Annotated in this window: 32 protein-coding genes and 5 pseudogenes (1 of these 37 cut by a window edge); 21 read left to right on the top strand and 16 right to left on the bottom strand. The window is 69.2% G+C overall.

Translation table 11 applies throughout. The annotated features are described in order from the left end of the window. Positions 1 to 416: 416 nt before the first annotated feature. Together ACZ5DS_RS34470 and ACZ5DS_RS34465 are read left to right on the top strand one after the other, a co-directional pair. On the top strand, positions 417 to 1,148 hold the full coding sequence (locus ACZ5DS_RS34470) for a dienelactone hydrolase family protein (RefSeq protein WP_468246453.1): 732 nt from the start codon (positions 417 to 419) through the stop codon (positions 1,146 to 1,148). A gap of 103 nt (positions 1,149 to 1,251) precedes the next feature. After that, positions 1,252 to 2,212, top strand: a pseudogene (locus tag ACZ5DS_RS34465) (transposase). A gap of 7 nt (positions 2,213 to 2,219) precedes the next feature. On the opposite strand, the gene ACZ5DS_RS34460 reads toward ACZ5DS_RS34465, so the two are convergent. The 3 genes from ACZ5DS_RS34460 to ACZ5DS_RS34450 all read right to left on the bottom strand — a co-directional run bounded on the left by ACZ5DS_RS34460 (position 2,220) and on the right by ACZ5DS_RS34450 (position 5,517). Next, positions 2,220 to 3,533, bottom strand: a complete 1,314-nt coding sequence (locus ACZ5DS_RS34460) for an MFS transporter (RefSeq protein ID WP_468246451.1) — start codon at positions 3,531 to 3,533, stop codon at positions 2,220 to 2,222. Continuing rightward, entirely contained in the window at positions 3,530 to 4,186 is a 657-nt protein-coding gene (locus ACZ5DS_RS34455; protein ID WP_468246448.1) for a winged helix-turn-helix domain-containing protein, read from the bottom strand. The genes ACZ5DS_RS34460 and ACZ5DS_RS34455 overlap by 4 nt, the downstream gene beginning before the upstream one ends. Positions 4,187 to 4,509: 323 nt before the next feature. Continuing rightward, positions 4,510 to 5,517 (bottom strand): TetR/AcrR family transcriptional regulator, encoded by a 1,008-nt coding sequence (locus ACZ5DS_RS34450; protein ID WP_468246446.1) that lies wholly within the window; start codon positions 5,515 to 5,517, stop codon positions 4,510 to 4,512. Positions 5,518 to 5,640: 123 nt separating this feature from the next. Between ACZ5DS_RS34450 and ACZ5DS_RS34445 the strand changes: the two genes are divergently transcribed. Both ACZ5DS_RS34445 and ACZ5DS_RS34440 read left to right on the top strand, forming a co-directional pair. Then, on the top strand, positions 5,641 to 7,014 hold the full coding sequence (locus ACZ5DS_RS34445; protein ID WP_468246444.1) for a serine hydrolase domain-containing protein: 1,374 nt from the start codon (positions 5,641 to 5,643) through the stop codon (positions 7,012 to 7,014). Between the two features lie 270 nt (positions 7,015 to 7,284). Further along, a complete protein-coding gene (locus ACZ5DS_RS34440; protein ID WP_468246716.1) occupies positions 7,285 to 8,115 on the top strand; it encodes a transposase domain-containing protein in 831 nt (276 codons plus the stop codon). A 624-nt stretch (positions 8,116 to 8,739) separates the two neighbouring features. Here the strand turns inward: ACZ5DS_RS34440 and ACZ5DS_RS34435 are convergent. From ACZ5DS_RS34435 to ACZ5DS_RS34425, 3 genes and pseudogenes are all read right to left on the bottom strand, one after another. Continuing rightward, a pseudogene (locus ACZ5DS_RS34435) lies at positions 8,740 to 9,042 on the bottom strand (LysR family transcriptional regulator); the annotation flags it as partial. 250 nt (positions 9,043 to 9,292) lie between these two features. Then, positions 9,293 to 9,484 (bottom strand): annotated as a pseudogene (locus tag ACZ5DS_RS34430) (hypothetical protein); the annotation flags it as partial. 333 nt (positions 9,485 to 9,817) lie between these two features. Further along, positions 9,818 to 10,408 (bottom strand): TetR/AcrR family transcriptional regulator, encoded by a 591-nt coding sequence (locus tag ACZ5DS_RS34425; RefSeq protein WP_468246441.1) that lies wholly within the window; start codon positions 10,406 to 10,408, stop codon positions 9,818 to 9,820. Positions 10,409 to 10,526: 118 nt separating this feature from the next. On the opposite strand from ACZ5DS_RS34425, the gene ACZ5DS_RS34420 reads away from it, so the two are divergent. The 14 genes and pseudogenes from ACZ5DS_RS34420 to ACZ5DS_RS34355 all read left to right on the top strand — a co-directional run bounded on the left by ACZ5DS_RS34420 (position 10,527) and on the right by ACZ5DS_RS34355 (position 23,677). Next, positions 10,527 to 12,083, top strand: a complete 1,557-nt coding sequence (locus ACZ5DS_RS34420; RefSeq protein ID WP_468246440.1) for an FAD-dependent monooxygenase — start codon at positions 10,527 to 10,529, stop codon at positions 12,081 to 12,083. A gap of 392 nt (positions 12,084 to 12,475) precedes the next feature. Beyond that, entirely contained in the window at positions 12,476 to 13,135 is a 660-nt protein-coding gene (locus ACZ5DS_RS34415) for a CatB-related O-acetyltransferase (protein WP_468246438.1), read from the top strand. After that, positions 13,132 to 14,031, top strand: coding sequence for a Vgb family protein (locus tag ACZ5DS_RS34410; protein ID WP_468246436.1), 900 nt, complete (start codon positions 13,132 to 13,134; stop codon positions 14,029 to 14,031). The genes ACZ5DS_RS34415 and ACZ5DS_RS34410 overlap by 4 nt, the downstream gene beginning before the upstream one ends. A 63-nt stretch (positions 14,032 to 14,094) precedes the next feature. Beyond that, complete coding sequence (locus ACZ5DS_RS34405; protein WP_468246434.1) at positions 14,095 to 14,769, top strand: hypothetical protein; 675 nt, start codon at positions 14,095 to 14,097, stop codon at positions 14,767 to 14,769. A gap of 17 nt (positions 14,770 to 14,786) precedes the next feature. Next, positions 14,787 to 16,061 carry an MFS transporter gene (locus ACZ5DS_RS34400; RefSeq protein ID WP_468246715.1) on the top strand — a complete coding sequence of 425 codons (1,275 nt, stop codon included), beginning with the start codon at positions 14,787 to 14,789 and terminating at the stop codon, positions 16,059 to 16,061. Positions 16,062 to 16,417: 356 nt separating this feature from the next. Continuing rightward, the gene (locus ACZ5DS_RS34395) at positions 16,418 to 16,825 is read left to right on the top strand and encodes a helix-turn-helix domain-containing protein (protein WP_468246432.1); all 408 of its coding nucleotides are present in this window, start codon (positions 16,418 to 16,420) and stop codon (positions 16,823 to 16,825) included. A 95-nt stretch (positions 16,826 to 16,920) separates the two neighbouring features. Further along, positions 16,921 to 17,319, top strand: coding sequence for a transposase (locus ACZ5DS_RS34390; protein WP_468246429.1), 399 nt, complete (start codon positions 16,921 to 16,923; stop codon positions 17,317 to 17,319). A gap of 219 nt (positions 17,320 to 17,538) precedes the next feature. Beyond that, positions 17,539 to 17,811 carry a VOC family protein gene (locus tag ACZ5DS_RS34385; RefSeq protein WP_468246427.1) on the top strand — a complete coding sequence of 91 codons (273 nt, stop codon included), beginning with the start codon at positions 17,539 to 17,541 and terminating at the stop codon, positions 17,809 to 17,811. 218 nt (positions 17,812 to 18,029) lie between these two features. After that, entirely contained in the window at positions 18,030 to 18,347 is a 318-nt protein-coding gene (locus tag ACZ5DS_RS34380) for a hypothetical protein (RefSeq protein WP_468246425.1), read from the top strand. Positions 18,348 to 18,859: 512 nt separating this feature from the next. Further along, positions 18,860 to 19,132, top strand: coding sequence for a helix-turn-helix domain-containing protein (locus ACZ5DS_RS34375; RefSeq protein WP_468246423.1), 273 nt, complete (start codon positions 18,860 to 18,862; stop codon positions 19,130 to 19,132). Then, complete coding sequence (locus ACZ5DS_RS34370; protein ID WP_468246420.1) at positions 19,075 to 20,088, top strand: AAA family ATPase; 1,014 nt, start codon at positions 19,075 to 19,077, stop codon at positions 20,086 to 20,088. The genes ACZ5DS_RS34375 and ACZ5DS_RS34370 overlap by 58 nt, the downstream gene beginning before the upstream one ends. Positions 20,089 to 20,201: 113 nt before the next feature. Beyond that, positions 20,202 to 21,810 (top strand): annotated as a pseudogene (locus tag ACZ5DS_RS34365) (Mu transposase C-terminal domain-containing protein). After that, the gene (locus ACZ5DS_RS34360; protein WP_468246418.1) at positions 21,807 to 22,550 is read left to right on the top strand and encodes an AAA family ATPase; all 744 of its coding nucleotides are present in this window, start codon (positions 21,807 to 21,809) and stop codon (positions 22,548 to 22,550) included. Before ACZ5DS_RS34365 ends, ACZ5DS_RS34360 begins: the two are co-directional and overlap by 4 nt. Positions 22,551 to 22,579: 29 nt before the next feature. Then, on the top strand, positions 22,580 to 23,677 hold the full coding sequence (locus ACZ5DS_RS34355) for a hypothetical protein (RefSeq protein WP_468246416.1): 1,098 nt from the start codon (positions 22,580 to 22,582) through the stop codon (positions 23,675 to 23,677). 124 nt (positions 23,678 to 23,801) lie between these two features. On the opposite strand, the pseudogene tpg reads toward ACZ5DS_RS34355, so the two are convergent. Beyond that, positions 23,802 to 24,290 (bottom strand): annotated as a pseudogene (gene tpg, locus ACZ5DS_RS34350) (telomere-protecting terminal protein Tpg); the annotation flags it as partial. 826 nt (positions 24,291 to 25,116) lie between these two features. Between tpg and ACZ5DS_RS34345 the strand changes: the two are divergent. Together ACZ5DS_RS34345 and ACZ5DS_RS34340 are read left to right on the top strand one after the other, a co-directional pair. Beyond that, the gene (locus tag ACZ5DS_RS34345) at positions 25,117 to 25,917 is read left to right on the top strand and encodes a hypothetical protein (protein WP_468246414.1); all 801 of its coding nucleotides are present in this window, start codon (positions 25,117 to 25,119) and stop codon (positions 25,915 to 25,917) included. A 142-nt stretch (positions 25,918 to 26,059) separates the two neighbouring features. Next, positions 26,060 to 26,287 carry a hypothetical protein gene (locus ACZ5DS_RS34340; RefSeq protein ID WP_138913360.1) on the top strand — a complete coding sequence of 76 codons (228 nt, stop codon included), beginning with the start codon at positions 26,060 to 26,062 and terminating at the stop codon, positions 26,285 to 26,287. Positions 26,288 to 26,455: 168 nt separating this feature from the next. Here ACZ5DS_RS34340 and ACZ5DS_RS34335 read toward each other — a convergent pair whose 3' ends face one another. Next, the gene (locus ACZ5DS_RS34335; RefSeq protein ID WP_468246411.1) at positions 26,456 to 29,128 is read right to left on the bottom strand and encodes a helicase associated domain-containing protein; all 2,673 of its coding nucleotides are present in this window, start codon (positions 29,126 to 29,128) and stop codon (positions 26,456 to 26,458) included. Beyond that, a complete protein-coding gene (locus ACZ5DS_RS34330) occupies positions 29,125 to 29,682 on the bottom strand; it encodes a hypothetical protein (protein ID WP_468246410.1) in 558 nt (185 codons plus the stop codon). The genes ACZ5DS_RS34335 and ACZ5DS_RS34330 overlap by 4 nt, the downstream gene beginning before the upstream one ends. Before the next feature lie 690 nt (positions 29,683 to 30,372). Between ACZ5DS_RS34330 and ACZ5DS_RS34325 the strand changes: the two genes are divergently transcribed. Beyond that, positions 30,373 to 34,617: a hypothetical protein gene (locus ACZ5DS_RS34325; RefSeq protein WP_468246407.1), complete on the top strand. Its 4,245-nt coding sequence runs from the start codon at positions 30,373 to 30,375 to the stop codon at positions 34,615 to 34,617. Between the two features lie 128 nt (positions 34,618 to 34,745). On the opposite strand, the gene ACZ5DS_RS34320 is transcribed toward ACZ5DS_RS34325, so the two are convergent. The 7 genes from ACZ5DS_RS34320 to ACZ5DS_RS34290 form a co-directional block, all read right to left on the bottom strand. Next, positions 34,746 to 35,615 carry a hypothetical protein gene (locus tag ACZ5DS_RS34320; protein WP_468246405.1) on the bottom strand — a complete coding sequence of 290 codons (870 nt, stop codon included), beginning with the start codon at positions 35,613 to 35,615 and terminating at the stop codon, positions 34,746 to 34,748. A 247-nt stretch (positions 35,616 to 35,862) separates the two neighbouring features. Beyond that, positions 35,863 to 37,110: a nucleotidyl transferase AbiEii/AbiGii toxin family protein gene (locus tag ACZ5DS_RS34315; protein ID WP_468246402.1), complete on the bottom strand. Its 1,248-nt coding sequence runs from the start codon at positions 37,108 to 37,110 to the stop codon at positions 35,863 to 35,865. A gap of 398 nt (positions 37,111 to 37,508) precedes the next feature. Then, positions 37,509 to 38,378: an SMODS domain-containing nucleotidyltransferase gene (locus tag ACZ5DS_RS34310; protein WP_468246400.1), complete on the bottom strand. Its 870-nt coding sequence runs from the start codon at positions 38,376 to 38,378 to the stop codon at positions 37,509 to 37,511. A gap of 9 nt (positions 38,379 to 38,387) precedes the next feature. Continuing rightward, complete coding sequence (locus ACZ5DS_RS34305) at positions 38,388 to 38,933, bottom strand: SLATT domain-containing protein (RefSeq protein ID WP_450213082.1); 546 nt, start codon at positions 38,931 to 38,933, stop codon at positions 38,388 to 38,390. A gap of 141 nt (positions 38,934 to 39,074) precedes the next feature. Continuing rightward, positions 39,075 to 41,702, bottom strand: coding sequence for an RNaseH domain-containing protein (locus ACZ5DS_RS34300; protein WP_468246398.1), 2,628 nt, complete (start codon positions 41,700 to 41,702; stop codon positions 39,075 to 39,077). Continuing rightward, positions 41,699 to 45,013, bottom strand: a complete 3,315-nt coding sequence (locus tag ACZ5DS_RS34295; protein ID WP_468246395.1) for a DEAD/DEAH box helicase family protein — start codon at positions 45,011 to 45,013, stop codon at positions 41,699 to 41,701. Before ACZ5DS_RS34295 ends, ACZ5DS_RS34300 begins: the two co-directional genes overlap by 4 nt. Continuing rightward, positions 45,010 to 45,423 carry the end of a restriction endonuclease-related protein gene (locus tag ACZ5DS_RS34290; protein WP_189942582.1) on the bottom strand. It continues 738 nt past the right edge of the window, so 414 of the gene's 1,152 nt are visible here — the last part of the coding sequence; its start codon lies off the right edge, out of view — the gene reads right to left on this strand; the stop codon is at positions 45,010 to 45,012. Before ACZ5DS_RS34290 ends, ACZ5DS_RS34295 begins: the two co-directional genes overlap by 4 nt.

The raw sequence follows: 45,423 nt of genomic DNA, 5'->3' as shown, positions 1-45,423 counted from the left end.
GCAAGGTGGATGTAGCGAGCGCCGCACACGGCACTTCCCACGTCATCCGCCGGACGCTGGTCGGAGGTGTCGACGGAGGGATCGGAGCGTTCCCGCCCCCCCCCCCCCCCCCGCCGGCACCGTAGCGACGGTTCATGGACCGGGCGCCCCAGCAGCGCAGCAGATGCGTGCCGTGCGCGGTCTTCGGACTACGCGGCTGCTCCCGCGGCTTCTCCTTCTAGTGCCGTATCAACCAACGTTCGCCCTGTCGGCATCCCGTCCGGACCAGGGCGAAGTCCTTCGTGATAGATTCTTGCCGCCGTGTACTGCTGCGAACTAAGGAGGTGAGACCGATCAACGCTTTGACAGGTCGGGCCTTCCTCCCTCGCATGGCCTAGGGAGTGCCCGCAGAGGCATCCCGAAAGGCATGAATCGCTATGCGCTTCATCTCTGAGACGTCGTCCGACGGCGTCCGCGAACAGCTCTTTACCCTCGGCGATGTTCCCGGCGTTCTGTGGACGCCGGAAGGTGCCCTCGACACTCGTCCGCTTGTCTTGATGGGGCACGGTGGCGGTCAGCACAAGAAGGCCCCTGACATCCTGGCCCGTGCACGCCGTTTCGTGGCTGACTGCGGTTTCGCTGCCGTGGCGGTTGACGTGCCCGCCCATGGCGACCGGCCGAAGGTCGAGGAATACGACCGTATCGCGACCGAGAACCAGGCTCGTATCGAGGCCGGTGCAGAGCTGGCTCCGCTGATCGCCGGTTTCCAGGCGCTCGTAGCCCGTCAGACCGTGCCGGAGTGGCGGGCGGTCCTGGACGCAGTCCAACGGCTCGAGTACGTCGGTGCCGGTCCGGTGGGCTACTGGGGGGTATCGTTGGGGTGCGGACTCGGCGTTCCGTTCGTCGCTGCCGAACCCCGGGTCCGCGCGGCGGTATTGGGCTTGGGCGGGGCGCTGGCATCGGCCGAGGCCGCCGCGCGGATCACCGTCCCAGTGGAGTTCTTGGTGCAGTGGGACGACGAACGGGTGCCGCGAGTCCAGAGCCTGGCTCTGTTCGATGCCTTGGCTTCGGCCGAGAAGACGCTGCATGCCAACCCTGGCAAGCACGGGGAGAGCCCGGCATTCGAGCTGGAGAGCACGCTGAGATTCTTCGCCCGGCACCTCGGCTAATCCCTCGCCGCCTGCGGTCCGCGACGCGCCGGTCAAGTCCCGTTACTGACCGGCGCGTTCACGGAGACTGGGCGGCATGGCCTACAGGGTTCAGGTTCGATAGATCGACGATACCGAGGGGCAGCACCTGCTGCGGATCATCCGCAGAGGCACCGGATCAGTGGTGACCTGGCGGCGAGCCCAGATGGTGCTGCTGTCCGCCCAGGGCATGCCGGTGGCGAAGATCGCCGAGGTGACCTTCACCAGCGCGGACCGGATCCGGGATGTGATCCACAACTTCAACGCCGACGGCTTCGACTCCCTGTATCCGAAGCACAAGGGCGGCGGCCCAAGACCTTCACCTTGCCCGAGCGGCGTGAGATCAAGAAGATCGCGAAGTCTAAGCCGACCGAACACGACCTGCCCTTTTCGACCCCGACTACGCGGCCAAAGAGGGCCGCGTCGAACACCTCTACGCGATCGTCGACGGCGAGGTCATACCCGAGGGGACGAGCCCGAAGTCGTTTTCTGCGTGGACGAGTTCGGACCTCTCAGCCTGATGCCCCACCGGGCAGGCAGTGGGCCGAGCGCGCCGGCACAAGGACCCCGACCGCGAACCACGCCGCAGGCGGCGGGCGACCTACAATCACTACGGCGGAGTACGGCACCTGTTCGCCGCACTGGACCTGGCCAAGGACAAGCTCTCCGGCCACATCAAGCCGGTCAAGAAGCGCACCCAGTTCCTGGAGTTCTGCCGTTACCTGCGCACCCTCTACCCACCCCGGGTCCGCATCGCGATCGTCTGTGACAACTTCTCCCCGCACCTGACCACGAAGAAGTGCCGGCGGGTTGGCACCTGGGCGGCAGTGAACAATGTCGAGATCGCCTACACCCCGACCAACAGCTCCTGGCTCAACCGCATAGAAGCCCAGTTCACCGCCCTGCGCTACTTCACTCTCGACGGCACCGACCACGCCGGCCACAAGGATCAGCGCAGCATGATCCGCCGCTACATCATCTGGCGAAACCGCCACGCCGATGGCCGCCGTCTACGCACCGTCGTCGACAGGGCGAACGTTGCTTGAGGCGGCACTAGCCGGACGAGGGCGAGGATGCGGACGCCGATGCCGATGGTGCGCCGTGTGCTGGCTCAGGCGGAGTGTCGGTCAACTCGCGGATACGTGGGACCGGCGAAGGCAGCACCCAGACCAGGCACAGCACGGCCCCGGCCGTTGCGATCCACAGTGTCGGGCGTAGCCCGATAGTCGTGCCGAGGGCTCCTCCCGCGAGCGCGCCCAGCGGGCGCACGCCGTGGGTGAGGGTGCGGTAGGCCCCGTTGACGCGGGCGCGTAGGGCGTGGGGGATGAGGGCCGTTTGAAGTGAGCCCAGCGAGATGTCGGCGATCATCGCGCCCACGCATGAACCGAATTCGGCGAGGAAGAGGAGGCTGAGGACGAGCGCGTCGGGGCCGTCCGCGAGGGGCACGAGCAGCAGCGGGACTGGGAAGGCCACGAAGCCGACGACGACGGCGGGCCCGATGCCGACGCGGCGCACGAGACGGCCAGTGAGGGCGGCACCGACCAGCCCGCCGATCGCACCGACTCCGAGGACCGACCCCAGCACGCCTGCGCTCAGGCCGAGTTCGGTGGTGGCGTAGAGCACGAAGAGCGTGTGAAAAATGAAATTGAAGAACTGAACCGTGGTGGATCCGGCGAACGTGGCGCGCATTACGCGCGAGCGGAGGATCCACCACAGGCCTGCGGTGAAGTGTCCTTTCGCGGGTGGCACGGCCGGCGGTTCGACGGGGATTATGCGGGCCAGACAGCAGGCGGAGGTCAGATAGGTCACCGCGTCAGCGAGGAGCGCGAGCGGCGCGGTGAACAACTGGACGAGGAGACCGCCGGCGCTGGGACCCGCGACGAAGGACATGGCCCGGCTTCCGTTGACGAGGGAGTTGCCCTCGATGTAGCGCTCGGCGGGGATGAGCGAGACGAACAGGATGGTGTTGCAGACGTCGAAGAGGACGGTCAGTGCGCCGATCCCCAAGGCGACCGCGTAGAGCTGCGTGAAGGTGAGCGCGTCCAGGGCGTAGGCGATGGGAACCGACGCGATGAGCAGGGCCCGCGCGAGGTCCGTGGCGATCATGACGCGACGGCGGTGTGCTCTGCTGTCGGCCCAGGCGCCTGCGGGAAGAGAGAGCAGCATGGCGGGCATGAGCTGGGCCGTGGCGAGCCAGCCCATCTGGGCGGCGTCGGCGTGGAGGGCGAGGACGGCGACGAGTGGGAGGGCGATCTGGGATATCTGGTCGCCGACGAGGGAGATGCTCTGGCCGGTCCAGTAACGGCGGAAAAAGCGCTTGCGCAGGAGGTAGGGGACGGGCGCGGATAAGCGGCTCGAGGCCGTCATCGCGGGCCGCCCGTGCTGTCCGGAGCGATGGAAGTCTCCTCGTTGCCTGCGTGCCGTTGCGGCAAGGGAAAGGCGGCCCGGATGATCTGGACGAGGCGTACGCCCTGGGGGCGGGCGACCGGGTCGCCCTGCCGGTCCTCGTAGGGGTGCAGCAGACGGTCGAGTTTCTCGCCGAGCTCAGCGAGCTCCTCCGCCGTCAGGTAGAGCACCTGGTCGCCGATGTGCTCGGCCTCCTGCCACTCGCGTGGCAGATCGTGGCGCTCTTCGATGGCGCGGGTCATCAGCTCGAAGTAGTGTTCGACGACCGCAGTTTCCAGTGCCCTGCTGGCCTCCGTGACGGCAGGGTCTTCGGCGTAGTTGGGCCACTGAGTGAAGCGCGCTTTGGCCCGCCAGGGTTTCTCGCGGCCCTGACCGCCCGGTGCGACCTCGACCAGCCCGTACTTGGCGAGCATTCGCAGGTGGTACGAGCAACTAGCGACGGATTCGCCTGTGAGCTCAGCCGCACGGGTCGCGGTGAAGGGGCCTTCGGTACGGAGCAGGCCGACGAGGCGCATGCGGGTGGGATGGGCATAGGCGCGCAGAGCGCGGGGGTCGGTGAGCCGGGTCGTGCGGGCCGGGGCTCCCGTTGGCTCGTCCTTCTGACTGTTCGACACGTTGCAAAGGTATCTTTAGAAAGATTTCTTTACAACCGGCCATGTCGCCCTCGCGTCGGCACTGTGGTCTCACGTGGCCTGCTTTTGGTGCTTGAGGAGCGTGTCCGGCGGTCTGCGAGAGCTGGATCAACGTCGGTCGATGCGAGTGACCGGGTCATGGTGGCTTGAGGCTTGAGAGAGGCGTTGGTTCTCAAGTGTGAGGAAGAACCTGCTGTGCGAGGACGTTGATGGAGGACCGGAGGTCGGGCAACTCGCGCGTGTGCTCCTGGCGAAGCTTGCGTTCGGCCGTCTTCAGGGACTGGACTTCCTGCCGGAGGGCCCAGTCAGCCGCCCGCAGCCCCCGCGCCGGCGCCAGCACCCCGCGCGCCACCAGCGCCCCGCAGACCCCGGCGCAGCGCCGCAAGCTTCTCGAAGCACGGCCGCGGCTTCACCAGTTGCTCGTGGATGAGGGCCACGGCAGCATCCAGAAAGGCGACATCCGGACATGTCAAGTGGTGGTTCGGTGGTGAGCCCCGAAGGGTCAGTGGGATGGCCTTGGGGGCTTGGGGTGGGATGCCGGGGTTTGCCGCCGGGGGCGCGGGCTGTTCTGGGTTGGGCTGTTGTGGTCTTCTTGCTTCGGTGGCCTGGTGGTGGTCGTGTTTGGTGTGTGCGGTAGGGGCTGGGTGGCGCGGGTTGTTATCCGCTGGTGGTAAGTGGGTTTGCGGGGCCGTCGAGGTTGGTTCGCAGGCGGAATTCGAAGCTGTTGTCGGGTGCGGTGGCGTAGTGGGTGGCGCCGATCCGCTTGTGCAGGCGGGGGAGTTCCATGGCGGTCTGGGTGCTCTGGGCGATGGTGTCGGCAAGCTGTTGTTCGGGTTGTCGCGGCTGTGGTTCAGCCGGCGGGTGAGTGAGAGGTGTGCGGCGGGTCCGAGGGTGCTGCCGAGGACGAAGGCGAACACGGTGGCGGTGGCCCGGTCTGCCTCGGTGCCGGCGAGTCCGGCCTGTTCGTGGAGGGCGAGGCTGTTTTCGTCCAGGCGGGCCTTGCCGCGGCCGTACGGCAGGTGGCTGCCGAAGGCCTGGCCGTGCCAGGGGTGCCGGGTGAGCATGGCGTGCATGCCGGTGGCCGTGGCGGTGGCGGCCTCCCGCCACCCGGTGGTGCCGGGTTCGGGCAGCTCGACCTCTGCCCAGACCGCGTCCGCGGCCCGGCGGACCAGCTCGTCCTTGGTCTTGATGTGCCAGTAGATGGCCGTGGCGGCCGAGCCGAGCCGTGTGCCCAGGCTGCGCATGTTGAGGCCGTCGAGGCCCTCCTCGTCCAGCAGTTCGATCGCGGCGCGGACGATCCGGTCGGCGGTCATGGTCTGTCGTGGCATGGCGCCAGCTTGGTTGAACTTAGTGCAGGAAGCCTCTTGTGTTCAGTTCACCGGGCCGCATATGGTCTTCTTGTACTTAGTTCAAGTGCCTGCAGGGGGGAACCGACCATGTCGCAGAAGCAGCTGTCCGAGTTCGTCGCGGCGAGGGCCGAGGAGTTCGGCATCCCGGGTGTCGCCGTCGGAGTGCTGGTGGACGGTCAGGAGATCTTCGTGTCCCATGGCGTGACCAGCATCGACCATCCGCTGCCGGTGGACGAGTGCACGCTGTTCCACCTCGGCTCGGTCACCAAGACCTTCACGGCGACCGCGCTGATGCGCCTGGTCGCACAGGGCAGGGTCGATCTGGACGTGCCGGTGCGCCGGTACGTGCCCGAGCTCAGGCTCGTCGACGAGCGGGCGGCCGAGCGGATCACGGTGCTGAACCTGCTCAACCACACCGCCGGACTGGACTGGAATCTGATCGACCCCGGCGACGAGGGCGGCACGCTGGCCGGCTTCGTCGCAAAGCTCGCCGAGCTCCCGCTCATCGCCCCGCCCGGAGCCCGGGCCTCGTACAGCCAGGCGGGCTACAACCTGGTCGGGCGGATCATCGAGAACGTCACCGGCCAGAGCTACGAACAGGCTGTCGCCACGATGCTGCTGGAGCCGATCGGGCTGTCGAACACCTTCTTCGACCTGGACGAGGTGATGGTCCGCAAGTTCGCCGTGGGCTACAACCGCGACGAGGACGGGGCCCTGCGGGCGGCCCGGCCGTGGAAGTCGCAGCGGGCCGGTGCGCGCGGCAACAATCCCGGCGGCGGCATCGTGTCCTCGGTGAGCGACCTGCTGGTCTGGGCCCGCTTCCAGCTCGGCGGCGGGGCCGGTGTGCTGCCTGCCGGGACGCTGCACGGGATGCGGGAGTGGACGGTCGAGCTGCGCGGCAGCTCGCTCGGCGACGGCTTCGGCATCGGCTGGTTCCTGCGCGAGGTGGACGGTGTCCGCACGATCGGCCACGGCGGCTCGGGCAACGGCCAGTTCGCCGACCTGGTCATCGTGCCCGAGCGGAACTTCGCCGTGGTCGCCCTTGCCGCAGGCCCGGACGGCTACGTCCTGACCCAGGCCGTCGCCCGCTGGGCCCTCGAACACTGCCTGGGGCTCGTCGAGCGCGACCCGGAGCCGGTCGCCCACGACGAGCAGCGGGCACGGGAGGTGGCCGGCCGCTACGAAAGCGACGTCATGAACCTCGACATCCTCAACGACGGCACCCGACTCACCCTGGCCGTCGGGATCAAGCCGGAGATCCGCGCCGCCTCGGACGTCGGCATGCCGGCCGACTACCCCGCCGCGACCATGGGTTTCCTCCCGGGCGACGGCGACGAGTACCTCATCACGGAGGGCGGGCTGAAGGGCCAGCGTGGCTTCTTTACCCGCGACTCCGCCGGCACTGTACTCGGCGTCGACCTCGGCGGCCGCCTCTTCGGCCGAGCTGTGGATGCCTGCTGAGCACACGGAAGCCCCGCAGCGCTCTCACGGCCCCGTCCGGGCGGCTCGCCTTGTCTGGCCTCAAATGGCTTGGCGGGATTGGTGATTGTCCCGGCGAGAGCAACGGAGCCTCCGGTAGGAGGGATGATCCGCCAGGATCAGTCCGTCTCTCCGAGGCTCCGTTGCGCTGCCCGTCTGCCACCGGCACGCTCACACGAACCCTGACCGTCGCCGCCGGGGTCTTCGCCCCAGGCCGTCTGGGCGAGTTGACCCAAGTACCTCCCGTTCGAACTGGTCGACGCCGTCCTGGCGGAGACCGGGACCGTCCAGCGCCGCTTACGAGCCCTGCCCTCGCGGGTGGGCGTGTACTTCGTGCTCGCCCTCGGGCTGTTCCCGCACCCGGGCTACGCCAAGATCTGGGACAAGCTCGTCGTCGGCCTGACCGGACTACCGGGGCCCACGCCGTCGCAGAAGGCGCTCCGCGATCTGCGTCGACGCCTCGGGGCAGCACCGATGATGGCCCTGTTCGAGATCGCGGCCGGGCCGCCGGCTCAGCCACGGACGCCAGGAGTGCGCTCCCGGCGCTGGCGCACCGTGGCCTTCGACGGGTGCAGCTCGATCACGGTGCCCGACGCCGAACGCAACCGTGGCCGGTTCGGCCGGCCCCGCAACCGGTACGGCTGGACCGGCTACCCGCTCCGGCGACTGATGGCGCTGGTGGAGACCGGAAGCCGCGGCCTGATCGGCGCCGAGTCCGGCCCCAGCTACGGCGAGAACCACTACGCCCAGCGCCTGCTGCACCTGCTCGACCCCGACATGCTCGTCATCGCCGGCCAAGGCTTCGGCGACGGCAAGCTCCTGGCGAAGGTCGCCGGCAGCGGCGCCAGTTCCTGGTCGCCTCACCTCCAACCGGCGTCCACCGACCGTGGGCCGGCTGCACGACGGCTCCCTTCTGGCCCGCTTCCCGGCTCATACGGCAAGGGAACTCGGCCGCAGGTGTTCGCCGTAGGGCGGGGCGCGACGCAGCCCGCCCTGGACCGGGCCGTGCAGGGTCAGCGAGCTGGGAGCCGGGTCCTGATTATTGCCCCCCCCCCCCGCGGCCGGGTACGGGAGGACCGGTAGCGCTCAGCTCCATGTCACCGGCAAGGACACCGTCGTGTTCGCCGTCGACATCCTGAAGGTCATCGGCGCCCGCGCCACCGTCCCCGGCGAGCAGCGATCGGTCTCCGGTGCCAATGACGTCGTGGCCTGCATAAACGCCGGGACGCGAGGACTGCTCGGCTGGGGTGTGCCGGGGAAGCAAGGAGGTGGCTGGTCAGCGAGTCATGGCTGGCGCGGTCGGGAACGGCGCAGTGACGTTCAGCTCGTCGCCCTGCTTCTTCGGTTCGTCACCGCGACCCGCAGCCGTTCCACTTGCTTCCCGTTGGATCCAGCGCGGCACTGCCGACCAGGTATGCGTCAAGCGTGTCAACGAGCGCACCGGCAAGGACGTCGGCGCTGAGCGCGGGCGCGTCGCGGATGCCGTCACGCACCCTCTATGGCTCAGCACTGCGATGCGCGTTCGTGGCCGCGTGGCTGAGGGCACGGATGAGCGGGCTCTCATCGGCGGTCCGCCAGACGAGAGCCCAACGTACCGGTGGCATGTCTCGGACGGGGATGAAGGCGTGGCCAGGCCAGGGATGGAAGAGGGCGGCGTCCTGTGCTGCGCCCACAGCGCCTTGTCCGGCGGTGACAAGACCGGGAATCTCATGCCAGGTGGAGGGGCTGCGGGCCGCGGGGGATCGGGCGGCCGGAGGGGGTGTGAAACGGTGGGAACGCGGCTTGCGTGGAAGGCGGGAGCCGTCCGGGCAGGAACGCGCAGTGGTCGCTGAGGTCCTGCACGCAGATTGGCTCACGTTGGGCACGGGGATGGCCGGCTGCCACCGTCACAAGGACGTCGCAGGCATGCACGGCGGGGCCGGCGGTCAGATCCGGCTCGTGGAGGGGAAGCCACAGCAGTGCCACGTCGGCGTCGTCCGAGCACGACAGATCCAGCGGTGCGGGTGTTTGGACTTCCCGGACGTAGCCTCACGTTCGGATGAGTGGATGCGAAGGGGTCGAGGATGGGCCTGATGGTGTGTGCCATCGGACCCATGGTTTTCAGCGTCGGCGTCCCTGACACGGCGCCTGCAGCGGCGCGCGCCTTCGCGATGCCCTCCGTGATCTGCCGATAGCCGACTGACAGGTCCTGCCGGAACTGCTCGCCCAGCGCCGTGAGCCGCACCGTGCGGCTGTTGCGCTCGAACGGCCGCCCGCCGACGCGGCGCTCGGTCGTGCGGATCGACTGACTGACCCGGGCCGTGGTGATGTGAAGTCGCTCGGCCGTCCGGCCGAAGTGTGTAGTTCCATGGCGAGCGCCAAGAAGATTTCGATGTCCCTGAGCTCCGTCACCCCTCCCTCGAACATAAACCTGTCGCTGAAAGCTGCGTTGCCGGATTCCTCGTTTCCGCACCCGGCTTCCGCCCGGCAGGATGATCCTCAACCCCTGATCAGGGGAAGCGAGGGGAAGTGGCCGTGATGTTATTCAGGACCGGACCGGACGTTGCGGCCACGTCGCGCTTCGCCGACAGAATGCGATTTTATGGAATGGGAATTTCATGGCGGACGTGATCGTGGCCGGCGGCGAACCGACCTGCTTCCGTGTTCACCGGCCGAGTTGCTTGTCGGCAAGTGCGGTGTCGCCCTGACCGGGCAGAGAGGCAGGGCGTCATGCATGCGACGCTGATGGGGGAGTGCAACTCTTCGCCGTAGGCGGACAGTTGAGCTCGTCACCGGCGGACGCCCTCTATCGCGCGGGCGGTCTGGGGCTCATACCGGCGAAGGCCGCTTGCAGGACGCGGTCGATGTAGTCGTGGGTGATCGGCTGCTGTGTGATGAGGAGCCTGTAGTACAGAGGGCCGGACAGCATGTCGAATGCCAGGTCGAGGTCGAAGTCGGGCGCGAGTTCGCCCTGGTCCTTGGCGGCTTTGAGGCGAGCCAGGGTGTCGGCGGTCTGCGGCTCGATGAAGCGCTGGTTGAGCGCGGCGGCGACTTGGGGATCGTGCTGCGCTTCGCCGATGAGGGCCTGGTACAGCGGACCCAGGGGGGGCCGGCCCAGCAGGTCGACAGCCTTGATCATCGTCTCGCGCAGGTCGGCCACGACGTCGCCGGTGTTGGAGTGGCTCAGACCTTCGGTGTTCAGGCTGAGGACCGCGTCGAGGAAGAGGAGGCCGCGGGAGGACCAGCGGCGGTAGACGGTGTGTTTGCCGACGCCGGCCCTGTTCGCGACCGCCTCGATGCTGAGCTTGGCGTAGCCGGCCTCCAGGGCCAGGTCGAGTGCTGCCCTCATGATCGCTTCGGTTCGGTGGTCGGTACGGCTGGGGCGACGATCGGTCATGCCACCACCCTAACGGCACGACACGTGCCGTATTGACAAGGGGTTGCGCGTTGATCACACTTCGAACGGCACGGCACGGCACGATCCGTGCCGTGCCGGTCTGCCTGCTTGATCAGCCATGGAAAGACTGCGAGAGAAGCGGATAGTGATGGACGCCGATGTGATCGTTGTGGGTGCCGGCCCGACCGGCCTGATGCTGGCGGGTGAACTGCGGTTGTCCGGTGTGCGACCGCTGGTCCTGGAGCGGCAGCCGCAGTGCCGGGACACCCCGAAGGCCGGTGGTCTCGGCGGGCAGATCCTGGAGCTGCTGCGCTATCGGGGCTTGCTGGAACGCTTCGAGGCGGCTTGCACCGACCCCGTCCCGGCTCCCCGGTTCCCGTTCGGCGGTGTGCATCTGGACTTCACCCAGCTGGCAGATCCGCCGATGCACGCCCTGCCGCTTCCGCAGCCGCGGCTGGAGCGGCTGCTCGAGGAACGCGTCGGTGAACTCGGTGCGGACGTCCGTCGAGGCCACGAGGTGGTCGGGGTCAGCCAGGACGATGCCGGGGTGATCGTGGACGTGCGCGGCCCGGACGGACCATCCCGGGTGGCCGCCCGCTACCTGGTGGGGTGCGACGGTGCGCGCAGCCGGATCCGTGACGGGGCCGGTATTCCGTTCCCCGGCACCGCCTACCCGGAGGTCAACCGACTGGCCCAGGTCACCTTGCCCGACACGGTGACCGTAGCCGGCAACGGCGATCTCAACGTGCCCGGCTTCGGCGTGATCCGCGCCGGTTTCACTCGGACCGACCAGGGATTGTTCGGAGTCGGCGCCTCCCCTAACTCCAAGGTTGTCTCCCTCTACACCATCGAGGACGAGAGCACCGAATACGACGACGACACATCCATGACCGTGAGCGAACTCCAGGACAGCGTTCGCCGCGTGCTCGGCGCGGACCTGCCCTTGGGAGAACCGATTCGGCTGTCGCGGTTCACCTTCAAAGCCCGGCAGGCCGAGCGCTACCGGGACGGGCGGATCCTGCTGGCCGGCGACGCGGCGCATCTGTTCCCCGCCACCGGTGTGGCACTCAACGCCGGCATGCTCGACGCGGTCAACCTGGCGTGGAAGCTGGCCGCCGACATCCGCGGCTGGGCACCGGCCGGTCTGCTCGACACCTACCACGACGAACGCCACCTCGCCGGTGCCCGCACCATGCTGCACACCCGAGCTCAGGTGGCACTGCGGCGCGGGCACGACCCGGCAGCCGAAGCGCTTCGCGAAGTCCTCCAGGAACTGCTCCTGGACGAGCAGCCGTTGCGCCGCATGGGAGCGCTTGTCGCCGGCACCGACATTCGTTACCCGATGCCCGGTTCCCGTCACCACGCGTTGGCCGGCGCCTTCGCACCCGACCTCACCCTGCACACCGACCTGGGCACAAGCAGCGTCGCCGAACTCATGCACACCGCACGGCCCATGTTTGTGGACCTCGCCGACCGTCCAGACCTGCGCAGGGTCGCTGACGAGTGGCGGCAACGCGTCGAGGTCCACACCGTCAAAACCGACGATCGGCCGGCCGACGCCCTCCTGATCCGTCCGGACGCCCACATCGCCTGGGCCGCGGCCATCGACGAACCAGTCGACGGCGCCGGACCCGCGCTGCGAGCAGCGCTCAGCGGGTGGTTCGGCACTCCCTGAGAACGACAGCCGCTCACCTGTGCCCGACGGCGCGACAAGGCGCCACCGCCGCGACGCGGCGGCTGCTGACCCGCACCCCGCCGACGATCACGCCGACCGCCTCGCCTACCAGCGGCGACAGGCTCCGCGAAGAATGCATTGGCCTGATTCTCGCCTTCGCCGGCACCTGTATCGAGGGCGAGGAGAAGCCGCTGCGCGCCGAGGTGTCGAAATCACCATGCCGCTGCGTGAAGAGCCTTGCGGTGAGCGGCTGTTCCAGATCAAGGACCCGAACGGAGTTGTCATCCAGTTCGCGGCGTGGACCCTCCCTTCCGCCCCTGCCTGACCGACCGCGCGAAGCCGCTCACGACCCCATCCCGATGGCCTAACGAGCCACAGATCCGAAGGAGCGCATGTTGTCGCCTGATCCCACCGTCGTTCACCCACTGCCGGCGCATGACCGGGTGGTGTTCCTCAAGCCACTGGTCACCTCGCCGAAGATCGTCGTGGGCGAGTACACCTACTACGACGACCCGGCCGGCGCGACCGGGTTCGAGCACCTCAACGTCCTGTACGCGTACGGTCCCGAGCGTCTGGTCATCGGCAGGTACTGCGCGATCGCCTCGGGAACCAGGTTCCTGATGGCGGGTGCCGAGCATCCGACGATGGGGGTGTCCACGTTCCCGTTCACCATGTTCGGCGGCCGCTGGACCGAGGAGACCCTGGATATCGTCACGGCCATGCCCAGCCGCGGTGACACGGTGATCGGCCATGATGTCTGGTTCGGTCACCAGGTGACCGTCATGCCCGGCGTACGCATCGGTGACGGCGCGATCATCGCGGCCGGCGCAGTGGTCACCGCCGACGTTCCGCCCTACACGATCGTCGGCGGCAACCCGGCCAGAGCGATCCGGCAACGGTTCAGCGACGCCGACGTCGAGCAACTGCTGCGCGCCGCCTGGTGGGACTGGCCCGTCGGCCTCGTCACCGAACACGCCCGCACCATCATGTCCGGAACCCCGGACGACGTCGCCCGCATCGCCGCCGAGCATGGTCTGGGGAAGCCCCTGTGACCCGGGTATCCATCGAAGAGCACTTGGTGGCCGACAGCGCGGCCGGACCCTACGCCCTCACGACGGGACCGGACGGCGCGTTGTGGTTCACCCTCGTCCACAGTGGGCGGATCGGCCGGCTCGTCCCCGGGGAGGAGCCGACGAGTTACCGGCTCGACCCCGCCTGCGGGCCGACCGTGATCACACCCGGCCCCGACGGCGCGCTGTGGTTCACCGAGTACCGGGCGGACCGGATCGGGCGGATCACCACCGACGGCGTCATCGACGAATTCGACGTGCCCACCTCCGGCTGCGGGCCGTTCGGCATCGCGGCGGGGCCCGACGGTGCGCTGTGGTTCACCGAGACCGCCGCCGACCGTATCGGCCGCATCACCGTCGACGGCCGCGTCACCGAGTTCCCGCTCCCCGTCACAGGCGCGTTCCCCTCGGCGATCACCGCCGGTGACGGTGACGGGATGTGGTTCACCCTCAACCAGGCAAACGCTCTCGGCCGGATCGGCATGGACGGTGCGGTCACCCTCCATCCCCTGCCGACGCAGGCGGCGGCGCCGGTGGGGATCGCCGCAGGCCGCGACGGCGCGCTGTGGTTCGTCGAGATCGCCGCCGGTCAGCTCGGACGGGTCACCCCCGACGGGCGGATCACCGAGTTCCCGCTGCCCGACCGCACCGCCCGACCGCACGCCGTCACCGTCGACAGCGACGGCACCGTGTGGTTCACCGAATGGGCAGGCAACCGCGTCGGCACGATCACCCCCGACGGCTCCCTCACCGTCCACGACCTGCCCACCCCCCACTCCGAACCGCACGGCATCGCCCTCGGTGTGGACGGTGCAGTGTGGACCGCGTTGGAGATCGGCGCGCTCGCCCGTATCGCCCCAGCGGACGGCACCACCTGACCAGGCCGGCCCCTCGCACGGCATCGGAAGGAACCGCCGTTGGGCGGCCGGAGAGGAACCTCCATGGAATACGAAGGCTGGATCGGCAGTGTCGCCGCGGCCGGGAAGCTGGTCGGTGGCGGCGTTCTGGAGAGCGAGCGCATCACTCCTGCGAGGGTGCGCAGAACGGCCGAAGGGACAACAGCGGTGATCGACGGGCCCGCGCAGGCCGGCGAGGAGACCCTCGGCGGTCGGCCGGATGGATCTTGGTGCTCGGCCCGCCGCGGGAGCGTCCGGGCGCGTGATGGGTCGGCTCGTTCCCGGTGGCCCCTTTTTACGGGCTCCGGCGGCGTGCTGACGGCCCGCACGACGGTGGAATCAACCGACACGGTCCAGCCGATGTCGTCATCGGCGTCGGTCGAGGCCACCGAGCAGCTACGCGTCGTCTCCCACCTCACTCGCCACCGGATCATGGCCGCGCGGGCGATCGTGCCCCCTGCTGCGGGCACGGGCGGCCCGGATGTGCTGATGCGGCATGCGGTGGCCGGCCTGGAGGCAGCTGCGGCGGATGGCGGGCGGCACGTACGGAGGGCGCATCTGCGGCTCACCGACGAGCTGTTCGCAGAGCTGGGGGTGCGGCTGCAGGCACTGGCGGTCGAGTACCGGGAGCTGTCCGATCCATCGCTGCCGGACGCATCTGTCACCTTCGCACTGTTGCGTCCGGCGCCGCGCGAGCAGGCCGAGGGAGGCTCCCAGTGACCAGGGACGGACAGAAGTTGCCGACCGGGTTCGGACGGCTGTGGAGCGCGCAGACGATCTCCTCGCTCGGTGACGGGGTGACGCAGGCCGCGCTGCCGCTGCTCGCGTTGACGCTGACCCGGAATCCGATGGCACTCGCCGTGGTCACGGCCGCCCAGACGCTGCCGTGGCTGCTCTTCGGGGTGCTCGGCGGTGTGCTGGTGGACCGCTGGGACCACCGGCGCACGATGTGGGTCGTGGACGCGGTGCGTGCGGTGCTGCTCGTGATACCGGCGGCGGCGGCCGCGCTCGACGTGCTGAGCATCGGGCTGCTCGCGGTCGTCGCCTTCCTGCTCGGCCTCGGCGGACTCTTCTTCGATACGGCCGCCACGGCCTATCTGCCGGATCTGGTTGGCCGCGCCCCCGCGCTCCTCGAGCGCGCCAACTCCCGCCTGCGCGGCACTCAGACCGCCGCGTCCGGCTTCGCAGGGCCACCCGCGGGCAGTGCCCTGCTCGCGCTCGGGCGAGCGATGCCGCTGCTCGCCGACGCGGTGTCGTTCGCGCTCTGCGCACTGCTCGTACGGTCGCTGCCTGCCCCACCCCGGCCCGTACCGCAGGCCCGCGAGTCGCTACTGCGGCAGGCGCGGGCCGGTGCCTCGTACGTCTTCCGGGACCGGTTGCTGCTCGGGCTCGCGCTCCGTCCGGCGGTCGGGAACATCGCCTTCCTCGCCGTGGAGACCGTCCTCGCCCTCTTCGCTCACGACCGTCTCGGCATCAGCACCTTCGGCTACGGCCTGCTCCTCACGGCGGACGCCACCGGCGGCCTGCTCGGCGCGGGCATCGCCTCCTTCATCGGCCGGCGACTCGGCACCGGCACCGCACTGACCTGCACGGCCGCAGTCGAAGGGCTTGCCATCCTGGGGCTTGCCTCCGCACCGGATCCCTACGTGGCCGGCCTGGCGTTCGCCGTCTGCGGAGCGGGCATGGGCGCCACGATGGTGCTCGGCCCCTCCCTGAGGCAGGCGATCGTCCCGGCCCACCTCATGGGCCGGGTCGCCTCCACCTCCCGCATGTTGGCCATGTGTGCCGCCCCCGTCGGGGCCTTCCTCGGCGGCTGGCTGGCCGGCACCTACGACATCCGCACCCCGCTCTACGCCGCCGCCGTCCTCCTCCTGGCGATGACGGCCGTCACGGCATCCATGACCAGCAACCGCCAGGTCGAAGCGGCGCTGCGTGCCGTCGCCCCGGCCGGCGGTCCAGATCACCCGGCATCCAAGGATCCCGCCGAGGAGAGTGCACCCGACGTGTTGTGACGCCTGCCGCGAAGGCGTCACCACACATCGGGCGCCAGGCCCCCGCGGGGCGCAACGAGTGGCCGGGTCGGTCGGGTGTGCTGGTGGTCAAACCTCTTCGTCCTCGGCGGCGTCCGGGTCCCGGGAGGGAGGGGCGCACGCCCTGGCCGGGGCCGCCGGCTTTGATGTTGAACAGGTAGCGGCCGACAAATGCCGGGCCCAGGTCGATCTTCAGCGGCTCGAATCCCACGACGGGCACTGGCACGCGGTGCAGCACAAGGACAGCGGGTGGACGAAGTACAGCGGGCGCTTACTGGAGTTGAACTCGCCGTGTCGTGGCCGCTGCCAGGTGATGATCTCTGCGGTGCGTCGTCTGCATGAGGGATGCGCAGGGTGGTGGGCTGGCGGATGAGCGGCGGGAGTTTCGCGAGGGGATCCGGTTGCTGGCGGCGGAGCGGTTCGCCGGCGGCGGTCCGAGTTCGTTGATCGTGAAGGATCTGCGGGTCGGGGTGAAGACGGTGATCGGGTGCCGGTTGCACATGAGCTACACCCTGCAAGGAGTGCGCAAGCTGCTGATCCGGCACGGGTTCTGCTGTCGGGTGCCGGCCAGACGGGCCATCGAGCGGGACGAGGAGGCGGTCTGCGGCTGGGTGAAGGAGACCTGGCCGCAGGTGGAAGCACCGCGGCGGTGCTCGACGCCTGGATCGTCTTGGCGGACGAGTCCGGCTTCTCGATGGCGCCGCCCACCTCCCGCACTTGGGCCCGCCGGGGCCGAACCCCGGTGATCCGGGGCTCGGGGACGTTCCCGTCGCCGCATCTCGATCGCTGCCCTGACCTGCTACAAGAGCGGTGAACGCTCCCGACTGATCTACCGGCCGCGGTGACGGCCGACGCGACGGGTAAGAGCTTCGCCTGGGGCGACTACCGCGACCTGCTCGTCGCCGCCCACCAGCAGCTCGGCGGCCCGATCGTGCTCGTCTGGGACAACCTCAACGTCCATCTTGCCGCCGGGATGCGGCAGTTCATCGCCGAGCGGGACTGGCTGACCGTCTGCCAGCTGCCCTCCTACGCACCCGAACTCAACCCGGTCGAGGGCATCTGGTCGCTGCTGCGGCGCGGATGGCTGTCCAACACCGTCTTCACCACCCCCGAGCACCTGATCCAGACCATCCGGCACGGCCTGAGAACGATCCGGTACCGCCCCGCCCTCATCGACGGATGCCTCACCGGAACAGGACTCTCCCTCACCCAGACGACTTCACGAGTTCAAGCTCAGTAACCACCCCGGGGCTCAAGCGCATACATGATGGCCACTAGGAGACATACAACACTCAGGCGACCCTTCAGGCCGAGTACCGCGGACGCTTCAGCGAACCCCACATCGCAGACACGCACAACACCGTGACCGACTGCTGAAGTCCGTCCCGTAACGGCCTGCCGGATTGATTAGGTAGGCCGTTTTCGGTTCCCTCCGCACAGATGAAAGTGAGACAGCGGCATGCACGTTCATTTTGAAGCCATAGACCCAGAGAAAATGATCAGGTTCTGGGGCAGCATCCCGGGTCATGGTGCATACAGCGTTGGCGAAGCGGAATCTCCGGCCGTGCTGCCGGTCGTCACCGTCTTTGCCGGAACGGTCGCCGAACAAGTTCAGACGCTGATTGCCAAAGGCGCCTCTTTGGTAGAACTCCACGATCCCGTGGAAGCCCTGATGACGGATCCGGAAGGCAACAGGTTCATGGTGGTGCTCGACTCCGATCACGAAGCATGACGTTCTCCAGCGTGGAGGCGGCGGGGTCAACAACAAGAAGGACCTGGTGGAGACGAAACTGCACACGGCGGTCTGCTCCAGGAAGGTCGTCCTCAAGGCCGCGCAGCAGGCGATCGTCACCGACTGGACCACCGCGCTCAGCCGGCTCGGTCTCGCCTGACACGCCGATCGGGTCTGCTGGCCCGGGCGGCCGAACCGCTCGGGCCGCAGTGCAGCCAGTGACCGCACAACCTGAGCACCACGACGTCGCACCGCCGACGCGTACGCTCGCCGAGCTGCGCGCCGCCCCGAAGGCGTGGGGCTTCCCCGGGGACGCCGACGACTTCGAGCGGGAGCTGGCGGACGTGGACCTGGACGATCTGACCCGGGTCCGCGAAATCACCCAGGCGTACCGGCACCGGGTCCTCTTGTGGTGTGGCTTCTACTGTAACGCTGCCGAGAAGATCATTCAGACCGTCCTCAGCCCGAGCGAGCAGGCCGCCATCGAATCCGTCCGCCGATTCCTCAAAGAGGACCCCGACTCCGACGGGGCTTGAGGGCTCCTCGACGCCGCCCCACGTTCCGAGTCGTACGTCATCGAATTGCTACGCGGCATCAGCGTCATCTCCGCTACAGCCAGGACCTGGACGCCGCGCTCATCCTGTGGCACATCGCCGGGCCCTGAACCACGCAACACCAAAGCGGCGTTCGACTGTCACGAAGATCACCGGCCGCACCCCTGGTGCGATGTGCTGGTTTGGTGTCGGTGGTTGATGTCAGTGACGGCGTGTCAGGTCGGGTTGTTTTTCGCTGTTGGCGGGTGTTGAGCATGGAGAAGTTGCGATCTCTCGGGTTGGTGTCGGTGGTGGTGAGAGTCGGTCGCGCTGGTCCAGGGGTGGGTATTACGGGGCTGGTCAGCGGCTGTTTACGGGTGGGCAGGCCGCTGTCATGAGGTGAGAGATTGATGGGTGGGATCGCTGTCGCGGGGCTTTATCGCATGGCAGCTGATGTTGTCTCAGGTTCGAGAGTTCTTATGCGCTGAGGTTGGCCCGGTCGGTGTGATCGTGGGGTGGATCAAGAGGTAAGGGCCGGTCGTGGGCCTGTGCTGCCCCGGGGGTTGGTGGTGCGTCGTCTGCTGGAGCGGCAGCAGGTGGGGGAGCTGGCCACGCGGCATGTGCGTGCGGTCGCTGAGACGGTGGGTGTTTCCGAGCGTACGGTGTGGCGCTGGCTGGAGCAGGCCAAGACGACCGGGCAGGTGGAGGCGCCGGTCCGGCAGGGTATGCGGTGTCGGACGAGGTGTGGGCGTTGCTGGGCGAGGTGGGAGGGAATGTCGCTGAGTTGAGACGCCGGCTGGCCGCGGCTGGCGGGGCGTCGGTGCCGTCGGCGTCGACGTTGCACCGGGTGATCCGCAGGGACCACCGGGCGGGGCGGGCTTTGCTGGTCGAGCGGGAGCCCGTGGTGGCTGGGTGGCGCCGGCCGGATCCGCTCAGTGAGCTGGGCCTGAGCGTGGTGGCCGGCCAAGGCGCTGGCGGGCAGGTGTTTCTGCGGGAGCAGAAGCATCTGGCGCAGGTTCCGGTTCTGGTGCCGGGCGCGCAGGTGGTGCACACGTCTGCTGTGCGGTCGGTGCTGCGGACGGTCGCGCACGCGGCCGCGGTGGGGGCGGTGGTGTGTTTGTACGGCGACGCTGGCCAGGGCAAGACCGTCGCGCTGCAGTACGCCTTGTCCCAGCTGCCGCACCCGGCCCGGCTCCGTCGGGTCCATGTCGGTGTGCATCCGACGGTTCCCGAGCTGCGTCGGGTGCTCGCGGATGCCCTTGAGCTGGGCAGGCGTCTGCCGCGCGGGGCGGGGGAGGCGGATCTGATGCTGGTGAACGCGCTACGGCAGCCTCGTGTGCTGGTCTTGGACGAGGCTCAGCGCCTTCCGGGGCCGGCGCTGGAGTTTCTGCGCGGGTTGTGGGACCACCCGGACACGGACACGGCACTCGTGCTGGCGAGTGCGGGCAGTGAACGGGCGCTGCGCCGGGTGCCTGCGCTGGCCTCTCGTGTGCTGACCTGGGAGCTGGTGCCGCGCCTTGGCCCGCGCGAGGTGGCCACCGTGATGGCGGCCTTCCACCCCCTGTGGGAGGACGTGAGCGAGGACGATGTCGCGTGGGTGGACGAGCATGTGGGGCATGGCAATTTCCGGACCTGGGCGAAGCTGACCTCGCACCTGACTGCTGAGTCCTATGGCAGGAGCCGGGCGGCGGTGGACCGCCGGCTGCTGGAGCGGGCCTGCGCGCGGCTCATGGGGCCGCTGTGACCGGCGCGGCCGGACTGGGAGAGGGCGCTTCCCGCTCCGGCGTGCACGGGGAGGGCGGGGGCGTGCGGGGAGGCCTGCCTCCTTCCTCCCTGTCGGCGCTGCGCGGCCCTGCCGTGCGCAGGCTGCTCGCCCTGCGACAGGAACAGAGGCTGACAACGCGGCATGTCCGACTGATGGCGGAGTCGTTGGAAGTAACCGAGCGCACGCTGTGGCGGTGGCTTGCAGCTGCCGAGCATGACGAGTCAGCGGCCACGGAGCCCGGGGCGCGGGCCCAGAGCAAAGACCGCTTCTCCTCACCCCCGAAGTGCGCCGCCTGCTGGCCTTGTGGAAGGGCAACGTCGCGGCGGTTCATCGTGAGCCGACCGCTCGAGCGGCCAAGGGCGAGGGGGATCCACCCCCGTCGATTCCGACGCTGCACCGGGCGATCCAGCGGGATCTCACGCCGGGGGAGCGGGCCGGACTCGCCGGTGCCGAGCGGGCCGCGCGCAAGCACGATGCGTTCCTGGCCCGGCCGCGGGGCTGGCGCAACCAAGTATGGGAGACCGACCACGTCCAGGCGCCGGTGCTGGTCGATGTCGACGGCAAGCCCCGCAGGCCGTGGATCACCTGGTTCACCCACTGCGCCACCAACGCGATCACCGGCGTCGCGGTCGCACCGGGAGACCCGTCGCGAGAGTCGGTGCTGGCCGCGCTGCGCTCCGCGGTCCTGCGCGAGGAACCCTACGGCCCCTTCGGGGCCTGCCCGAGAAGGCACGGGTGGACCGCAGCAAGGACTTCCTGTCCAGGACGGTGACCGCCGCGTTCGATCTGTTGGACGTGACGGTGGAGGACCTGCCCTCCTACACCCCCCACCTCAAGGGCACCGTGGGGGCCTGAACCGGGCGGTGGAGAGCATGTTCCTGGCCGCGCTGCCCGGCTATGCCCGCCAACCGCGCCCCGGCAAGCGGGCTTCCCGCCCGAAGGACGAGGTGCTGCTCGGCTTCGAGGATTTCACCGCCCGGCTGCTGGATTGGACGCTGTGGTGGAACACCGAGCACCGTCCCGCGCCGCTTGGGGGCAGGACCCCGCTTGAGGCGTGGCAGGACGATCCCACCCCGCTGCGGGACGTGCCGGCCGCGGATCTGTGGACGTTCACCGTGGAGGACGCCGGCACCCGCACGCTGACCACCCGCGGCATCCGTTTCAAGGAAACGCGACTACGTGGGGCCGTGGATGACCGGCCAGGCAGGTATCCAGGTCCGCATCCGCTTCATGCCCCACCACGACCACCGCATCGAGGTCTACCACGCGGCCACCGGCCGCTACCTCGGTCCCGCGGACATGGCCGACCGGGCAACCGACGAACAGATCAGCGCGGTACGGCGAGCACGGGCTGCCCGCACCCGCCGGCTGAAGAGGGACCTGGAGGCTTCCCAGCGCGAGCGCTACGCCGCCGCTACCCAGCCGGAGGCTCCGCGGCGGCTCGGCGCGCTGACCGCCGTGCAGGCCGAGGCCGAGCTCACCCAGGCCAGTGATACCGACCTGTCGAATCTGGCGCTGCCGGACCTCATCCCGCCCGCTGCGCCTCCGGCCGGGTGGCACACTCCTGCCTCCCTGGCCGCACTGACAACGCCAGGTCGGCCCGCCCCGGTCCTGCCCGGCCGTGATTCCACTCCAGCCCCCGACGGCCCGGGCGGGCGGGCCGCACGTCTCACAACTGACGAAGACGGAGATGCCTCGTGACCGCGGCCACCTACCAATACGTCGACCTGCCCGACGCCTCCGTGGTCACCACCCGCGCGCTGCTGGCGGCGCGGGAGAACATCACCGACACCGTCGCCGCCCGCGCCATGATGTGCATCCACGGCGGCGCCGGCTTCGGCAAGACACTCGCCGTCAACACCTGCCTGCGCGAGCTCGAACCCGGCGAGGACGTCCGCAAAATCACCTTCCGGGCCCGGCCCACCGCCCGCGCGGTGCGCTATGAACTGTTCACCGCGCTGGACCTGGCCGGTGAACCACCGCGCCACCCCAGCGAGTTCGACCGCCTGCTGAAGACCGCCCTTGCCGAACGCCCCCGCACCTTCCTTGTGGATGAGGCTCAGTGGCTCAACGGGGAGGCGTTCGAATACTTCCGCTACCTCTGGGACGAACCCTCAACCCAGCTCGCCATCATCTTCGTCGGCGGCGCGGGATGCCACACCGTGCTGCGCCGCGAACCGATGCTCTCCTCCCGCGTCTTCATCTGGCAGCAGTTCACCCGCCTCACACCCGACGAGGTCCTCGAGGTCATCCCGCTGTTCCACCCGGTCTGGGCCGACACCGACCCCCAGGACATCACCTTCGCCGACCAGCATGCCGCGCACGGCAACTTCCGCGCCTGGGCCCAGCTGACCGCCCACGCTCGTACCGCCCTGGGCCGTACGGGACGTGCCCGCGTCGACCAGGACCTGCTGCGCTGGGCCTTCAGCCGCCTCGCATGACCCCGATACCGCCCGCCCCGATCCCTGCCATGGGAGTGCCGACCGTCACGCTGGTCATGGACCCCCACGACGACGCGGCCCACACCCACGCCGCCCTGGGAGCCCACCATCCGCCATCGGGCCGGACCACCCCGCACCCCGGTCCCGGAACCACCAGCGACACCGCGCTCGCCCACGACCTCCTGGCCGCCTTGGGCAGACCGCCGCTGTTGCCGGGCCGCTTCCCCTCAGGCCGACAGCCCGCCTGGGAAGCCGCCACCGCATGGGTGACCGCCCAACCGGTCACTCGTCTGACCGTCCTGCGCGCCCACCGCCTGACTGCCTGCCGCGCCGAACGCCTCCTCCAACTGCGCGCCGGCACAGGCATTCACCTGACCCTGGTCTGCCACCGCCCTCGTCTCCCTGCCGCCCTGCACCAGGCCCTTCAAGCGGTCGACCACGCGGTCATTACCGACTTCGAGGCTGCCCAGCACCACTACGACGGCCCGCCTGCCCACGCGGACGACGTGGCCGATTCTGTCCGGCGGTCCCGCCGCTGGATCACTCTGCCCGCTCTGGACCGCCTCGTTTCCTACGACAGCCCCGCCTCCTGCCGGGCCTCTTGCGCACCGCTGCCGATTGTCTGGCGACACCGTTCACAGCCCGCATCTCTCACCGCGCACACTGCCCGGGAAGTTGCCGGCCGCCTGGCCGACTCGACCGCTCACCCCCGCCTGGCCGCAGCCCTGGCAGCCGCGCTTTTCACCGGCGCCTCCTTCCAGCAGCTCGCCACCGCCGGCCTCCGCGACTACGACGACGCCGCGGCCACGCTCGCCCTGCACGACCGAGCCCGCTACACCGACGGCTGCGCCGCCTACCCCGTACCCGGCTGGGCGCGCATTTTCATGCGGGCCGCGGCCTGCTTCGCCCGCCTCGTACTCGGCGACGATCAGGCACTGCTTGCCGCGCCCGGCGACCTTACGCATCTGCTGCGCCTAGCGGAAACGGCCATGCTGCGCCCGCCGCAACCTCCCGCCGCCAGGCCGGCCGACCGGGCCGACCGCATCGAGTGGGACTGGCGCGAACAGCAGGAAGCCAAAAGGTACGACGCAATGCTGGGTGTACCCGAGAAGCCCTCACGGGGCTGAACGGCCTCGTCGGCGGGATCGGCCACCTGCCTCGCGGATTCCCGGCGGCGAGGAGGTCATCCGATTGAGAAGTCGGCGAACTCGACGTCGGTGAAAGCGATATGCAGGCCATGACGCGCCGGCCCCCGTCGCGGAAGTAGGCGTGCCCCAGCGCGCGGGCGAGGATCACCATCTGCTGCTGCTCACCCGCGCCAGCGTCCCGAGCGGCGAACAGCTCACGGGCCACCTCTCCTGGCAAATACTGAGTGATCCACCGCACCCGCGGATCGTCCGACGACCCTGCAGGCGCCGCGAACCCGAACCGTGCCCTGATGTGGAAGACGAAGCCTTCCGCTTCGGCCTGCGCACGCAGGCGAGCCTGTATCCGGGGCTGCCACCGCGCTAGGACCGCTTCCTCGATCGCCTGGACCTGCGGCGGACCCGGTGGACGCCGGGCTCCGGGCTTCTTCGTCACCCACCGCTGCACGGTGCGCTGCGACACCCCCAGCACGGTGGCGATCCTCCGGGTGGAACCCTGGTGCGCTACGAGCAGAAACCGCAGGCGGGCCTCGGTGCTTGAGGGTATGGGGCGGGTACGCAACGCTCGCTCCAGCCCCTGAGCGATCTCTCCCACGTCCGGTCTCCAGGTGGCTTGCCGACAGGGTCGGCTTCGCGCGGCCCCGGGATATCAGGTCTCCCACATGCGCCCACCCCTGCCCGCTGGTTCCGGCGTCTTCGGGGCAGCACCGGCCGACATCGGCTACGAGAGCTCCAGGGGCGTTCACGCCTCGTGCGGCTACTCCCAGGCGACCTGCCCACCGGGGCCCGGGCGGCGGGCAAGGCCTTCTGGTGGCGGAGCCCAGGCGGGACGGCCGGGCTCGGCTGCGGTTCGCGCGGTGGCGCGGGCCCGGAGCCCAGTGGGCGGTGCTTGGCCATCCGCTCAGTCGCCATAGCCCCCTCCCGACCCAGGCTGCCGTGCGGGCAGGGTCGGCGGGGCGGAGGGCGCGGTGGCGGCGTCCCGGTGGCCGAGCCGAGGTGCGCACGGAGCAGCTACCAGTCAAGGAGCCGCTGTACGGGCCCGCTGGGCGCCCCTCGGTAGGAGAGTGCCTGAAGGGCGTTCAGAGGGCCGCCTGCGGCCTCGCTGTGGATGCAGGCGAACGGAGCCAGCACGCGAAGCGGGGTCGGCGGCCGGAAGAGCGAGGTGGTCGGTCGGGTCCGCCGTCGTGCTGGGACGGCGGCGGCCGGGCATGCGGGTTGAGGAGCTGAGGCGTCCCCCATCCCAAACAGTAGTTATCCCAGTTGACCTTTCACCTGGGTCTCCCACCTGGATCTGTCACATGGCTCTTTCAGCGGCCCTCGCATACACCCGCTGGGACGTCCATGATCAGCCGCTGGTGCATCAGACATCGGTAGGCTGGATCGTTTGGGATCAGAGGGCCCAGCTGGCTACCTTCTGGGGCATGAAGACGACGACGCCCGCCAAGCGGGACGTGCAGGAGACGACTGCGACTGGGCGGGACACTCGTACGGCGGTCCTCACCCGTTCGATCCGGGCCAACGTGCCGCTGCGCAAGACCTTCGTCCAGGCGAACAAGGGGGCCGCCAGCCGCCATGGGCCCCTGAAGGACTTCGTGACCGGCAGGGACCTGCGAGGCCTCAAGGCCTACCTGATCATCGTGGCCGCGTGCAGCAACGGGGATAACGGCTGGTCGACCACGCACGACAGCGCGGTGTGGGCGCGGCTGATGGACATCCACGAGACCGCGACCGACCAGTCCGCCCGTACCGGTGCGTGGCGGGCTCTGCGCCGGCTGCAGGCGCGGAGGCTGATCGAGTGCAGCCGCAGCGGAACCATGATCACGGTCACTCTCCTGCGCGAGGACGGCAGCGGGAAGTCCTACGACCGCCCCGTGGGCGACACGGAGGAGAACCGTTTCCTGCAGATCCCAACCACGTTCTGGACGCTGGGCCGTGACGAGGTCCTGGATCTGCCGGCCCTGGCCCTGTTCTTGGTTGTCGCCCGCGAGAAGAACTGGTCGACCTTCCCTGCGGAGAAAGCCCCCGAGTGGTACGGCTGGTCCCCCGACACTCACGAACGCGGGCTGAAGAAGCTCGTCGCCCTTGGGCTCGTCGAGCGACGCGAGCACCGCACCAAGGCCCCGCTCTCCCCGCTCGGCTTCACCATGGTCCACCAGTACCAGCGCACCGCCATCACACGGCCGCGCAAGCCCAGGAAGACGGCCGCAGCTGCTGGGCGGTGATCCCGGCCGACTTGCGGGCCGCAACCCCGCCATCTCGCACTCTGCTGTCCGTCTGGCACCCCGCGACGCACGGGGTGTGGGCGCCTCGTGCGTCGCGTTCCGCCTGCGGACCGTCCGCAGGCATCCCAGGGAGGAAACCCTCATGTCCACCGGTACCAACCAGTCCCAGCAGCCGTCGGCCACGCAGCCCTCGGGCATGGACCCCGTGCTGCTTCTGGTGCTGGGGATCGTCTTCGTCCTGGTCCTGGCCGCCACGCTCTACCTGTGCCTCGTCCACCCCTCGTTGACCGGGCCGATCGGGGCGGTGGGCGGGGTGGCCTCGGCGCTGATTGCCGCGTTCGCCGTGGCATTCGCCCTGCGCCGGAGCTGACGACCGGCGGGCTGGGCGGCTGCGATTGTCAACAGGAGACCCTTCCGGGGCCTCGGCCAGCGGCAACCATGGGCTGATGGCACGAGGCCCACTCCAGGACGCTTTCCTGGGGCCTGGCCGTGTACTTCGGTGACCATCCGATTCACCGCCCGGCTGGCTAGCGGAGCATCAGGCCCATTGCATGCCGAGTTCTCGTAGTGCGTCCAGCTGTTCAGGGGTGAGCTTGTCGCGACGGGTCTTGGTGTTGGAGACCCATACGCCCAGCTTCACGATCACCGGTTCACTCTCGCCGTCGACCACGATTTCTTCGCTGTGGCCGCGCGGCACCGGCCGGTCCACGCCCTCTCGCTCTACCCACTGTGCGAGGGCCGCAAGGCCACGCTGGAACGCCTGCTGCGCCTTGTTCGGGCTCTTCGTCGCACGCGTGGCCGCCGCAGCGGGAGACGGAGCCTCAGCGGGCGTGATGCCCAGCCGGGACAGCCGCTCCTGTTGCTCGGTCGACAGCTGCGCCCAGATGCCCGGCTGCTTATGCCGCTGGAGCCACCGTCCGATGTCGTCGCCGTCCATGAGCACCCCGGCTGCGATGTCGGGCAGATGGCCGTCGGCGTCGACGAGGTCGGCGAGGACGCGGTAGTGGCGTTGCCAGTCCAGGGGCCACGGGCAGTCCCAGTCCGGGTCGATCGCGGTGAGCTGCGCCGCACGCTGCTCCGCCCGCTTCGGGTCCTTGCCTAGGCCGTTCTTCGCGCCCTTGCGCCGCAGGTTGGCCATGTGCTGCCCGACGGGCACCATTGCCTCGCCTTCGCCCCAGACCGCGTCCTGCCGGGGAGCGAGGTGTCCCGTGGCCCGCCGGTAGGACCGCAGCGCGGCGAGCTTGGTCTCCCAGGCTTCCTCGCCCGGTTCCCAGACCATCCCGGCCTCGGGCGCGTCCAGCAGTTCCTTGCGGTGGGGATCGAGTTCACCGGCGCGCAGCGCCTTCCGCTGCTGGTGTACCCACCGCCCCAGCGGAAACGCCTTCGTCACGCCCACCTCGACCTCAACGTCGTAGGGCACGGCGTAGAGGCCGGTGATCTTGTTCTCCTTCCGCCAGCGGAGCAGGGCTTGGTAGCCCTCCAGCCACACCAGGGACTCCGGCCGGTACACCCTCGTGCGCAGGAACGCCGCGATGGTGGCTGCGTCCCGGGGAGAGGAGAAGTGCAGCAGCGCAGACTCGACCGCACCATCGGTGTCGTCGTGCTCCTGGTCCTCGCCCACCTCGCCGCCGGCCCCGACGATCCGCCCGTCTTCGTCACGCCGGAAGTGCACCTTGCGCTGCCCATGGGTGAGGGCACGGGAGGCGAGTTGTTCGACGAGTCGTTCATCGTGACTGCGCAGGCCTTGGAGGACGGCTACAAGGGGGCGGAAGCTGGCAGAGGCGACCATGTCGGTCGGGTCCTCGCCGGGCTGGAGGAAGACGGGCACGATGATGCGGGCGACCTTGGTGGTGCCGTCGCGGTTGGGCCGGAGCGCGCGGCCGATGTTCTGCACGATCTCGACCTGGGAGCCGCGGGTGTCGGCGAAGCAGATCGCCTCCACGCCCCGCTCGCCGGTGATGTCCACGCCTTCCCCGAGCACGCGCACGGACGCCAGGAACGCGCGGTGGACCCGCCGGCCCGAGGCCTCGATGCCGTTGGCGAACTGGCGCAGCACTTCGCGCCGCTCGGATACGAGGTGGTCGCCGCACAACCACGCCGACCACACGCGGTCCGGGGGGACGTGGCGGTCGGCCTCGAGCTCGTAGAACTCCGCGTCGATCGACGACTTCGGGAGCCGGTCCGCGGCCGCCAGATCGTCGTTGGAGGCGTCGCTCACGTACAGCTCGGCTGCGGTCTGCGGCAGCTTTTCCGCGAAGGCGGCGGCTTCCTCGACCTTCTGGTGGAAGGTCATGACCGTACGCAGGTTGTGCGCCGCCGCGTGCTCCAGGAGGGCGGTCTGCAGCAGGGCCAGGCGCCGGCCCCGCTGCGCCTCCTCCGACTCCCCGAGCACGGGGGAGGGGTCGCGGATCTCCAGGACGTCGATCTCGAACGGGGCGAGGATCTCCCGCTCGATCGCCTCAGAGAGCCCGAGTTCGGCCAGCCATGACCCGTACGTGCCGTCCGGGTCGTCGGCCATGCTCGCGACCTCCAGCTCCTGGCCGTCCTTCCCGCGCTGCGGCCGGGGCGAGGCCAGGATGCGCGGGGTCGCGGTGAGGTACAGCCGGAAGTCGGCCGGGATGCGGGCGTTGTCGTGGATCGCCGCCCACGGACGGCCAAGATCACCGGCGGTGCCGTGCGCTTCGTCCACGATCGCCAGGTCGAAGCCGTCCATCCGCTGTCCGTACAGGCGCTCTCCGCCCGCCAGAGCGGCCTCCAGCGGCCCGCAAATGCGTCCCTGACCCATCGGGTCATCGAAGTCCTCGCGGTCCACGAGAGAGGCGTACGTGGCGAACACGATGACCGGCCCGTGGGCAGCCCACAGGGCGAGCTGGATGGGGTTGGTGGTGGTGCGCACGCCCAGCTCGTTCAGCACCGGGTCGTTCTCCAGCGAGCACACCGCGCCCATGGGGGAGCGGTGACCCACGGTCCGCCAGGCCTGGGCGGTCTGCACGAGCAGGTCCAGGGTCGGCACGGTCACGAGGATCCGGCCTTCGGGGAAGCACTCCAGTGCGCTCGCAGCGGCCATGATCGTTTTTCCAGAGCCGGTCGCTGACACGATCGTGCCACGGGCACCCTGAGGGGGCACAGATGACCTTGCAGGGAATCCGACCCATCTACGAAAGGCCGACTTCTGGCCGATCTGGTGTTTCTTGAGCGGAATCCTGCTCATCGACCATCCTTTTCTCCCGTGTCGTACAGCCAGCTGTCGTGAAGCCTTTCCAGTGCGGTTTCATCCTGGCCGTGCTTCGCCCAGATCCCTTCGAGCCAGAGCGGGGTCGTCTCGATCCTCTCGCACAGTGCAAAGCAGCCGGGCAGGTCGATCAGCACGAGCTCGCCCGCGAGCATGCCGCCGGGCCCGTAGCGATGCCACAGCCGCTCCAGCCGCGCCCGGTGCTCGTGCAGGTACGTGTCCAGCGTCTGCGGGTAGGTCTCCGGCTCCGCCAGGTGCACGGTCCGCAGGGCGATGTCCACGAGCTCCCGGGCCGACTCCTGGTCCCACTGCTTGGAACTGGTGCCGGTCACGGCGGCATAGTGCTGCTCGCACACGGCGAGGACGCGCTCGATGAGCTCCGCCGGCGCCTCACTCTCCTGGCCACGAAGGGAAGGCCGGCCGACACCCGTGTGCAGATCGGGCAGGGCGCGCAGTTCGCCGGTGCGGGCGCTTGCCTCCACCAGGTCCAGGCCGTGGTCGGCGAGGTGAGCCAGGAGCAGGCGGGACAGCATCTCCCCGTCCCTGGCGTACAGCTGAGCGTGCTCCTCTCCGCTGTCGGGGGAGACGATTGTCGTTCTTCTATGTAGCTACGACATCGGTACGCCGCTGACCTGCTCTGCTTGAAATACGGGGATAGTTTCTTGATCTTGAATGGTATGGCGCTTGAACTGGATTGGTTCTGCAGTGCGGTTGCTCGGGCGACGATTCGTATGCCCTGGAGCTGGGGTGTTGGAGTTAGAAAGAGGATGTCGTATCTAGATAGATAGTTTCTTTGCGGTGGGGAGAAGGAGGGCAGTGAGATTTTCCTGATCATCGGGTTGGTTGTGCTGCGCGTGGGTCCTTGGCGAGCTCGTGCTGATGGGCTGGGGGAGTAGGGGCGAGAAGGGGTCCAGCCGCCAGCCAGCCGCCCGTCTTCTGGAGGAGGAGAGCGCGCGCGTGATGCGCGCGCGATTCATGGTCACGCGCTGGGTGTGGTTGAGATTCTGCCGCCCCCCGCCCACCGTTCGTTGGCGTGGAGCGGATCAGGGCAGGGCAGGGACTGGTGGGGCGCTGCGGACTGGGTTGAGGAGCGCGGTCGAGGGGGTTGCGGTGGGGCCCCGGCAGTGGCGCAGTGCCTGCGGTTCGACGGAGGTTGGTGAGAGCCGCGCGTGGACTGGTGGCTGGACGGCCCTGTTGTCAGTGCGGGCTGAGAAGGTGGGGGAATGTTCAGTGATGCGGAGCGGGTTTTCGATGACGCGGTGAGGGTCGGCCGTGAGAATGCCGTCACCATGGAGATGGCTCGCCGCCACTGCCTGAACATGACGTTCACCGAGTTCGGCGGCCAGGGAGCGGCCGAGGCGGCGACCGGCTTGCCGATCAACATGCGGCGGGTGGGTTGCCTCGTGGCTCATGGTGGCGCCAGCGGGAACCTGTCCTGGATCGCTGGGGAGTTCTACGAACAGCACTGTGTGGGGTGTACTCATCGCCGTCCCACGGGCGACGTGCCGAACCTCGCCACGATGCTGGACGAACGAAAGGAGGCCGCGGCCAGGGCTGAGGAGGCCGAGCGTGCTGAAACGGCACGGCGCCACCGCGAGTGGGAGCAACGTGCCGAGCACCGTCGGGGCGTGCAGGCGTCGTCGGATACCGCGATGGCCAGTGCTCTCGACGATATCGGCGTCCTGGACCGGGAGCCTGGCACGGAGCGGGATGCGTCGGCCTGTGACGGTGGGCTGCGGCGGTTGACTGCGCTGGCGGAGCGGGCGCCGGAGACCTTCACCACCGCGGTGATCGAGCTGGCGCTGGTCCTGGTCGCCGACGTGCACGTCTCGGAACTGTTGACGCCGCTGCGGCACGTAGCCCGCGTCCGCAGCGACTATGTCGCGGCTGTCTTGCGGGCGGCCATGAACACGTTGAGGCGCGGCCCGGTTGAGGAGGCCGGCCGCTGTGTGGCCGACCTGCTGTCTCTTGACGATGTTGGCCAACTCGATGAGACGGCGGTCCGGTCCCTGGTGTATCTCGCTGAGCCGCGGACCCGGCGTTTCGGGTCCTACGAAGGCGGAACCGGGGACGCCAGCGGTCTTCGCGCGGCAGCGGGAGCTGCCCCTCAAACCGTGGCCGCTGTGCTGACCGGCATGCTGCCCGCCCCCCGACCCTCCGAGTCGCTTGTGGTGCCTGCCGGAGTGCGGCCCGCACCTCGGACGCGAAGAGAAGCCGAGACCGATCGGCGCGCCGCTGCGGCCGCCGTGCGGGCCCTGGCGTTCACACACGCGGACGTGGCAGGTCTGCTCGTGCCGTCGATGCTGCTGAATCTGGGCGTGGACGGTGACCACCACGACGACCCCGCGCCGGTGGGCACAATCCAGCAGGCTCTCGCCGCCTTGCTCGTCCTGGAGGTGGGTGACGTGCCTGCACAGCTTGAGCGGATCGGCGTTACAGCCGGAGACACCGTGCGCCAGCGTCTGTTCGGTGTCCTGGAACAAGCCAGCCGACTCATCGACCCCGAGGACAGATTCCGGACCGCCAGTGACCCTCAGCCCGATGAGAGCCGGCAGCGCACCGTCTTCGAGTATCTGCTCTCCGCCTGTCTGACCCGCATCGGGGGAGACTGGGGCGACGACGTACGCGTCCAAGCCGCGATTCTGACCGAGCAGCTGGCCCAAACCCATCCGGCCTGGGCCCAACCGCACCTTGCTGCTCTCCTGGGCGCGGCCCTGACCACTGTCGACACTCTGGAGTCGGCGGACACCGCACCCGCCCCGCTCCTGGCCACCCCCGAAACACTTCCGGCCCAGGTGCGGTTCCTCGAGCGGATGGCCTACCGGCAGTCCCTGGCGTCCAGCATCGGCAGGCTCCTGGACGCTCTGGAACACATCGCCTCCGTCGACGCAGTGGCCGTGTGCAGGGCGGTCATCGACACCATGGCTGACGAACGTGACAGCCGGCGCGAGCAGGTCATCGTGCCGCGCTTGCTGCCGCTCCTGGGAACGCTCGGACGACGTCACGGCGAGCACCCCGGCCTGCTGCGGATGATCCTCCCGATGCTGCACACCTACATCGTCGACTCTGACGTCGCCTCCCGGTCGGCCGCGCTGAGCGCGTGGGCGGACATCGGCGCCGCCCACCGTCTGCCCTCCAGCATCTCCGATCTCCTGCCGGCCCTGCTCGACGACCACTACATCGCTGTCATCGACGGCGTTCTCGACACCGCCATGCGTCTGGACTGGAGTGACGAGGACACCCTCCGACTTCTCATCTACGCGCTGCTGGTCTGCGCGCAGGTCGACATCGCCCGCTTCCCGGACACCGTCAAGAAGGCCATGGCGGCCGCCAGCCGACTCTCCCGCGGCGACGAGGCCCTGCGGACCCACGCCGAACAGCAGATCCTCAAACGCACCGCCGACCTTGACCGCTACCACCTGCGCGACGCTCTAAGGCGGGACTGGCTGCCGCAGACCACCGCCACCTTGGCCATGGCGAAACTGCGCCTGCGCCAGATGCGCGACCCCTACATCAACGACCGGTTCAACGCCCATGACAACCAGCAACTGTGCGCGTTGCTGGACTGCGGCCCGGGCCTGGCCGGCCTGGCGGTGGAGGATCTGCGGGAGGCCGCCCTCGAGCTGGGGCCGCACCGTGTGTTCGACGCGGCCGAATACGCCGAAGTCGCCTGGCGGGCCGCCCGCCCGGGGGATGCCGCCACCGTCATGAACGCCGTCCTCGAGACGATCCCGGACCAGCCTGCCTTCGCCGTCCACCGGGCACTGGCCTCGCTGATCGCGGCTGCGGCCGCGTTCGACGCAGCCGCAGCGACCGGAGGCGACACGAGCGCGGCCGCCATCGCGCTGACACAAGCTGCTCACACCCTCGGCGCAGACCGCGACGCGCGCGCTCTGGCGGACCAAGCCCGCACCCGCGTCACGCTCCGCAGCCTTCTCACGGGCCACACACCGGTACTGCCGGCCGCCGACACGGACCAGCAACCCAGCCCTGCCGACAGCGACCCGGCCGCCGCACTTCGCGCCCGCGCAACTCGACTACGCGCCACCGCGGACACACTCAGGGACCAGGCCCAGGAGGCAACGGCAACCGCTGCCTACGTGCGGTGTTTCGCCGGGCTGTGCGAGGTGGCCGCCTTCTTGGTCAGGCTCGATGCGGCCGAACTTGACGCCGACACCACCGAGATGACCGCGCTGGCCACCGCGGTCCGCCGCCGCGCAGCCGCCGCCACCACCGAGCTCGAGAAGCGATTTGCTGATGCCGACCCGCTGGCCGGACCCGTGCGGGCCGCCCTGGAGCGGGTGCAGTCCCTCACCGACGCCAGCGGCGTCGCGGACCTGCTTGCCCACTGGGCCACTCTGCCCCTGCCCCTGGTGATCGCCCGCGGTCCGCGCCGTACAGCGCCCGCCTCCCGCACGGCCGCCGCACACGGCGACCCGGACGAGGACCAGCCGGCTGTCGCCGTGGTACTGGCCAGCCTGGACGGACACCTCGTCACCGGCCCGCAGGTCCTGCGCCCCTCAACGGTCTACGAACTCCGCCTCGACGTACGCACCGGCCCCTGGCCGGAATGGGCCGAGACCCTCGAAGCCGAACTCCTCAGCCACCTCACCCCCAACGAGGCGGAAACGCCCGCCTACTTCTGGCCTCGCCCGCCGAGCCCGGTGGGCATGATCACGCTCACCGCCACCGGTACACTCATTCTCCGCTTCGGGCTCCCCGCAGGCAGCCCTGCTCCACCGTTCCTGGTCAATCTGCGCTGGCGCGGCACACGAGACGGCAAACCAGTCACCCAGAGCCTCGACGTCGCCGGACACCGCGAGCTCCGCTGCCGGCCCTTCGACGCCTCACGCGACTTTCTGACCAACTTCCCCGTCTTCGACGAACGGCTGCTCGCCCTCTACGAACGTCTCCACCACGCCGGCTACGACGAGGGCCAGCTCCAGGCGTTCTGCCGCCTGTTCACCGCCATCTGCCGCACAGGGCTCACCATGACGTGGAACAAGCAGTACAAGCGCGGCAGCCACGTGACAGAACGCAAGTTCCACGACGACCTGTACAGGGAACTGCAGGCGGAGCCGGAACTCGGCGGCCGCCTGGAGCGCGGCAGCCCCCTCGCGCTCGGCTTTCTCGACGTCCGGCACGACGGCATCACCGCCGAACTGAAGGTGGAACGCAAAACCCCGGTCACCGAGGAGAGCGCCCCCAAGTACATGGGACAGCCCACACAGTATGCAGCCGCCGACGGTGCACGCCTGTCGATCCTGTGCATCCTGGACATGAGCCGCAAGACATCCCCCGTCGGCGTGCCGGAGAATTACCTCTTCACCCTCCAACCCGCGCTCCACGGCCTCACCAACCCCGAGGCACCGTCCCTCGTCGCAGCCATCGTCGTCAACGGCAACCTGCCAACCCCCAGTTCATGGTCGCGCCGCAAGACACCCACACTGCCCACCTCATCGCCCTGAACCGATTTGATATCCGGCACGTCCGCAAACGCGCGCAGACGCAGTTGCGAACACCGCATCGTGCAGCTGCTGCTCGGCTCGGGGCTGCGACGGCAGGAGGGCGGGTGAGAGACAGTCGCCGACGGCGACTACGCGCCGCTGAAGATCTTCCCGAGCCTGATCTCCCAGAGGTCGCGCTCCAGCTTCCCCCAGCCCATCACCTGATGGATCCGGCGGTACGCCTCCCGGAACGCGACGATCGCCATCTGGACCGTGCTGTCTAGAACATCAGGGTCCGAGTGCCAGTGCAGCATGCTCTGGCCGGTTGAGGAGACACCCGGCGCCATGAAGTTCATCAGTCCGTAGAGCTCGCCGTGGGTCACCGTCGAATAGACGCGATAGACCGACTCGGCCGAGGCGTTCGCGGGCAGCGCCGCCTTGAACATCCGGGCGGTGCCGGCGGTGGCCGACGGCGCCTGCTCCCCCTCGATCGCCGGCGAGTATCCCGGACCGGGCTGTTGGACGTCGAGGTCTGTGATCCGCTGCAGCACCCGGGACTCCTGCTGGAGCGCGTCGGTCACTGCCCGGCTCGCCTGCATGTTCTGGGCGACCTGCTTCGCGCGGCGCGCGCTCTTCAGGCTCAGCGCCAGCTCCCGGCACACACGCCGGCGCACACCGATGCCCGGCTCCATCAGCCACCACACCGTCGACGCGATCTCGACCGCGGACCTGGCGACGACCGTCGGCCCGATCACCGGCACGCGGTCGCCAAGCAGCTGTCGCAAGGCTCCCAGATCGTCCAGGACCGCATCCATCATGAGATTCGCCGCCGCATACGCGGTCCGGGGCGGCCGATTCCCCCAGGGTCCGTTTAGGCCCGTCTCGCTGTTGGCCAGCTCGGCCTCCGCCTGCGATGCCGCACCAGGAGTCCACGCCGGCTCCCGCACGCCCCGCTCGCCGAACGCGAGCGTTGCCTCAAGAGCTTCCCGATTCTGAGTGATCACCACCTGATGATCCATTTCCGGCATCTCCCCACATCGCCTGCGCAGACCGCCCAGTCTGACAGCGCGGCCTTCGGTCACCGAGGGAATCTCCCTGTACGCCCGGGCCCCGGCGCGGCCCCGGCCTCGGCTGCCGCCAGTTCGCGCCGCACCCGCCTCTCGGCTGCGACCAACATCATCGAGCAGCACGGCGGCACGGCCCCCTTGACCATCGGCACCGGCCTCAGTGTTCCGCAGGCAGCGGGCAGTCGTGGCTGTGGGCCCGCTACCGCCGTCGTCCCCGGCGCGCTCTGGGCCGGGCCGCGGCTGGGCGGCGTCCGATGGTGCGGCCGCGGCTGAAGCCGAGACGGTCGCTGAACTCACCGGCCTTGGCAAGTTCGACCTCGTACCGCGGCTCGAAGTGCTCGTCCGTGACGCTCAAATCACTGATCCGGTGGTGGAAGAAGGACTTGACGCCGGGACGGGAGCGTCCACCGGTGCGGTCGTAGACGTACAGGTACTCCTGGCCGACCCCGTCCGTGCGCCGCTTGAAGCGCAGGGCGTAGGGCTCGACCAGGCGCCGGTGTCCCTCGTAGGTCACGAGCATCAGTTTCCGCTCGGCGCCCGCTTCCATGATCGGCGTGCGCAGGTGCGCCGGATAGAAGGCGGCCTGTGCGTTGTGGCCGCTGCGGAAGTCGGCGAAGAGCAGGTCCAGTTCGCTTTTCCAGCGTGCCACCGTGCTGGTGAACTCCGGCAGGCTGTCACGGGCGCAGGTGATCGTCGTGTCCCACAGGGACTGCATGCTGTCGAAGGGAATCGCAGTGAGCAGGTTCAGGGCCGCGGCCGGGCTGGGCGAGAAGATGGTCTTCCGGAGGAACGTGCTGACCAGGGTGCGCCGGTTGACGGGGATCTCGCTGTTGACGAACGTTGAGTAGGTGAGGTCGAACAAGTCGCGAATGGAGCGGCGTTGCAGGAGGCACTTGAGCTTGTCCGCAAGTGCCTCTTCCAAGCTGATCACCGTCAGGTCCGCGGTACAGGCTGCCTGGTCGCTGTATGGGTGGATGAGCGTGCGCGACTGCGCAGGGAGCTGAAGACGAGTGAACTCGGTGACGTCCAGGTGCAGGCTCACCGGCATGCTGCTGGTCGTGCCGTAGAAGTCGGTGAAGAGCAACTGGTAGGTGTAGACCGTCTGTTCGCGGTTGATCCTGTCCCTGCTGAGCTGCTCAGTGCGATCGAGGTGGAACTGGACTCCTGTCCTGGCCTGCGCCATCCGCCCGATGTCGTTGAGCGCTTCAAGGAAGTCTTGGGCGTCGACGGGGCCGGGGGAGGCGAAATCGAGATCCTCGGAGAAGCGCGTGGTCCCGAAATACCCCTTGCGCAAGGCGTTTCCGCCTTTGAGGACGAGACGATCTGCGAGCCGGCTCTCTCCGTAGAGCCCGGCGAGGAACCAGCCGAAGACGTAGTCGCGCTGCACGTGGGACGGGTCGACTCCGAGTTCCGCGCTTCTCGCGTCGATCTCGTCGCGGCTGATCATGGAATTCTCTCTCGGTACGTGCTGACGGCGCAGATTCCTCAGGCGACGCACAGGCGTAACCACGATACCGGCCCTCGGCCGGAGCGTTGGACGGCGAGCAGTTCTCGCAGATGCACCGCGCCAGGCTTGCCGGTGCCGGTGAGCCGCCGACCGCACGGGCGCCGGGCCCAGGGGACGGCGCCTCGCTGTCGGGCCCGCCCCCTGGACCGGACGGTGTGCACGCCGCCGTGCCGCATTCGGTCCCGCACCGTGCTCGACAAGGCGAACGCGAGTGGGCTGCAATGACCACGGAGGACGATTCCAAGGACGCCTCCGAGTCACTCACCGAACCGAGTTGAGATACAGCGCGGATCACTCATGCCGGCCGATAGAGTCGACTGGGCCATCCGTGAAGCAGATCAGCGGCTGGGGAAACGGCCCCCGAAGAGGAGACTGAGATAGGTGAACGCGGTGGCGTGATCGTCCTTGTGATAGGCGTCGAGTGCCTTCCTGGCGCGGATCGCTCCCGTCCTGAGCTTGGAGAGTGCCTCTTGGCGAGTCGCATCGCTGGAGCATGCGGCGAAGCGTCCGGCCTTGTTCTTGGGGTCGTTCATGGCGGCGAGCTGATGGCCATCCAGCTTCTCCAGAAGACCGCATATATCCCAGATTGCGATGAAGTTCGGCTCACCCGCCATATGCTGGGCGGCGCGCATCTCCAGGTAGAAGGAAGAGACCGGCACGTTGTTGTAGTACTTCCAGGCCTTGGCCAACCGTGCGAGCTTCTTGGCGCCGCCGGCCGCAGCAGGCCGCTGGTTGACCTCGTTCACGTACTCCAGGTGGGCCGTGGGGGCGGAGTCCATCCAGCCGCCGGCGGCTCCGGGGATGTCATAGACCGACGTGTCACCGCCGCGGAACGTGAGAAAGGCCGGAAGGACCTCCCACGTCTCGGTGCCGGCAGCGAAGCGGACCTGGACTGTGGGGCGTCGTATGACGACCTCGGTGGAGGGGAAACTCGCCTGCAGTGCCGATTTCACCCAGCCCAGGGCGGTGTCCGAGCTGTTCGGGCGACCGGCCTTCAGGCTGGCCAGAAGATCCACATCGCAGTGTCCGCGGACCCCCGTCCCATGAGTGAACGATCCTGTCTCCCTGAACAGCGACACTCCGAAGGCCGCGGCCTGCAACGAGGCCTCCACACTGCGCCGATGGCGCGCTTTGGCGTCACGCTCACTTACGGTGGGCGTCAACTGCTGCAAGAAGAGGTCGAACCCCTGATTTACGGAGAGTGCCATGTCTGCTCTCTAGTGCGCTTCGGACCGGTTGGCGGACGCGTCGGTTGCGTAGGACTGGCCGCCGTCGTCGATATTGGCCTTGCCTCGCAGGTAGGCGCGTCGGCTGGGCGGTTCGGCGGTTTTGTTCTGTTCGTCGCGTCGTGCTGTGAGTTCAGCCAGCGCGCTACGAGCCTCTTCCACGGTCCATGCCGGGAGATCGATTTCACGGGCCTGGCGAGCGGCGGTTTGGATCTCGAGATAGGCGTTGGCTGCCGCGGCGGCCTGGTTCATCCGATGGGATGCGTTGATGGTGGTCAAGATGGCCCCCAGGACAGCGGCAGCGAGGGCAACCAGCCCGGCGATCACACGCCCGGCGGCCGTCACCAGGGCCGTGGCACCGGCGATGGCTGCCAGACCACTTGCCGGGACACCCAGCCATAGATTGATGAGGCGCCAACGCTTGGCTTGCTCGAACTGAGACTGCGCGCTGTACTTCGCACTCTCCTCGAGGCGTTCCAACTCGTCTGAGATGGCCTGGCGGCGTTCGGCTTCGGTCGGCGGGGAGGTTTCCGGCATGAAGGAACGCTACCGGTAGGCACTGACATCAACGCTCGCGCTCACCGCTTGCACTCAGCGCACGGGCCGCCTGTGAGGCCCCGCGCTGCCCGTGATGGAGCTGGCCGGACGGCCTCGGCCAGCGCCCATCGGTTGGTGCCGTCACCCCTGCTCGAGCCCGTCGTCTTCGCTGGCGGCAATGTACCGGGGATGTTTCTCGTCCGCGTTGCGTGCGAGATGGAGTGGCAGGGGCAGCAGGGTGCGGCCGCTCCAGCTGGCGGATTGCTGGGAGAGGCGGGCCGCGAGCCCGACCAGCCGTTCCTCCTGCCAGGTGCCGGCCCGGGCGACGGTGTACTCGGTGCGGGTGATGGCGTGGAAGTCGGTGCCGAGCTTGCTCTGCGAGGTTTCTGGCAGGGTGCGGCGGGTGTAGTCGGTGCCGGTGCGCTGACCGCCCTTGTGCTGCCGTGTCTCTGCGGCGAACAGCCAGGAGTTGACCCCGCCGTGGTCCGAGACGTAAAGGATCTTCTCGGGCATGGCCGCCTTGTCGGCGTCGCCGGGGCGTTTGCTGCTGCCGCCGACGCGGTGTGTGGGGCGTGGGGTGCGGCTGCCGTGCGTGACGCGGACGACGGCGATGTCCCGGCCGCGGGCGGCCAGGGCCAGCCCGGGCAGCAGCCCGTCGCCCAGGGTGGGATTCGCCAGGCCCGGCCACAGGTCCCGGTGCTGCTCGGTGAAGACCACTACGCCGCGATCGCCGGGCAGTTGCGCCAGGGCTTGCTCCACATGATCGCGTACTCGTGCGGGCCCGCCGGTCTCGTCGCGCAGGTGATGGCCGGGCAGGCCGATCGGTCCGGCATGGTGGCGGGTGCGGCCGATTGCCAGGGGCAGCCACTGCTGGCCGCTGTACATCAGGGCCGGCCAGTACCTCTCGTCAGGGTGGTGCGAGGCTTGCAGCGCGACCAGGGTGACGGCCAGGACCGGGGGAGCGGTGGCGCGGCCGCGGATGCGGGGGAAGCGGTGCAGCCGTGTCCACAGACCCACCAGCCAGGTCCGCCGGTCCAGTGCGGTGTCCCGGGCCAGGGGGTGGCAGGCGGCGGCCGCCAGCCGGTCGTCGATGACGCCGCAGTCTGTCAGCAGCCCGCCGGTGGCGATCTGTGCCGCGGCGTCTTCCTTGCGCGTGATGGGCGGCGGTTCCTGGTCGTTCCTGGCCGCGCGGGAGCGGGCGATCTTTTCGGCGAGGTTGGGCTGGTAGAGGTCGCCGAGCGAGGCCATGGTCAGAAACTGCGACGGCAGATCGCGGCCGGCGAACAGCGGCTTGAGCGCCGTCTTGGCATCCGCCTCACCGCGGGCCGGCAGGGAGGTCTCGACAAGGGTGGCGACGAATTCGCCCGGATCGGAGGGCCGCAGCATCGACAGACCGTTGAGGACCGGGGCCCGGTTGTGCGGGCCGTGCCGCACGAGTTCGGGAACCCGCACCGTCATCAGCTGCAGTCCCGGTGCCAGCACGGTGGTGTGCCCGTCCTTGAGTGTCTCCACCTCCGGCTGGGCGAAGTCGCGGGCCAGCTGGGCCAGGATCCGCTCCTTCCACGCCCCGGTTTCATACAGGGCGACGATCCGCAGGCTTTGGAAGCCGGCTGCCACAACGGCGGGCAGGATCTTGTCTGGGGCCACCACCGGAGACGGTTCGGGCGACAGCCGGGGCACCCTGACGCTGCTGCCGGTGTAGGTCAGGGGGGCGGCGTCCAGCATCCTGCTGGCGTGCTCCTCCAGCCGGCGCATCAACCGTGACCCCGCCCCCTTGCCGATGGGGTGCACGGCGGTGGTGTGGATGCCCCGCACCGGCCCGGGCTTGTCAAAGTCGACTGCGAACGGGTCGGGCAGCGGCGCGATCCCGCAGGCCTCGACGATCTGCGCGGTCGCCCCCTTGTACTGCGCCGACTTCAGCGTCCACTGGCCGTGATCGTCCTTGGCCCACCGCAGGTGCACCGGCGCCTTGAGCACGATGTCGGGGTTGGCGGGATGGCACACATGCGCGTTCTTTACCCCGTACCAGCCGGTGGCGATCCGCGCGGTGCGCGCCTCCAGATGCGCGACCAGCATTCGGCCCCCGGGAGCCGGGTCGACGTCGATGTGGATGCGGTCCATGGCGTGACCCACACGGCGGCGCCGCTCACCGGTGGCCTCGTCGATCCAGCTCGCCTCCCGCTCCATCGGCTGCGCCCACGTCAGCAGGTCGCCTTCCGATTCCAGGACCAGCGCAAGCGGCTCGGCCAGCGTCTCGACCTCCCACGGTTCGCGGCGCAGCAGCTGGGCCAGCCGCCAACTCGCCACCCGAAAAGCCCAGTTCGGTCCCGTGACGCGGCCCTCAAGGTCGCGGTGCAGCACCTCCTGCAGCGGGTGGGGGCCGCCTGCCTCGTCGACCAGGTACTGGCTGAGCGTGTCCTGGCCCTCCCAGCCGGTCAGCCGGCCCTCCCATTCCCGTACCAGCCGCCGCCACACCGTGAAGTCGAGCGGCTCCGACGTGACGATCAGAGCCCGCCTGGTCCACGGCCCGGTCAGCGGCGGGCGTTCCGGGTCGGTGAACACCAGCCGCCGTCCCGTGACCGCGCGGGCCGCCGTCGCAAGCGAGGCGGTCGGGCGCTGCGCGTCGAGCGAGCGCGGCTTGGGCAGCCGTGCCCAGGCCTGGCTGAACTCCTCGGGCAGCGGATACACATACACCTCGCCCATCAGCTCGCCGGTCAGTGCGAACGACAGGGTGCTCAGCGCACTGGGGCTCTTGGCGGAGCGGCTCACGGCGTCTCCCCGGGAAGGTCGTGGTCGGCCAGGCTTAGAAGGACATCGAGGGTGGAGCGGTAGATCCGGTCGATGAGGTCCCATTCATCGCGCCGCTGCCACTCTGCGCGCAGCGTGGACAGCAGGTGGGGGAGGGTGGAGTCGGTCGCGGTCTCGGTGAACGCGGCGTCCGCCAGATGCAGGCGGCCGTGGTCTCCGCCACGGCGGGTGCGGCCGCCGAGCTGGATCAGACGGGTGAGGATCTCCGCCACGATCGCGGTCTTCACGTCTTCGCCGAGGTCCTTGAAATAGTGCGAGCCGCGCCGGATCTCCTCGAACGTGCGTCCGGCGGACAGCCGCAGCTGCTCAAGGGCCGCGGCTGGCTCGCCGCCGGGCGGAGGCGCGTCACGGTAGGCCAGCGAGTTGACCATGGCTAGCAGCACGGCCGGCTCTTCCATCACCAGCACCGGCCGCACCACCAGACAGGCCACGTGCAGCAGCGACCGCCCGCCCTGGTCGACGATGTTCAGGCCCCGCTCCACGCGGGCCATGGGCGCCAGCAGGAACCGGCACCGCCCGTGACCGACATGGAAGGGGAACTGCTCCAGCCGGTCTGCCGGGACGGGCACCCAGCCCGGGGGGTGTTTCTCGTAGCGCGGCACCTCCTGCGGCCGCACCGCCACACAGATCTCCCCGGCCGGCGCGCCGGCCGAGATCAGCCCCTGCGCCAGCAGCGGTCCGGCGTGGTAGGCCTCGAACGCCACCAGCACGTGCGCCCGGTGCGCTCTTGCCGGATCAGCGGCCACCTCCGCCAGCTCCGCGTCCAGCCGCGGCCACAGGGCCGCACCCATCTCCTGGTACGCGTCCTCGCGCCGCTGTCCGCGCAGTCCCGAGATCCGTGCCCATTGCCCGTCCTCGTGCTGCACCTTGTCCAGCACGGCGCTGAGACTGCCGTTGACGTCGTCCGGCACGTACCACGACGGCGGTGTGAGCAGATGGTGCCGCGGGGCGTGCGGCATGTGCGCGGTCGCCGACAGCCCGATCACGACACGCCGTCGGCCGCCGTGCGCCAGCGCCGTGACGTCGCCCAGATAGCTGATGTGACTGTGCGGGTCACCCACGAAACTCTTGAGGGTAAGGGTGGTTGCCGCCAGGTCCTGGTCGTTGAAGTGCTCGCTGAACGCAAACAGCGGCCGCCCCAGCGGCCCGTAGGGCGCCGCACGCCACGGCACGTGCGACGACAACACCTCCGCCAACTCATTGGAGGCCGTCATCCCCGCCCCCTGCAAGGCAGGTGCCACGCCCACGATCTGTCGCAAGATCTCGCGGCTCTTCTCCAGGAAGGCCCGCCGCGCCGCGTACTGGACGAGATCGGTCACGTCCTCCGGCGGGGCATCCTGCGCAGTGTCCTTCGGCGAGTCGTCCCCGGCGGCCGCATCCTGCGGCGACGGGTCTGCGGTGACCTTCCTGAACCGGTCGGTGAGTTCGGCGAGGGTGTCGGCGCTCAGACTGCCCTCGTCCGACAAGTCGGTCAGCGACGACAGGACGGCCCGCAGTTCCTCCAGCCCTTCGACCTCCTCGCTCTCGTCCAGCTCGCCGGTCTTGCTGAACAGCCGGTTCACGGTGCGCATGTGCGCTTCGCTGGGCCGCTCCCCGGGTTTCAGTTTGAAGATCCGGTGGGCCAGCATTGCATCCCACCGCCGCGGCACCACCAGTCTGCGCCGCTCCCGGTCCGGGGTGATGGCCCCCCGCGCCAGGTGCGACACATACGTCTCGGCCAGCCACGACAGCCGCTTGATCTTGGGGTGCAGATACTCCTCGACCTCACGGCTCAGCCGCAGACAGTGACGGCTGAACTGCTCCTCCAGCTCGCGTACCGGGCTGCTGGCCGACCCGTACCGGGCCAGCAGGACGCTCTTGGCGCTCTCATCGAACGCCTTGGCCTGCAGCGCGTCGACCTCGTCCATCATCACCACATGCGCCCGGCGCAGCAGCAGTTCCTCCACCGTCACATCCCCGCGCTCCACACCGCAGTCGGCCAGCGGAACGTGGATGCGCCCGATGAGGAAGTTGGTGTGATTGGTGATGAGGATGTCCGCGTCCAGCGCGGCACGGTGGTGACGGAACTTGCCGCAGGTGGCACGCCACGGACAGCACCGTGTCTTGCCGGAAGAGTCCTTGAGCTGGTCGCACGGTTCGTTGCCGGGATCCCACAGCTCCACGCCCCGCGACTCGGGCGCCGCGTGCGCGGTCAAGGCGCAGCTGTAGGACATTTCCCCGAACACCCACTCGCGGTGCTCGGCATCGTCGTGCACGCTGCCCGCGGTGTCCTCGGCGAGCTTTTGCATGCCGCGGGTGGAGATCAGCGGCACCACCACCGGCAGCCGGCCTCTGTGTTCTTTCTTGTCTGTCCGGCGCAGGGTCTTCGCGTCCCGGCGCAGCCGTGCCACCGCCTGCATCACCTGCGCGTTCTGCGGCACCACCACAGCAGCCGTCAGACCGCGCCGCGCACACCACAGGGCGATCAGCTCCGAGGCGATGTTCTTTCCCAGCCCGGTAGGGGCATGCAGCACATGGGTGGCTCCCGCCTGCGCATGGAACTCCTCGCCCAGTGCCGAGCCGTCCGCATGGTGCAGATGCTCTCGCAGGTCCGCGACGGCCTTCACCCGGTGCTGCTCCCCGTAGGCGGCGTCGAGCCGCTCGGCCAGCTGCTCCAGGTCGCTGAGGGGGATCCGCAGATCGTCAAGGTCAGCGCCGTCCTGCAACACCGCGGCCGCAGCCTTCCCGGGCTCAGCAATGCGCAGGTCGTAGTGGACGCCGACGGCTCGCCGCGACGGGCTCAGCGGGTCGTTAATCCGCAGTTCGGAGAAGTAGCGCCCGGGCGCGGCCGGCTGCCGCCGCCGGGCACGGGCAGCGCGCGCCACATGGCCGTCGATCTCCGCCAGCAGACCGTCAATGCGCGCGCCAGAGTCGGATGCAGGCATCACCACGACCTGCCCGTCCTCGTCGGCCGCAGCGAACTCCGCTCCTGCGCCGGCCGCCGCCACCCGGGCGGCCTCCTCACGGAAAACACTGCGGTGCGCCAGCGAGGCGGGACGCCTGCGCAGCAATCGTGCCACCCGTAGCCGGTCATCCTGGGACAGCGCCGGCCACTGCTCCCACCAGGGCAGATGCCCGGACAGCAGGAAGTGAGCGTCGTCCAGACGGGCCACCTGCCGCCACGCGGACTCCTCCTTGGGGGCCCGATTGGGAAAAAGCCGGGCCGCCAGCAACACGGAGGCCCGCACCACCAGCGGCACCGTGACGCTTCCGCTGCCGGCCGTGCCGCTCATGCCGCCCCCCGCTGCAACTGGGCGCTGATCAGGCGTTTGAACGACGCCACCGTGTGCACGGCGTACCCGTCCGGCTCCAGCGCCGCACGCAGCGGCTTGACCTGCTCCGACCGGTAGGACGGCACCACGATGGTCTTCGCCCGCGGAGGCCGGTCGATGATGCTCTGCTCGTTGGCGACGTCCTTGACATCGACCAGGCACCGCCCGTCCGGCAACGTCACCCCGATGTCCCAGGAGTCCATCTCACCCCAGCGCTCCACCTCCAGCCCCTTGCGCTCCAGCCACCGCATCAGATCCACCTCGGTCAGCCCCGGCACGGTCAGATGACGCCACACCGGCCAGTCCAGGCACAGCACACCCTCACCGCGACGCGCAGCCAGTCCCGGGGGCCCGTTCACCACCTCGGGCGG

The sequence above is a fragment of the Streptomyces sp. NPDC031100 genome, from assembly GCF_055570785.1.
Note: the sequence above shows the minus strand (reverse complement) of the source record. Positions and strands in the feature narration are given on the sequence as shown.

Coding starts and splice junctions, on each gene's coding strand:
- ACZ5DS_RS34470 (WP_468246453.1), top strand. CDS start 417: ATGCGCTTCATCTCTGAGACGTCGTCCGACGGCGTCCGCGAACAGCTC.
- ACZ5DS_RS34460 (WP_468246451.1), bottom strand. CDS start 3,533: ATGACGGCCTCGAGCCGCTTATCCGCGCCCGTCCCCTACCTCCTGCGC.
- ACZ5DS_RS34450 (WP_468246446.1), bottom strand. CDS start 5,517: ATGACCGCCGACCGGATCGTCCGCGCCGCGATCGAACTGCTGGACGAG.
- ACZ5DS_RS34445 (WP_468246444.1), top strand. CDS start 5,641: ATGTCGCAGAAGCAGCTGTCCGAGTTCGTCGCGGCGAGGGCCGAGGAG.
- ACZ5DS_RS34425 (WP_468246441.1), bottom strand. CDS start 10,408: ATGACCGATCGTCGCCCCAGCCGTACCGACCACCGAACCGAAGCGATC.
- ACZ5DS_RS34420 (WP_468246440.1), top strand. CDS start 10,527: ATGGAAAGACTGCGAGAGAAGCGGATAGTGATGGACGCCGATGTGATC.
- ACZ5DS_RS34415 (WP_468246438.1), top strand. CDS start 12,476: ATGTTGTCGCCTGATCCCACCGTCGTTCACCCACTGCCGGCGCATGAC.
- ACZ5DS_RS34405 (WP_468246434.1), top strand. CDS start 14,095: ATGGAATACGAAGGCTGGATCGGCAGTGTCGCCGCGGCCGGGAAGCTG.
- ACZ5DS_RS34395 (WP_468246432.1), top strand. CDS start 16,418: ATGAGGGATGCGCAGGGTGGTGGGCTGGCGGATGAGCGGCGGGAGTTT.
- ACZ5DS_RS34385 (WP_468246427.1), top strand. CDS start 17,539: ATGCACGTTCATTTTGAAGCCATAGACCCAGAGAAAATGATCAGGTTC.
- ACZ5DS_RS34355 (WP_468246416.1), top strand. CDS start 22,580: ATGGGAGTGCCGACCGTCACGCTGGTCATGGACCCCCACGACGACGCG.
- ACZ5DS_RS34345 (WP_468246414.1), top strand. CDS start 25,117: ATGAAGACGACGACGCCCGCCAAGCGGGACGTGCAGGAGACGACTGCG.
- ACZ5DS_RS34340 (WP_138913360.1), top strand. CDS start 26,060: ATGTCCACCGGTACCAACCAGTCCCAGCAGCCGTCGGCCACGCAGCCC.
- ACZ5DS_RS34335 (WP_468246411.1), bottom strand. CDS start 29,128: ATGAGCAGGATTCCGCTCAAGAAACACCAGATCGGCCAGAAGTCGGCC.
- ACZ5DS_RS34330 (WP_468246410.1), bottom strand. CDS start 29,682: ATGCTGTCCCGCCTGCTCCTGGCTCACCTCGCCGACCACGGCCTGGAC.
- ACZ5DS_RS34325 (WP_468246407.1), top strand. CDS start 30,373: ATGTTCAGTGATGCGGAGCGGGTTTTCGATGACGCGGTGAGGGTCGGC.
- ACZ5DS_RS34320 (WP_468246405.1), bottom strand. CDS start 35,615: ATGGATCATCAGGTGGTGATCACTCAGAATCGGGAAGCTCTTGAGGCA.
- ACZ5DS_RS34315 (WP_468246402.1), bottom strand. CDS start 37,110: ATGATCAGCCGCGACGAGATCGACGCGAGAAGCGCGGAACTCGGAGTC.
- ACZ5DS_RS34310 (WP_468246400.1), bottom strand. CDS start 38,378: ATGGCACTCTCCGTAAATCAGGGGTTCGACCTCTTCTTGCAGCAGTTG.
- ACZ5DS_RS34305 (WP_450213082.1), bottom strand. CDS start 38,933: ATGCCGGAAACCTCCCCGCCGACCGAAGCCGAACGCCGCCAGGCCATC.
- ACZ5DS_RS34295 (WP_468246395.1), bottom strand. CDS start 45,013: ATGAGCGGCACGGCCGGCAGCGGAAGCGTCACGGTGCCGCTGGTGGTG.